The 57473-nt window shown below is 55.7% G+C and carries 54 protein-coding genes and 1 tRNA gene (2 of these 55 only partly in view); 17 read left to right on the forward strand and 38 right to left on the reverse strand.

The features are described 5' to 3' along the window. Positions 1-1051, forward strand: partial view of a sensor histidine kinase gene (locus J1779_RS20595; RefSeq protein ID WP_238485231.1) — the 3' portion only. 575 nt of this gene lie to the left of the window's left edge; only the last 1051 of its 1626 coding nucleotides appear in the window; the start codon falls outside the window, past its left edge; the stop codon is at positions 1049-1051. Beyond that, positions 1048-1767 (forward strand): two-component system response regulator DcuR, encoded by a 720-nt coding sequence (gene dcuR / locus J1779_RS20600; protein WP_056781434.1) that lies wholly within the window; start codon positions 1048-1050, stop codon positions 1765-1767. Before J1779_RS20595 ends, dcuR begins: the two co-directional genes overlap by 4 nt. Here the strand turns inward: dcuR and J1779_RS20605 are convergent. Next, the gene (locus J1779_RS20605; RefSeq protein ID WP_217204641.1) at positions 1761-2720 is read right to left on the reverse strand and encodes an FAD:protein FMN transferase; all 960 of its coding nucleotides are present in this window, start codon (positions 2718-2720) and stop codon (positions 1761-1763) included. The two genes, dcuR and J1779_RS20605, sit on opposite strands and share 7 nt — an antisense overlap. Positions 2721-2781: 61 nt before the next feature. Further along, a complete protein-coding gene (locus J1779_RS20610) occupies positions 2782-5559 on the reverse strand; it encodes a flavocytochrome c (protein ID WP_217204642.1) in 2778 nt (925 codons plus the stop codon). A 700-nt stretch (positions 5560-6259) separates the two neighbouring features. Here J1779_RS20610 and J1779_RS20615 point away from each other — a divergent pair. Beyond that, positions 6260-7771 (forward strand): anion permease, encoded by a 1512-nt coding sequence (locus J1779_RS20615; RefSeq protein ID WP_056781442.1) that lies wholly within the window; start codon positions 6260-6262, stop codon positions 7769-7771. Positions 7772-7962: 191 nt separating this feature from the next. After that, on the forward strand, positions 7963-9609 hold the full coding sequence (gene fumA, locus J1779_RS20620) for a class I fumarate hydratase FumA (RefSeq protein ID WP_217204643.1): 1647 nt from the start codon (positions 7963-7965) through the stop codon (positions 9607-9609). A gap of 108 nt (positions 9610-9717) precedes the next feature. On the opposite strand, the gene J1779_RS20625 is transcribed toward fumA, so the two are convergent. After that, the gene (locus tag J1779_RS20625; protein WP_056781450.1) at positions 9718-9954 is read right to left on the reverse strand and encodes a putative hemolysin; all 237 of its coding nucleotides are present in this window, start codon (positions 9952-9954) and stop codon (positions 9718-9720) included. Positions 9955-10123: 169 nt separating this feature from the next. On the opposite strand from J1779_RS20625, the gene J1779_RS20630 reads away from it, so the two are divergent. Next, positions 10124-10351, forward strand: a complete 228-nt coding sequence (locus tag J1779_RS20630; RefSeq protein ID WP_056781452.1) for a hypothetical protein — start codon at positions 10124-10126, stop codon at positions 10349-10351. A gap of 73 nt (positions 10352-10424) precedes the next feature. On the opposite strand, the gene J1779_RS20635 is transcribed toward J1779_RS20630, so the two are convergent. The 6 genes from J1779_RS20635 to gpt all read right to left on the reverse strand — a co-directional run bounded on the left by J1779_RS20635 (position 10425) and on the right by gpt (position 15554). After that, positions 10425-10500, reverse strand: a tRNA-Thr gene (locus J1779_RS20635). A gap of 159 nt (positions 10501-10659) precedes the next feature. Beyond that, on the reverse strand, positions 10660-11913 hold the full coding sequence (gene proA / locus J1779_RS20640; RefSeq protein ID WP_122097382.1) for a glutamate-5-semialdehyde dehydrogenase: 1254 nt from the start codon (positions 11911-11913) through the stop codon (positions 10660-10662). A gap of 10 nt (positions 11914-11923) precedes the next feature. Further along, a complete protein-coding gene (gene proB, locus J1779_RS20645; protein WP_056781467.1) occupies positions 11924-13027 on the reverse strand; it encodes a glutamate 5-kinase in 1104 nt (367 codons plus the stop codon). Between the two features lie 151 nt (positions 13028-13178). Then, on the reverse strand, positions 13179-13580 hold the full coding sequence (gene crl, locus J1779_RS20650) for a sigma factor-binding protein Crl (protein ID WP_183848027.1): 402 nt from the start codon (positions 13578-13580) through the stop codon (positions 13179-13181). A gap of 63 nt (positions 13581-13643) precedes the next feature. Continuing rightward, the gene (frsA, locus tag J1779_RS20655; RefSeq protein ID WP_217204644.1) at positions 13644-14894 is read right to left on the reverse strand and encodes an esterase FrsA; all 1251 of its coding nucleotides are present in this window, start codon (positions 14892-14894) and stop codon (positions 13644-13646) included. Positions 14895-15095: 201 nt separating this feature from the next. Continuing rightward, positions 15096-15554: a xanthine phosphoribosyltransferase gene (gene gpt / locus J1779_RS20660; RefSeq protein ID WP_056781475.1), complete on the reverse strand. Its 459-nt coding sequence runs from the start codon at positions 15552-15554 to the stop codon at positions 15096-15098. Positions 15555-15846: 292 nt separating this feature from the next. On the opposite strand from gpt, the gene pepD reads away from it, so the two are divergent. Next, positions 15847-17307, forward strand: coding sequence for a beta-Ala-His dipeptidase (gene pepD, locus J1779_RS20665; protein ID WP_056781478.1), 1461 nt, complete (start codon positions 15847-15849; stop codon positions 17305-17307). 130 nt (positions 17308-17437) lie between these two features. Here the strand turns inward: pepD and dinB are convergent, their stop codons facing one another. Next, positions 17438-18496: a DNA polymerase IV gene (gene dinB / locus J1779_RS20670; RefSeq protein WP_122097379.1), complete on the reverse strand. Its 1059-nt coding sequence runs from the start codon at positions 18494-18496 to the stop codon at positions 17438-17440. A 281-nt stretch (positions 18497-18777) separates the two neighbouring features. On the opposite strand from dinB, the gene dpaA reads away from it, so the two are divergent. Beyond that, positions 18778-19503, forward strand: a complete 726-nt coding sequence (gene dpaA / locus J1779_RS20675; RefSeq protein WP_217204645.1) for a peptidoglycan meso-diaminopimelic acid protein amidase — start codon at positions 18778-18780, stop codon at positions 19501-19503. Here the strand turns inward: dpaA and J1779_RS20680 are convergent. Next, complete coding sequence (locus J1779_RS20680; RefSeq protein WP_056781487.1) at positions 19474-20241, reverse strand: class II glutamine amidotransferase; 768 nt, start codon at positions 20239-20241, stop codon at positions 19474-19476. The two genes, dpaA and J1779_RS20680, sit on opposite strands and share 30 nt — an antisense overlap. Positions 20242-20267: 26 nt before the next feature. Next, positions 20268-20849, reverse strand: coding sequence for a D-sedoheptulose 7-phosphate isomerase (gene lpcA / locus J1779_RS20685; RefSeq protein WP_122097592.1), 582 nt, complete (start codon positions 20847-20849; stop codon positions 20268-20270). A gap of 268 nt (positions 20850-21117) precedes the next feature. Between lpcA and fadE the strand changes: the two genes are divergently transcribed. Next, the gene (fadE, locus tag J1779_RS20690; protein ID WP_217204646.1) at positions 21118-23586 is read left to right on the forward strand and encodes an acyl-CoA dehydrogenase FadE; all 2469 of its coding nucleotides are present in this window, start codon (positions 21118-21120) and stop codon (positions 23584-23586) included. 81 nt (positions 23587-23667) lie between these two features. Here the strand turns inward: fadE and J1779_RS20695 are convergent, their stop codons facing one another. The 3 genes from J1779_RS20695 to mtnK form a co-directional block, all read right to left on the reverse strand. Next, positions 23668-25065, reverse strand: a complete 1398-nt coding sequence (locus J1779_RS20695) for a carbohydrate porin (protein WP_122097376.1) — start codon at positions 25063-25065, stop codon at positions 23668-23670. Between the two features lie 295 nt (positions 25066-25360). Further along, on the reverse strand, positions 25361-25831 hold the full coding sequence (locus tag J1779_RS20700; protein ID WP_056781497.1) for a YehS family protein: 471 nt from the start codon (positions 25829-25831) through the stop codon (positions 25361-25363). Between the two features lie 95 nt (positions 25832-25926). After that, the gene (gene mtnK / locus J1779_RS20705) at positions 25927-27126 is read right to left on the reverse strand and encodes an S-methyl-5-thioribose kinase (RefSeq protein ID WP_217204647.1); all 1200 of its coding nucleotides are present in this window, start codon (positions 27124-27126) and stop codon (positions 25927-25929) included. 117 nt (positions 27127-27243) lie between these two features. Between mtnK and mtnA the strand changes: the two genes are divergently transcribed. Beyond that, positions 27244-28272 (forward strand): S-methyl-5-thioribose-1-phosphate isomerase, encoded by a 1029-nt coding sequence (gene mtnA, locus J1779_RS20710; protein WP_217204648.1) that lies wholly within the window; start codon positions 27244-27246, stop codon positions 28270-28272. A 76-nt stretch (positions 28273-28348) separates the two neighbouring features. Here mtnA and rbsK read toward each other — a convergent pair whose 3' ends face one another. The 12 genes from rbsK to J1779_RS20770 all read right to left on the reverse strand — a co-directional run bounded on the left by rbsK (position 28349) and on the right by J1779_RS20770 (position 39566). Continuing rightward, on the reverse strand, positions 28349-29281 hold the full coding sequence (rbsK, locus tag J1779_RS20715; RefSeq protein ID WP_217204649.1) for a ribokinase: 933 nt from the start codon (positions 29279-29281) through the stop codon (positions 28349-28351). Next, complete coding sequence (gene alsK / locus J1779_RS20720; protein WP_217204650.1) at positions 29278-30222, reverse strand: allose kinase; 945 nt, start codon at positions 30220-30222, stop codon at positions 29278-29280. The genes rbsK and alsK overlap by 4 nt, the downstream gene beginning before the upstream one ends. A gap of 15 nt (positions 30223-30237) precedes the next feature. Next, positions 30238-30918 carry a D-allulose 6-phosphate 3-epimerase gene (alsE, locus tag J1779_RS20725; RefSeq protein ID WP_183848033.1) on the reverse strand — a complete coding sequence of 227 codons (681 nt, stop codon included), beginning with the start codon at positions 30916-30918 and terminating at the stop codon, positions 30238-30240. Positions 30919-30956: 38 nt separating this feature from the next. Next, positions 30957-32042: an ABC transporter permease gene (locus J1779_RS20730; RefSeq protein ID WP_217204651.1), complete on the reverse strand. Its 1086-nt coding sequence runs from the start codon at positions 32040-32042 to the stop codon at positions 30957-30959. A gap of 11 nt (positions 32043-32053) precedes the next feature. Then, on the reverse strand, positions 32054-33043 hold the full coding sequence (locus J1779_RS20735) for an ABC transporter permease (RefSeq protein WP_122097370.1): 990 nt from the start codon (positions 33041-33043) through the stop codon (positions 32054-32056). Continuing rightward, complete coding sequence (locus J1779_RS20740; RefSeq protein ID WP_217204652.1) at positions 33036-34568, reverse strand: sugar ABC transporter ATP-binding protein; 1533 nt, start codon at positions 34566-34568, stop codon at positions 33036-33038. Before J1779_RS20740 ends, J1779_RS20735 begins: the two co-directional genes overlap by 8 nt. Before the next feature lie 2 nt (positions 34569-34570). Next, positions 34571-35557: a substrate-binding domain-containing protein gene (locus tag J1779_RS20745; protein ID WP_221298082.1), complete on the reverse strand. Its 987-nt coding sequence runs from the start codon at positions 35555-35557 to the stop codon at positions 34571-34573. A gap of 2 nt (positions 35558-35559) precedes the next feature. Next, positions 35560-36432 (reverse strand): DeoR/GlpR family DNA-binding transcription regulator, encoded by an 873-nt coding sequence (locus J1779_RS20750; protein WP_056781519.1) that lies wholly within the window; start codon positions 36430-36432, stop codon positions 35560-35562. A gap of 440 nt (positions 36433-36872) precedes the next feature. Further along, the gene (locus tag J1779_RS20755; RefSeq protein ID WP_217204653.1) at positions 36873-37616 is read right to left on the reverse strand and encodes an SDR family oxidoreductase; all 744 of its coding nucleotides are present in this window, start codon (positions 37614-37616) and stop codon (positions 36873-36875) included. A 95-nt stretch (positions 37617-37711) separates the two neighbouring features. After that, entirely contained in the window at positions 37712-38257 is a 546-nt protein-coding gene (locus J1779_RS20760) for a 1,2-dihydroxy-3-keto-5-methylthiopentene dioxygenase (protein ID WP_056781525.1), read from the reverse strand. Positions 38258-38268: 11 nt separating this feature from the next. Then, positions 38269-38955, reverse strand: a complete 687-nt coding sequence (gene mtnC / locus J1779_RS20765; RefSeq protein WP_122097367.1) for an acireductone synthase — start codon at positions 38953-38955, stop codon at positions 38269-38271. Then, on the reverse strand, positions 38952-39566 hold the full coding sequence (locus J1779_RS20770) for a methylthioribulose 1-phosphate dehydratase (RefSeq protein ID WP_217204654.1): 615 nt from the start codon (positions 39564-39566) through the stop codon (positions 38952-38954). Before J1779_RS20770 ends, mtnC begins: the two co-directional genes overlap by 4 nt. Positions 39567-39771: 205 nt before the next feature. Here J1779_RS20770 and J1779_RS20775 point away from each other — a divergent pair, with 205 nt between their 5' ends. Further along, on the forward strand, positions 39772-40932 hold the full coding sequence (locus J1779_RS20775; protein WP_217204655.1) for a pyridoxal phosphate-dependent aminotransferase: 1161 nt from the start codon (positions 39772-39774) through the stop codon (positions 40930-40932). Further along, positions 40920-41693 (forward strand): amidohydrolase, encoded by a 774-nt coding sequence (locus J1779_RS20780; protein WP_056781534.1) that lies wholly within the window; start codon positions 40920-40922, stop codon positions 41691-41693. Before J1779_RS20775 ends, J1779_RS20780 begins: the two co-directional genes overlap by 13 nt. Positions 41694-41904: 211 nt before the next feature. Here J1779_RS20780 and J1779_RS20785 read toward each other — a convergent pair whose 3' ends face one another. Beyond that, positions 41905-42411 (reverse strand): DUF1993 domain-containing protein, encoded by a 507-nt coding sequence (locus J1779_RS20785; protein WP_217204656.1) that lies wholly within the window; start codon positions 42409-42411, stop codon positions 41905-41907. 212 nt (positions 42412-42623) lie between these two features. Between J1779_RS20785 and J1779_RS20790 the strand changes: the two genes are divergently transcribed. Then, positions 42624-43892, forward strand: coding sequence for a glutamine amidotransferase-related protein (locus J1779_RS20790; RefSeq protein WP_217204657.1), 1269 nt, complete (start codon positions 42624-42626; stop codon positions 43890-43892). Between the two features lie 21 nt (positions 43893-43913). Here J1779_RS20790 and uraH read toward each other — a convergent pair whose 3' ends face one another. From uraH to J1779_RS20835, 9 genes are all read right to left on the reverse strand, one after another. After that, complete coding sequence (gene uraH / locus J1779_RS20795) at positions 43914-44264, reverse strand: hydroxyisourate hydrolase (RefSeq protein ID WP_217204658.1); 351 nt, start codon at positions 44262-44264, stop codon at positions 43914-43916. Further along, on the reverse strand, positions 44264-44758 hold the full coding sequence (gene uraD, locus J1779_RS20800) for a 2-oxo-4-hydroxy-4-carboxy-5-ureidoimidazoline decarboxylase (protein WP_217204659.1): 495 nt from the start codon (positions 44756-44758) through the stop codon (positions 44264-44266). The genes uraH and uraD overlap by 1 nt, the downstream gene beginning before the upstream one ends. Continuing rightward, positions 44755-46029 carry an allantoate amidohydrolase gene (gene hpxK / locus J1779_RS20805; protein WP_217204660.1) on the reverse strand — a complete coding sequence of 425 codons (1275 nt, stop codon included), beginning with the start codon at positions 46027-46029 and terminating at the stop codon, positions 44755-44757. Before hpxK ends, uraD begins: the two co-directional genes overlap by 4 nt. Then, positions 46029-47267: a pyridoxal-phosphate-dependent aminotransferase family protein gene (locus J1779_RS20810; protein ID WP_217204661.1), complete on the reverse strand. Its 1239-nt coding sequence runs from the start codon at positions 47265-47267 to the stop codon at positions 46029-46031. The genes hpxK and J1779_RS20810 overlap by 1 nt, the downstream gene beginning before the upstream one ends. Positions 47268-47398: 131 nt before the next feature. Next, positions 47399-48160, reverse strand: coding sequence for an amino acid ABC transporter ATP-binding protein (locus J1779_RS20815; protein WP_056781559.1), 762 nt, complete (start codon positions 48158-48160; stop codon positions 47399-47401). Further along, complete coding sequence (locus tag J1779_RS20820) at positions 48160-48810, reverse strand: amino acid ABC transporter permease (RefSeq protein WP_122097357.1); 651 nt, start codon at positions 48808-48810, stop codon at positions 48160-48162. The genes J1779_RS20815 and J1779_RS20820 overlap by 1 nt, the downstream gene beginning before the upstream one ends. Positions 48811-48812: 2 nt before the next feature. Next, complete coding sequence (locus tag J1779_RS20825; RefSeq protein WP_056781565.1) at positions 48813-49478, reverse strand: amino acid ABC transporter permease; 666 nt, start codon at positions 49476-49478, stop codon at positions 48813-48815. Positions 49479-49502: 24 nt separating this feature from the next. Continuing rightward, positions 49503-50288, reverse strand: coding sequence for a transporter substrate-binding domain-containing protein (locus tag J1779_RS20830; protein WP_056781677.1), 786 nt, complete (start codon positions 50286-50288; stop codon positions 49503-49505). Positions 50289-50552: 264 nt separating this feature from the next. After that, positions 50553-51392: a MurR/RpiR family transcriptional regulator gene (locus tag J1779_RS20835; protein ID WP_056781567.1), complete on the reverse strand. Its 840-nt coding sequence runs from the start codon at positions 51390-51392 to the stop codon at positions 50553-50555. A 191-nt stretch (positions 51393-51583) separates the two neighbouring features. Here J1779_RS20835 and J1779_RS20840 point away from each other — a divergent pair, with 191 nt between their 5' ends. The 5 genes from J1779_RS20840 (at position 51584) to J1779_RS20860 (ending at position 56211) form a co-directional block, all read left to right on the forward strand. Continuing rightward, positions 51584-53170: a gamma-glutamyltransferase family protein gene (locus J1779_RS20840; protein ID WP_122097356.1), complete on the forward strand. Its 1587-nt coding sequence runs from the start codon at positions 51584-51586 to the stop codon at positions 53168-53170. A 36-nt stretch (positions 53171-53206) separates the two neighbouring features. Continuing rightward, on the forward strand, positions 53207-53401 hold the full coding sequence (hpxX, locus tag J1779_RS20845; RefSeq protein ID WP_056781572.1) for an oxalurate catabolism protein HpxX: 195 nt from the start codon (positions 53207-53209) through the stop codon (positions 53399-53401). Further along, complete coding sequence (locus J1779_RS20850; protein WP_217204662.1) at positions 53398-54801, forward strand: AtzE family amidohydrolase; 1404 nt, start codon at positions 53398-53400, stop codon at positions 54799-54801. The genes hpxX and J1779_RS20850 overlap by 4 nt, the downstream gene beginning before the upstream one ends. 39 nt (positions 54802-54840) lie before the next feature. Then, positions 54841-55224, forward strand: coding sequence for an oxalurate catabolism protein HpxZ (gene hpxZ, locus J1779_RS20855; RefSeq protein WP_056781578.1), 384 nt, complete (start codon positions 54841-54843; stop codon positions 55222-55224). A gap of 492 nt (positions 55225-55716) precedes the next feature. Further along, positions 55717-56211 carry a hypothetical protein gene (locus tag J1779_RS20860; RefSeq protein ID WP_217204663.1) on the forward strand — a complete coding sequence of 165 codons (495 nt, stop codon included), beginning with the start codon at positions 55717-55719 and terminating at the stop codon, positions 56209-56211. A gap of 463 nt (positions 56212-56674) precedes the next feature. Here the strand turns inward: J1779_RS20860 and puuE are convergent, their stop codons facing one another. Further along, positions 56675-57473, reverse strand: the 3' portion of a protein-coding gene (gene puuE, locus J1779_RS20865) for an allantoinase PuuE (RefSeq protein ID WP_056781581.1). It continues 140 nt past the right edge of the window; only the last 799 of its 939 coding nucleotides appear in the window; the start codon falls outside the window, past its right edge; its stop codon occupies positions 56675-56677.

Consider the following 57473-nt stretch of genomic DNA (forward strand, 5'->3'; position numbering starts at 1 on the left):
CGCACTGGGCACCTGGATTTTAGTGAAAATGCTCAAGCGTATTTTGTTCGGGCTTGAGCCTTACGAGATTTCGACGCTCTTTGAGCAGCGTCAGGCGATGCTGCAGTCGATCAAAGAAGGCGTGATCGCCATCGATGATCGTGCACAGGTGACCCTGATCAATCAGGAAGCCCGGCAGATGTTTCTGGAAACCGGCACGGAGATCAACCCCCGCCCTGAGCACAATCAGCCGCCGCAACCGCTTATCGCCACCCTTTGCGATGTGATGCGAAGCGGGATTGCCCGCCGCGATGAAGAGATCAATTTTAAAGGCCGTTTTCTGCTGAGCAACACGGTTCCCGTGCGCAGCAATGACGTTATTATTGGCGCCATCTGTACCTTCAGGGATAAGACCGAGGTCAGCCAGTTGATGCAGCGCCTGAGCGGCATGGTAAACTACGCCGATTCGCTGCGTGAACGCTCACACGAATTCATGAATAAGCTGCATGTTATTCTCGGGCTGCTGCACATGAAAAGCTACACGCAACTTGAAGATTACATTCTCAAAACGGCCAATAACTATCAGGCGGAAATTGGCTCCTTACTGTTGAAAATCAAATCACCGGTGATTGCGGGTTTCCTGTTAAGTAAGATTAACCGCGCTTCAGATACGCGCCATCTGCTGACGCTGAGTGATGACAGTTTTTTACCCGATAACACCAATGAGAATCAGGTCGCGGCGCTTATCACCGTGCTGGGTAATTTGATTGAAAATGCGCTGGATGCCCTTGCCGGGCAGGCCGATGGCGAAGTCAGCGTGTTACTGCATTATCAGAATGGCTGGCTGGCCTGCGTGGTCAGCGACGATGGCCCCGGTATCCCGCCAGATAAACTGGAGGCCATTTTTGAAAAAGGATTCTCGTCGAAAGGCGAAGAGCGCGGCGTCGGGTTATTCCTGGCAAAACAACAATTAGAAAACCTTGGCGGAACGATTGCCGTTGAGTCTGAACCCGACGTTTATACTCAATTTTTTGTTCAACTTCCGTGGGATGGTGAGAGGAAAACTGCATGATCAATGTGCTGGTAGTCGATGATGACGCCATGGTCGCAGAGCTCAATCGCTGCTACGTGGGCCAGATCGCCGGGTTTACGTGCTGCGGAACAGCCTCGACGTTACAGCAGGCCAAAGAGATGGTACTCAACAGCCAGTTGCCGATCGACCTGATCCTGCTGGATGTGTATATGCAGCAGGATAACGGGTTAGATCTGCTGCCGGAGCTGAGAAATGCCCGACGCCCGGTGGATGTGATTGTCATTTCTTCCGCCGCCGACGCGAACACCATCAAGAAATCGCTGAACTACGGCGTGGTGGATTACCTGATTAAGCCGTTCCAGTTCTCCCGCTTTGAAGAGGCGCTGACCGGCTGGCAGCAGAAGAAAGCGCTGATGGATAATCAGCAATATTACGAGCAGTCGGACGTTGACCGGTTAATTCACGGCAACAACCCGGCGACGGCGGACACCAAAAAACTGCCAAAAGGTTTAACGCCGCAAACGCTGCGCACCCTGTGCCTGTGGATTGATGCCCATCCTGATACGGAATTCTCAACGGATGAGCTGGCGCACTCGGTGAATATTTCGCGCGTTTCCTGCCGTAAATATCTCATCTGGCTGGCGGACAGTCATATTTTGTTCACCAGCATTCACTACGGGGTGACAGGCCGGCCGGTGTATCGCTACCGGCTGCAGGCGGAACACTATTCGTTGTTAAAACAATACTGTCAGTAAAGGGTGCGGAAACTGTTATCCAGCAGCGTGAAGGTAAACTGACGCTGTGAAGAGAAAATCACCTGCTGATCTTTGGTGACAAAAATGGCCTCGATCTGCGGAATATTTTTCAGGCAGGCGAGGCTTTTTTCGACGCCCATGCCGTACAGCAGCGTGGTGTAGATGTCGCCGTCGATCGAATCATCCGAAATGACGGTCACACTGAGCAGTTCGTTATCCAGCGGATAGCCGGTTTTAGGATCGAGGATGTGATGGTAGCGCTGCCCCTCAGATTCAAAATAACGTTCGTAAATACCGGACGTCACCACCGATTTTCCCTTCACGTTAATCACACCAACCAGCGCATCAGGCGTTGAAAATGGCTTTTTTAGCCCTATCGCCCAGGCCCCTTCGGCACCCGCGCCCAGCGTCTGCACATTTCCCCCCAGATTGATCAGCGCATCCGTGACCTTTTCCTGATGCAGATAATCTCTCACGACGTCGGCGATATACCCCTTGGCAATCGCCCCGAGGTCAATTTCCATTCCGGCTTTTTGCAAAAAAACTGAGCGTGAGGGCTCATCGAGAATGACGTCATCCGGATCGGTCAGCGCAAGCAGCGCCTGCAGATCGCTGGCGTCAGGCACGCTGTGGCCGCTGAAGCCAATTTTCCAGCGTTTCACCAGCGGGCCGATGGTGAAGTTGAAACTGCTTTCCGGCAGCTGGCTGACCGCTTTGGCGCAACGGATCAAATCAAACACAGGCGCGCTGACCACCACCGCATGGCTGCCCGCCGCGTGGTTGATTGCCATGACGTCTGAATCTTGCCGGTTAACCGTGAAGATATTTTCCTGCTGTTTAATAAGGCGGAAAACGCGCGACGCCAGCCCCTCATTATGATCAAACAGCTTGAGAAGAATGGGTGAGCCCATCAAAACAGCGGAATAAGCATAAATACGGGTGTCTGGCGTCATAGAAAATACCTGAACTTAAGGGGGAAACCTGCGCCGCAGCGAACGACGCAGGAAGATACCGTTACCGCATCGCATGTCTGGCGGCATTACGTCCCGCCAGAATACCGAAGATGATGATATCTGCAACGGCATTCCCGCCGATGCGGTTAGCACCGTGGATGCCGCCAGCCACTTCACCGGCCGCAAACGCGCCGCTGATCACCTGCTCCTGAGTATCCAGCACGCTGGTGTCGGTGTTGATTGTCACGCCGCCCATGGTGTGATGAACGCCCGGTGCAATGCGGATCGCGTAGAACGGCCCCTGATTGATCGGGTGGCGTAACGCGGTTTTACGACCAAATTCTACGTCGTCTTGCTTATCAACGGCCACATTGTAGCTTTCCAGCGTGGCGAGCAGCGCGTGATGATCCATCTCCAGTTTGGCTGCCAGCTCGCGCGGGTTTTCAGCGCTGATAACAAAACCGCGCGCGATGTATTCATCGGCCGCTTTATTGTTCAGGCGGATTTGCTCATCAAACACCACATAAGCGAATTTCTCCGGCAGGCCGATAATGTTGGCGGACACTTTGTCACGGGTTTCCATCTCATTGAAGAAACGCTTGCCCGCCTGGCTCACCAGAATCGCACCGCCGCCGCGGATCGCCTCAGAGATCAGATAAGAGGTGGTTTGCTCAACGGTCGGGTGGATCTGAATTTCGCCCATATCCACGGTACCTGCACCGATTTTCTGCAAAATCGCGATGCCGCTGCCGGTCGCGCCTTTGTGGTTAGTGGTCACGAAACCCTCCAGCTCAGGACGGTATTTCACCACCATTTCGCTGTTGGCGCTGAAACCACCGGTCGCCACAATCACGCTTTTGGCATTAATGACCAGCACTTCATTGTCGTCGTTGAGCAGATCCACACCCTGCACCGCGCCGTCGTGGTAACGGATTTCAGTCACTGAAGTATCCAGCAGCACGTCGATGTTGCGTTGGTTGAGGTTCTTCACCAGACCGCTGATCAGGAAGCCGCCGACGGCGCTGCGATCGGCCGGACGGTGCGTGCGGTCGATGCTCATGCCGCCGGTGATGGTGATATCGCTCAGCTCAATGTTGTGCTCTGCCAGCCAGTCGACCGCCTGCGGTGCGCGTTCGACGAACTCTTTCAGCAGCACGGTGTTGTTTCTGAACTGGCCGCCTTTGAGGGTTTCCTGATAGAACAATTCTTTGCTGTCTTCAATGCCTTTGAGTTTTTGATAGCGCGTGTCAGCGGCGTTCATACCCACCGACGCTTTAATGGTGTTGCCGCCGATAGTGGACATTTTTTCCACGATCAGAACTCTGGCACCTTCGTCACACGCCTGAATCGCCGCCGCCAGACCGGCACCGCCGCTGCCGACGACAACCACATCGTAACTTTGTGGTTCAGACAAGCTGCCGCCCTCTTCCAGCAGCTGTGCTTTGCAGGATTTGGCGATCGCTTTGGAGACCGCTTTTTTCACCGCTTCACTCTGTTCCGTCGCGCCGGTAACCGCATCAACGTGCGGGCTGTTGGCGTCGAGGATCCGGGTGCGGATGATGTCGAAGCTGGTGGTAAATTCTACGTCGATATCGCCGGCGGCCTGCAGTTCGATATCGGCGATGCGGTCCGTTTCCAGACTGACGTTAATCGCCAGTTCGTTAAGCGGATCTTGTACTTTTTCACTGAATACGCCGGCTTTGAATTTTTTAGACGTCATGCTCATGTCGCGGATCATCGCGTCAACCAGTGAGAAACGCCACAGCGGCTCAGGAATGGTCAGTGCTTCGCGTTGCGTGCTGTCGATGAACAGATCGAGCTTCTGGTCAGCCGCAATCCTGTCAGTCCAGTCGGGATAGGCAATGCAGGCTTTGCCGATGGCGATCATATCGTAGCCATGTTCCATCGCCCGTTCAGCATCGGCTTTATTCACGATACCGCCCACACCCATTACCGGAATTTTCGCCAGCCGGTCTGAACGCATCGCGACGTATTTGTCGATGAGCGGCGTCGGATCGGTGGTATCAACGATAGAAGGACGCAGTGAATAGCCCAGCGAGAAGTGCAGATAATCCAGCCCGCGTGCCGCCAGCTGTTCCAGCAAATACATCGTGTCGGCAAAGCGGATGCCCGGCTCTTCAAGCTCTTCCGGCGAGAAACGGTAGCCAATGATGAAGGAAGAATCGGCGTGTTTTTTCGCCATACTGTGCGTGATATCGAGGATCGCCAGCGGGAAACGAGCGCGATTTTCACGGCTTCCGCCCCACTGATCGTCACGCTGGTTGGAGTTAGGTGAGAAGAACTGCTGGATCAGATATGTGTTAGCGCCGTGGATTTCCACACCGTCAAAACCTGCTTCAATCGCCCGGCGAACGCCTTCACCGAATTTGGTGATCATCGCGTCCACTTCAGCGGCGGTCAGCGCGACCGGCGTAGCTGCGCCGTCACGGGGCGCGGCCAGTGCGCTTGGCGCGACCGGCGTCTGGCCGCCAATCAGCTTCGGCTCGCTCATGCGGCCGCCGTGATAAATTTGCAGCACCGCTTTGGAACCCTGAGATTTTACGGCTGCGGCGATTTTTGCCAGACCATCGATTTTGCTGTCGTTGTCGATGCCAATCGCACCGGGGAATGCCAGGCCTTTGTCATCGATAAAGCAGCACTCGACGATCACTGTACCGATGCTGCCGGCGCGAGCACGGTAATACTCCACCAGTTCGCTGGTGACGGTGCCGTCATAAAAGCCGGTACAGGTGGTCATGGGTGCCATCAGCACACGGTTTTTCAGGACGGTGCCATTTGGCAGAGTGAACGGACTTAATAATTGCGAATTATGGCTCATAATATTCAGCTCCAAACTTTAAAATGTTTAATAATCTGTGAATTCGTTATCGGATTTATTTTATTAATTTTATTTACGCCCGATGTCATAGGAGTAATATAACGATATCTTTAGTTTCAAAAGGTGTAACGTTAGTTTATTAACTATTTACCCATGAATAGAATGCAGCCATTATTAAATTAATGTTAACCATGTTATTAAACGATCACATTAATTTAAATTACGAGCTCTTTTGCCTTTAATTAAAGGCGTAAACATTACATTTGCAGGGCGATATCGGGCTTCAACGCACGGCCCGCCGGGACTGGGACTGATGGATTCGTGCTATCGGAAGGGGCAGATAAAAGGCAGGTTGACTACTCCTATTTTCACCCGGTGCAGAAGATCAAAATAACCTTGCTCAGCAGCAGAAATAAACACCATAAAAATAACACCAGCATCCATTCTCATTCTCTTTTCTTAAATTTACACAGCTCCGTATTTTCTTGATCGAGATCAACAGTAATAAATGGAGAAAACGCATTATATAAACATTTCCTCCCTCTTACGGGGAATAAGTAATACCTAACTCAAATAACAATAATGGAGCAGTTCTCATGCCACCATTAAATAACTAAAGAAACTTGAGTAACTAAAAAAAGCATAATCATCTTACCTATGTATCAGCAAACCTATTCTCAACTACTTGTAGACAAATAAAATGACAGATATTTCAAAAACTACGGTTACACCGCAGGCGAACAAAGCGGCGGGTGGCAAAAAAAACCGCCTGCTTCTGATGTTTTTGCCTGTGCTGGTTGCAGTGTTGTTGTTACTCACGCCAGTCCCTGACGGTTTAGAGCCCCATGCCTGGCATTTCTTTGCCATCTTTGTCGGCGTCATCGTGGGTCTGATCTTCGAACCTTTACCCGGTGCCGTTATCGGCCTCACCGGCGTGGTGGTTATCGCGTTGTTCAGCCAGTGGTTGCTGTTCAGCCCGGCGGAACTCGCCGATCCGAAATTCAAAATGGCGTCGCAGTCCTTTAAATGGGCCGTCAGCGGTTTCGGCAACTCAACGGTATGGTTAATCTTCGGCGCATTCATGTTTGCCGCAGGTTACGATAAAACCCAGTTTGGCCGCCGTCTGGCGCTGATTCTGGTGAAATATCTTGGCCGCCGCAGCCTGACGCTGGGCTACGCCATCACCTTTGCCGATCTTTTGCTGGCCCCTTTCACTCCGTCAAACACCGCACGAAGCGGCGGCACGATCTACCCGATCATCGCCAACCTGCCGCCGCTGTACGGTTCCAAACCGAATGATCCGAGCGCGCGTAAAATCGGCTCCTATCTGATGTGGGTGGCAATCACCGCAGCCTGTATCACCAGCTCCATGTTCCTGTCTGCGCTGGCGCCTAACCTGCTGGCGCTGGGTATTGTGAACAGCATCACCGGCATCAACATCTCCTGGGGAACGTGGTTCTTCGCCTTCCTGCCGGTGGGTTTGCTGCTGCTGCTGACCATGCCGCTGCTCGCTTACTGGTTCTATCCGCCGGAAGTGAAAATCAATGATGAAGTCCCGCGTTGGGCCACCGCAGAACTGGCGAAACTGGGCAGAATGTCCCGCCACGAGATCCTGCTGCTGGTCTTCGTTTGCTGCGCATTAGCTATGTGGATTTTTGCTGCCAGCTTCATTGAACCGGCCATGGCGGCGCTGCTGGTCGTGGTGCTGATGTTGTGGACCGGCGTGCTGAACTGGAACGATATCACCAGTAATAAACCTGCCTGGAACACCTTCGCCTGGTTCGCCACGCTGGTGGCACTGGCTGATGGCTTGTCCCGCACCGGCTTCATCGCCTGGCTGGGTAAAGAAGGCGCGGCCACCATGGGCGGTATCTCTCCCGGAACCGCGACTATCGTGCTGCTGCTGGCGTTCTATCTGCTGCACTACCTGTTTGCCAGCACCACGGCACACACCACTGCGCTGTTGCCAGCCATGCTGACCATTGGTGCCGCCATTCCGGGCATCAACATGCAAGTGTTCTGTCTGCTGATGGTGACGTCTCTGGGTATCATGGGGATCATCACACCGTACGGCACCGGCCCGAGCCCGATTTACTACGGCAGCGGCTATCTGCCAACCAAAGATTACTGGCGTCTGGGCACCATCTTTGGCGCCATCTTCCTGGCGGCGCTGCTGCTCATCGGCTATCCGTGGATGATGATGATGTTCTGACAGGGGCGATAACCCCTCTACAAAGCATTAACAGTACATTTACTGGAAGAAAACATATAAACCCCGTTGCCAGCCTGTGTATAAGGCTGGCAACATAGAGAAAGCATAAAAACGTCGCCCGAATTACCCCTGATTCACCCGAAACGAGAAGTCCTGCTAGTGGCGGCAATAACGGAAAAAGTGAGAAAACAATGTCGAACAAACCCTTCCATTATCAAGATCCCTTCCCCGTTACCAAAGACACAACCGAATATTACCTGCTGACCAAAGATCACGTTTCTGTGAGCAACTTTGACGGCGAAGAGATTTTAAAAGTTGAACCCGAAGGACTGACGTTGCTGGCGCAACACGCTTTCCACGACGCGTCATTCATGCTGCGCCCGGCCCACCAGAAACAGGTGGCCTCCATTCTTCATGATGCAGAATCCAGCGAAAACGACAAATACGTGGCGCTGCAATTCCTGAGAAACTCTGAGATCGCGGCGAAAGGCATTTTGCCTACCTGCCAGGATACCGGCACCGCGATCATCATGGGTAAAAAAGGTCAGCGCGTCTGGACCGGCGGCGGCGACGAAGCCAGCCTGTCAAAAGGCGTCTACAACACCTTCATCGAAGACAACCTGCGCTACTCGCAGAATGCCGCGCTGGATATGTATAAAGAAGTGAACACCGGGACCAATCTGCCTGCGCAAATCGACCTCTACAGCGTGGATGGCGATGAGTACAAGTTCCTGTGTATCGCCAAAGGCGGCGGTTCCGCCAACAAAACTTATCTGTATCAGGAAACCAAAGCGCTGATCACACCGGCGAAACTGAAAGGTTATCTGGTAGAAAAAATGCGTACGCTGGGGACAGCGGCCTGCCCGCCATACCATATCGCGTTTGTGATCGGCGGAACCTCCGCTGAAGCGACGCTGAAAACCGTGAAACTGGCCTCAACGCATTATTACGACGGCCTGCCAACCGAAGGTAACGAACACGGTCAGGCATTCCGCGATGTGAATCTGGAACAGGAACTGCTGGTCGAAGCCAACAATCTTGGCCTGGGCGCACAGTTCGGTGGCAAATACTTTGCGCACGACATCCGCGTGGTGCGTCTGCCACGTCACGGCGCGTCCTGCCCGGTCGGCATGGGCGTTTCCTGCTCCGCAGACCGTAACATCAAAGCCAAAATCAACCGTGACGGCATCTGGATCGAAAAACTGGAAGACAACCCAGGCCAGTACATCCCTGAAGCGTTGCGTCAGCAGGGCGAAGCGGGTGTGGTGAAGGTGGATCTGAACCGTCCGATGCCTGAAATCCTCGCGCAGCTTTCTGAGCATCCGGTGTCTACCCGCCTGTCACTGAGCGGCACGATTATCGTCGGCCGCGATATTGCTCACGCCAAACTGAAAGAGCGTCTGGATAACGGCGAAGGTTTGCCGCAGTACATCAAAGATCACCCGATTTATTACGCAGGCCCGGCAAAAACCCCGGAAGGTTATGCCTCCGGCTCCCTCGGCCCGACCACTGCTGGCCGCATGGATTCCTACGTCGATCTTCTGCAATCCAACGGCGGCAGCATGATCATGCTGGCGAAAGGCAACCGCAGCAAACAGGTGACCGACGCGTGTCAAAAACACGGCGGCTTCTATCTGGGCAGCATCGGCGGCCCGGCTGCGGTTCTGGCGCAGCAAAGCATCAAGAGCCTGGAATGCGTGGAATACCCTGAGTTAGGGATGGAAGCCATCTGGAAAATCGAAGTGGAAAACTTCCCGGCATTCATTCTGGTGGATGACAAAGGCAACGATTTCTTCGAACAAATTCACGCAAGTACCTGCGCGAAGTGTGTGAAGTAAAAATTCCGTCTTTGAAATAAACAAAAGGCCTGCCGGAAACAGCGGGCCTTTTTTTATGCGATATATTGCGCTGACGCTACACATTGATGGCGCGAACCCAATGAAAAATTACTTATGATCCCGGCGATATAAATCCCACTCGTCGAGGCGTTCGCCGCCCGGCAATACGCAATCTGCACGCGCGCCCTGCGCCGTTTGTACGCTCACCGACGTCCCGCCTTTTTGCTGACAATACACTGCCGCAGGATTCGCCATACCGATAGTTGGACGCTTCACCGGTGCCGGGTGAGACACTGCGCAACCTGCCAGCAAAGATGCCATCAGCAGGACAAAGAGTTTGTTCATAAAGACCTTCCTGGAAACGTAATTAAAAACGCAGGGGCATTTTAATCGCTTTCCGGCAAGGGTGCATTCAGATCAGTCGCCGCAAAAGTTACCTCATCTCACAAATCCGCAGCCCGTTAATGGCTATGATGAGAGTGTTTTTACGGCATCATTAATGAGGGAGGGTGATATGGAAAGGTACCAAAATAGGGGAGGAAATTCAGGTATCGTCGCGTTCACCATAACGGAAGATTCAGTGACTCTGAAGTTTAAAGATGGCTGGCATTATATCTATAATTCCATCCGCCCCGGACAGGCAGACGTGGACGTGATGAAGGCGATGGCGAAAACGGGCAGCGGACTTCATGGCTTTATCAATCGCAAGATCCGCAATAATTATTTCCACAAGTACCATTGAGAAATGATAAAGACAGAAAGCAGAGAAGCTAAATGAATTAAACGTTTGATAATCTGGGATTTTATAACAGAAATGGTGCCGACTACCGGAATCGAACTGGTGACCTACTGATTACAAGTCAGTTGCTCTACCTACTGAGCTAAGTCGGCATTTTGGAGTGTTACCGGGGAACTACGGGGTGCTAAATTAGTGAAATCTGATGCCGCCGTCAAGCCCCTGACAGTGCGTTTGCTGGTTTTCTCATCACTCTGCGCAATTTTATGAATTTGCACCGGTTTCATGAACAAAAATCCACCGGTGCAGCCGCTTTACGGACGCACTAAATCATCGCCGTAACCAATCCATTTGTAGGTCGTCAGGGCTTCTAACCCCATCGGGCCGCGGGCGTGCAGTTTTTGCGTACTGACCGCCACTTCTGCGCCTAAACCGAACTGCCCGCCGTCGGTGAAACGGGTGCTGGCGTTGACGTAAACCGCCGAGGAATCGACTTCTCGCACGAAACGATCCGCGCTGCTGATGGAACGGGTGAGGATCGCATCGGAATGCTCGGTGCCGTAGGTGCGAATATGCGCCACGGCGGCATCCAGATCGGCCACGATCGTTACGTTCAGATCCAGCGACAGCCATTCGTCCTGATAATCTTCTTCGGTCACCGCCAGCACTTTCGCCGGGCCATTTTGCAGATAGGGCATCGCAGATTCACTGGCGTGCAGCGTAACGCCTGCGCGGTGCATTTTGTCGCTCAGTTCCGGCAGGAAACGGGCCGCAATCGCCTGATGCACCAGCACGGTTTCCAGGCTGTTACAGGCGCTCGGACGCTGCACTTTCGCACTTTCAATGACAGTCAGCGCTTTATCGAAATCAACGCTTTCATCCACAAACGTATGGCAGACACCAATGCCGCCGGTGATCACCGGAATGGTGGACTGTTCGCGGCACAGTTTATGCAACGCCGCGCCACCGCGAGGGATCAACATGTCGACGTATTTATCCAGACGCAGCAGTTCCGCCACCAGCGCGCGATCCGGGCTTTCGATCGCCTGAACCGCGGCTTTCGGCAGCCCGCACTCTTCCAGCGCCTGCTGAATGACTTTTACCGTCGCCTGATTGGTGTGGTGCGTCTCTTTTCCGCCGCGCAGGATCACCGCATTACCGGTTTTCAGGCACAGACTGGCGACGTCGATGGTGACGTTCGGGCGCGCTTCATAAATCACGCCAATCACGCCAAGCGGCACACGGCGTCGCTCAAGGCGCAAACCGCTGTCCTGCTGTGAACCATCCATCACCTGCCCCACCGGATCGCTCAGGCGGCAGACATCACGCACATCGCTGGCGATTGCCGATAAGCGAGCGGGCGTCAGCAACAGGCGATCTAGTAACGCTTCACTCATGCCGCTTTCGCGGGCAGAGGACATATCAAGTTCATTGGCAAGAATAATGCTCTGGCTGTTGGCCTCAAGCATGTCGGCCATCAGCATCAGTGCGCGGTTTTTCTGCACAGTGCTGAGGGTGGAAAGCTGCCAGGACGCGGCTTTGGCGGCCTTGCCCATCTCGTTAAGCATGGAAAACTCCTTAACTGACAATCATGTCGTCACGATGCACGGCAACCGGGCCGTACTCGTAACCGAGAATATCGCTGATCTGCTGCGAGTGGTGACCGGCAATCATGCGCATCGCATCGCTGTTATAGCGGCTCACGCCGTGCGCCAGATCGCGTCCGTTCAGATTACGGATGCGGATCACTTCGCCGCGGGAGAAATCACCCTTCACTTCGCGGATGCCTTTAGGCAGCAACGAACTGCCGCGCTCCATCATGGCAGAAACCGCGCCGTCATCGATGGTGATTTCACCGGCGGGCGGTGCGCCAAAGATCCAGCGTTTACGGTTCTCCAGCGGCGTCTCCATGGCGTGGAAACGCGTACCGACGGAAACGCCGTTGATCACATCGGCGATCACGCCCGGCAGATTACCGGCGGCAATAATGGTATCGACACCCGCACGGCAGGCGACGTCAGCGGCCTGCAATTTAGTGGCCATACCGCCGGTGCCCAGGCCGGAAACGCTGTCACCGGCAATGCCGCGCAGCGCATCGTCAATGGTGGTGATTTCACGGATAAGTTCCGCTTCAGGATTGGTGCGCGGATCGGCGGTAAACAGGCCGCGCTGATCGGTCAGCAGCAGCAGTTTATCGGCACCGGCAAGGATCGCCGCCAGCGCAGATAAATTATCGTTATCGCCGACTTTGATTTCCGCCGTCGCCACCGCATCGTTCTCATTAATAACCGGAACAATATGGTTATCGAGCAGCGCATTCATGGTGTCGCGGGCGTTGAGAAAACGCTCCCGGTCTTCCAGATCCGCACGGGTTAACAGCATCTGACCAATATGGATGCCGTAAATAGAAAACAATTGCTCCCAGAGCTGGATTAAACGGCTTTGCCCGACGGCAGCCAGCAGCTGTTTGGAAGCAATGGTGGCGGGGAGTTCGGGGTAGCCAAGGTGTTCGCGCCCGGCGGCAATGGCGCCCGACGTCACAATCACAATCCGATGCCCTGCCGCATGTTGCTGCGCGCACTGGCGAACAAGCTCAACAATGTGAGCCCGGTTGAGGCGGCGGGATCCGCCAGTGAGCACGCTGGTGCCCAGTTTTACAACCAGTGTTTGGCTGCCACTCATAGTCTTTCTGCCGTTATTGAAGTGAAAATAAGATTGAAGAAATCAGCTTTCTGATGTCTTTGTAACAGGAGAGAAGCGTTATGCCAACCGGCATAACGCTATAATAGCAGCATTCATGATGGGAATGGGTAGTACGCAAGGCTGTGAAAGGTCAGGCGGAAAGCTTCACCGGTTCTTCGCTGAAATCATCAGCAGGTTCCAGTTTGAGAGACATCTCTTCAATCATCTTATTGAGGTTTTTGTGGAACCCCTTAAGCGTTGTCTCAAGCTTCTCGCGAACTTCAGCATCCTTAATGTTTTGTGCTTTCCAGTTGCCGTCTTTGTCGAACAAACCGAACTGATAAACATAGGTAAAACGTTCGGCTTCAGCTTGTAACTCAATCCACCAGCCCCAGAATTCACGCTTCTCTGGCGCGGGTTTCACGTTCACACAGACAGCTAAGCAGTCAAAGAAAAAGCGGTCGTTTTCGCATTTCCCTTCTCTAATGTACGGCCCCAATGTACCGAAACGTTTCATTAGCCTGCTTTTAGGATGACCACTTGGTAACGTCATAGTACAACCTCCATATAAAGACGATCCTTTTTAGCAAAACGTTAAGAATTAGCAACCATTAAGTTATCGCATTCTCTTTTGCAACCACTCACAAATCTCATGTAATGCACGATCAAAATGAGCATAAAGCGGCTCACTTTGGATCGCCAAAATCTTGCCATCGGCGGAAGAGTCCGCAATCAGCCTCGCTTCGCTCTTCGGACTGAACACATCATTCTCCCAATAAGCGGCCAGCATTGGCGTCGGCGTTCTGCGCCCCAGCAAGCCCTGCATTTTCAGAGAATAACGATTAAGTTCTGTTTTAAGCGCGGAGTCGGACGCGCTGGACATGCCAATGCGGCTGGCGAGCACGTCCATGTACATATCCGGCACCTGTTCCTGACATTTAGGATCACTGAGCAGCGAATGGACCAGCGCGCCTAAGGTGGCGACCGCGCGCACGCGGCGCGGCTCGAGATAAGCCAGCCGCACGGCAACGTTGGCACCAAAGCGATAACCCAGCAGGCTGACACGACCGGCATCGACCCAGGGCACGTCCGAAAGCTGCTGCAACACCTGCTGATGCAGGAAGCTGGTGTCCTGCGTCAGTTTCCACTTAGAGGAAAAACCGATCGACGGCATGTCGATAGTCAGCATCGCAATGCCCATCGGCGCAAGATACGTGCGGAACAGACGCTGATGGTCACTTTGCAACGTATCCAGACCGCCGCACACCATGACCGTCGGGAACGGCGCCTGCCCTTCTTTCGGCAGATGCAGAAAACCGGTGATCGGCGCCCCGCCGGGAATAGCAAAATCCAGCTCTTTTAACGTGTAAGGCGAATGTTCAGAAGATTTCTCGAACGCTTTGTTGGCGAGCGCTTCTGCCTGTTCGGCCAGCGTATCGCCTTTCAGATGCGGATAACCGGCAATGCTGTAAAGGTTGGCAGCGTTCAGCCAGTATTCGCTGGCGAGATCAGGATCCTGCTCTTCAGCGGCTTTTTTCTGCCAGATCATCGCCTGATTCGACCATTCATAAATCCAGTTGCCATTGCGATAGCCAATAACGGTATCCAGCAACAACGGATCGCTGTGCTCGGCTGTAGACACCGCAATGCGCGACAGCACTTCCTCCACTTCGAGCGGATCCACGCCGCGCCACATCCACATCAGACGGTTGATTGTCCGGTACCAGCAATTGACCGTATCCCCCTCCAGCGCGGAATGCATTGGCGGGTGGGTATTATGGTGATGAACGCGATGAACCAGCGTCGACGTTTCCGGGTATTTGAAGGAAGGTTTGAACAGCTTTTCCGTGAGATTGACTGGCGCCATGATGCATGATCCTCCGTTAGCAAGCAGTTGGTCGCCCGCAAGCCACCATTTCAGAACGGGATTATAACGTGTTAAAGGTGCGACAAGACAGGAGTGAGGTCAAGCAAGAGGGATTTCAAGGTAACCAAAGCAAAACGCCCGGCAATCAGCCAGGCGTTTAAAGCGCACCCCACGCGCCGGAAGCGCGAAGGATGACGAGTGTTATTTTCCGACCAGAGGAGGAACGAACACCACGCCCATATCCCACGGCTGTTCGATCCAGGTGTTCTGCGGGATGTCTACCACGTAGTCATCAACCAGCGGTGCGCCAGCCGGTTTGGCGAAGATCGTGATGAAATGCGCTTTCGGGTACATTTCACGGATCGCTTTCGCGGTACCGCCGGTATCAACCAGATCGTCGATCACGATGAAGCCTTCACCGTCGCCTTCTGCGCGTTTCAGCACCTGCATTTCGCGCTGATTATCATGGTCGTAGCTGGAGATACACACGGTATCCACATGGCGGATGCACAGCTCGCGAGCCAGCAACGCTGCAGGAACCAGGCCACCACGGCTGACTGCAATAATGCCTTTCCATTGTTCTGCCGGCAGCAGGCGTTTCGCCATTGTGCGGGCGTGGATTTGCAGCATGTCCCAGGTTACAACGTATTTTTCGCTCATAAAGGTGTCCCAGCCAGTGAATTGACGGCTTCTGAAATTTATTGGGGGGGAAAAAGGTTGCGCGAGATTATAGTGAGTCCGGCTCACAAAAACCAGCGATTATCTGGTTGCATCCGTCGCAACGCCCCGGATTTTATCCCGGCGCACGCGCACAGCTTCGGATTAAGTGATATTCTGTCAGGCCACTCGCCACAACGTCTGGCGGGGATTATTTAACCCTAAACCTACAGCATCTCAATCAGTTCCCCTGCAAATGGAGCCTGACTGAGCTGACTGTCACAGGAGACTTATAGTGTCTGAACTGTCTCAGCTTTCGCCACAACCGTTGTGGGATATTTTTGCCAAAGTATGTTCGATTCCACACCCTTCTTATCATGAAGAAGCGCTGGCAAAACACATCGTTGAATGGGCACAGGAAAAAGGTATCCACGCTGAGCGTGATGAAGTGGGTAATATCTTGCTGCGCAAACCGGCCACTAAAGGCATGGAAAATCGCAAAGCGGTTGCCCTGCAGGCGCACCTCGACATGGTGCCGCAGAAGAACAACGATACCGTTCACGATTTCACTAAAGATCCCATTCAGCCGTTCATTGAAGACGGTTGGGTAAAAGCACGCGGCACGACGCTGGGTGCGGACAACGGCATCGGTCTGGCATCTGCGCTGGCGGTTCTGGCGGATGAAAGCGTCGAACACGGCCCGCTGGAAGTGTTGCTGACCATGACCGAAGAAACGGGCATGGCGGGTGCATTTGGCCTGCAACCGGGCTGGTTACAGTCTGAAATCCTGATCAACACCGATTCAGAAACCGAAGGCGAAATCTACATGGGTTGCGCAGGCGGGATTGATTTTACCGCCACACTGCCATTGAGCCGTGAAGCGGTACCTGCTGGTTTCACCACGCTGAAAGTGACGCTGAAAGGCCTGAAAGGCGGCCACTCCGGCGCTGATATCCATCTTGGCCTGGGCAATGCCAGCAAACTGCTGGCGCGTTTCCTGGCAGATAACGCCGACACACTGGGCCTGCGCCTGCTGGATTTCACCGGCGGTACGCTGCGCAACGCCATTCCGCGCGAAGCCATTGCAACGCTTTCTATCGCAACGGATAAAACCGATGCGCTGAAAGCGGCCGCAGAGGAATTCCTGGCGACCATTCAGTTCGAACTGTCCGCGGTTGAGAAGAAAATCGCACTGGTTGTTGAAGCGGCTGAAAGCAACGCGAAAGCACTGACTGCTGAAACTCAGGGCAAGTTCCTCGCACTGCTGAATGCCACACCAAACGGTGTGATCCGCATGAGCGATGACGTGAAAGGCGTGGTTGAAACCTCCCTGAACGTCGGCGTTGTCACCATGAAAGACGATGAAGTGGCGATCAACAGCCTGATCCGTTCTCTTATCGACAGCGGTAAAGAGTACGTGGTCAGCATGCTGAACTCACTGAGCGCGCTGTCTGGCGCGAAAAGTCTGGCGAAAGGCAGCTACCCTGGCTGGAAGCCCGAGCCAAGCTCGCCGGTGATGACGCTGGTGCGTGAAACCTACGAAACGCTGTTCAGCAAGACGCCAAACATCATGGTGATCCACGCCGGTCTGGAATGCGGTCTGTTCAAAAAACCGTACCCGGACATGGACATGGTTTCCATCGGACCTACCATCACCGGGCCACACTCGCCGGATGAGCAGGTTGAAATTGAAAGCGTTGAGCTGTACTGGAAACTGCTGACCGCCCTGCTGAAAGCGATTCCTGAGCGCGGTTAATACCCGATCCCCGAAATCATCCGGGCTGTATCAGGGTGGCAACTGAGTAAATCCCCGGTCACATATACAAATATGTGACCGGGGTTTGCGAAGACAGCCCACGCAGAGACAGCCTGAAAGATGACGGGGATCATTCCCAGGGAAGCAGAAGCTGACGCTCTATCTGCGGATCCTGCAACGTCACATGCAATCCCACCAGCCTGACGCCCCTTCCGCCTCGCCGTTGTTCCCAGGCTTCCCGTGCGACTTTCAGTAAATCGTCTTTATTCAGCACCGGCCAGACGTGTTCCTGCGTGGTCTGCTGGAAATCATGGAATTTAAGTTTCACGCCCTGTCGGGCGATGCGCAGACTCGGGCTGACTTTGCTCAGGCGCGTATGTAATTCCGGGTACAGCCGTTCGATCAGCGCCACGCACTCTTCCCAGCTGTGAATATCTTCGGCCAGCGTGCGCTCGACGCCGACGGATTTACGCAGCCGCTCGGGGGAAATCTCACGTTCGTCAATGCCCTGACTGCGCTCCCACAGCACGCGGCCAAACTTTCCGAAACCTTTAAGCAAGGCTGCCAGATCATACCGCTGCACGTCGCCACAGGTATTCAGGCCGTGCTCCTGCAAACGCTGTGCGGTGACTTTGCCAACGCCGGGGATTTTACTCAGCGGTAAATTCTGCAAAAACGCATCGACTTTATCCGGCGTAATCACAAACTGTCCGTTAGGTTTATTCAGATCAGAGGCTATTTTTGCCAGAAACTTAATGGGCGCGATACCCGCCGAGGCGGTCAGATTGATTTCATCGGAGATCGCCTGGCGGATTTGTGCAGCAATCAGCGTGGCGGATCCGTTGCACTGCGTGGCGTCGGAGACGTCGAGATAAGCTTCGTCCAGTGACAGGGGTTCAATCAGCGGAGTGTATCGCGCAAAGATTTCACGGATATGGTTTGAGGCTTCTTTATAAGCCTCCATTCTGCCGGGAATCACTTTCAGATGCGGACAGAGTTTCAGCGCCATACCGGTGGGCATCGCGCTGTGCACACCGAATTTACGCGCAGGATAATTGGCGGTGCTGATCACACCGCGGCGATCGCGGCTGCCGCCGATGGCGATAGGAATGTCGCGCAGGGAAGGATCATCGCGCATCTCGACGGCCGCGAAAAAGCAGTCCATATCCACGTGAATGATTTTACGCATAGCCCTCCCCTGATAACTGTATAAGTATACAGTGAGCCGGTGCAATTTCAAACACAGAAAATGGCGGTAAATTTGGGTTAATTAATCACCAATAATGGCAAGCGCAAGTAATTAACAAACCGAAACTCATTATTCAATATTTGATGATTGCTAAAATATTAATCAGTATTAATATGGCAACGTTTCAGACAGGTTGTAGATAAGAAATCAATCAGTGGCGGTCTTAAAGATGGTTCCATCTGTAGACAAAACATCAGAATTATTACCAAGCAGGATTTAGAATGATCAGAATCGCGCTGTTCCTTGCGATGCTCCTCAGTTTGCCTTTATTTACAGCAAATTACGCCGTGGCCAGTGAACCTGTCCCGGTCAATGCTGCGCTTAAAAAGCAGTTGTTAGGCGCGCCAGTTTATATCCAGATTTTCAAACAAGAACGTAAACTCGAATTGTATGCCCAGCTCGACGGCGAATTTCGTCTGATCGGCAGCTATGGCATCTGCGATTTTTCCGGCGGTTTGGGGAATAAACGTCGTGAAGGCGATTTCAAAAGCCCGGAAGGTTTTTATAACGTGGATATCCACCACCTGAAACCAGACAGCCGCTTTTATCGTGCTATCAACATCGGCTTCCCGAATGCCTATGACATCTCACAGGGTTACTCAGGTAAGTACCTGATGATCCACGGTAACTGTAAATCCATTGGGTGTTATGCAATGACTGACGGTTACATGGATGAGATCTTCACCTATGTTCAGGCAGCGTTCCAGTTCGGGCAGCGTAATTTGCAAATCAGCATTTACCCGTTCCGTATGACCGATGCCAACATGACCGCGCACAAAAACTCAAGCTACATCAACTTCTGGCGTCAGCTTCAGCCTGGCTATGCGTACTTTGAGAAACACCATCAGGCGCCCAACGTGGTGGTGACTGACGGTAAATATGAAGTGCTCCAGCCGCTGTCTAATACCCCGCTCTCCTCACAGCTGGCGTTCACCCAGGTGAAATAACGCGAACTCGCCTGGGGCAATTTTGTTCCAGGTTTCGTTTGCGGTCAGCGGTTGCGTGGCAATCACGGTGACGACATCATCAGGTGTCGTCTGCTGCTGAAAATCAATTTCCACATCCTGATCCAACAAGGTTGCCTTGCCAAACGGCGCGCGGCGCGTGATCCAGTGCAAATTTGTCGAACAATAGGCCATCACAAAATGCCCGTCCGACAGCAGCATATTAAACACCCCTTTTTCGCGTAACTCATTGGCCAGCGACGCAATATAGCGGAACACCGGCGGCCAGCTTGCCGGGCGACGCGGATAACGTTGAGTGAGTTTGTGCAGCAGCCAGCAAAAAGCGTATTCGCTGTCAGTCTGGCCTATCGGGCGCAGTGTGCCGGTATCGAGCTGGCGGTAACCGCGCAGCTGACCGTTGTGCGCGTAGGTCCAGTTGCGTCCCCACAGTTCCCGGGTAAACGGATGGGTATTTTCCAGCGCCACTTCGCCACGGTTTGCCTGACGAATATGGGAAATCACCGCGCAGGATTTGATCGGGTATTCCTGAACCAGGCGGGCGATGGGCGAATTAAAACTCGGCAGCGGATCTTTAAAAGTACGGCAGCCATTCCCCTCATAGAAGGTAATGCCCCAGCCGTCTTTATGCGGGCCAGTCCCGCCACCGCGCTGCACCAGTCCACTGAAACTAAAACAAATATCAGTTGGAACGTTAGCGCTCATCCCGAGCAATTCGCACATCACCAGCCTCCTTTACTGCAAAGGGCTTATGCCTTCGCCATCTCTTTTTCGATCAGAAGAATCAAAATGTGAATAACTTTAATGTGGATTTCCTGCACACGGTCAGCGAAGCCGAAGTGTGGAACGCGGATTTCCACGTCAGCAGATCCGTCCATCTTGCCGCCGTCTTTACCGGTCAGGGTAATGACTTTCATGCCTTTGGCACGCGCAGCGTCGATAGCTTTGATGACGTTTGCAGAATTCCCGGACGTGGAGATGCCCAGCAGAACGTCGCCCTTCTGGCCAACCGCTTCCAGATAACGAGAGAAAATATACTCATACCCGAAATCGTTACCCACGCAGGAAATGTGGCTGACGTCAGAAATCGCAATCGCCGGGTAGCCCGGACGGTTCTCACGGTAGCGGCCGGTCAGTTCTTCCGCAAAATGCATGGCATCGCAGTGTGAACCGCCGTTGCCGCAGGAAATCACTTTCCCGCCCGCTTTGAATGAATCCGCCAGCAGCACTGCTGCACGTTGAATAGACTCAATATTTGCCGGATCGCTGATGAATTTATTCAGCGTTTCAGCAGCTTCGTTCAGTTCAGTACGGATAATATCCTGGTACATAGCAGCCTCTTTTATGTCCATTTGCAGCCGTTGAAACACAGCCGATAGCAATAAAACTTTCCGCTGTGCAGTGTAACGGATCGGCGGATCGGCGAGAAGCAATGAAGCGGTAATGATTCCGATAGTTTCCATTTTTGACGCTTCGTGCGGCCGGATTGTGAGCTGTGTTGTAATTAGTATGTAAACACATTGATAAAGAAATGAGCATGAACTAAAACCATTGTATCCCTACAACAGGTCAGACCTCCTACTACTCAGGAGCATTACTATGATGGTTCTCAGCATTGTTGCATTTGTCGTTATCCTTGGTGCGCTGTTTTATCACCGCGTCAACCTCACCCTTAGCAGCCTGATTTTACTGGCGTTCACCGCCGTGATGGGCGCGATCAATCTGTGGACGCTGTGGCTGTTAGTGCCACTGGCGATCCTGTTGCTGCCACTGAACATCCCGGCCCTGCGCCGTTCATTATTCTCCGGCCCGGCACTTCGCACCTTCCGCAAAGTCATGCCTGCCATGTCACGCACGGAGAAAGAAGCGATTGAAGCCGGTACCACCTGGTGGGAAGGCGACCTGTTTGGCGGCAAGCCGGACTGGAAAAAGCTGCAGGATTATCCTGAGCAGCGCCTGACCGAAGAAGAACAGCGCTTTATCGACGGCCCGGTGGAGGAAGCCTGCCGCATGGCGAATGATTTTGAGATCACTCACGAACTGGCTGATTTGCCGCCGGAGCTGTGGGCGTATCTGAAAGAGCACCGCTTCTTTGCGATGATCATTAAAAAAGAGTACGGCGGCCTCGAATTCTCGGCTTACGCTCAGGCTCGTGTTTTACAGAAACTGGCCGGTGTGTCAGGGATCCTGGCGATCACCGTCGGCGTACCAAACTCCCTCGGTCCGGGCGAATTGCTGCAACATTACGGAACCGAAGACCAAAAAGATCACTATCTGCCGCGTCTGGCCGAAGGCCTGGAAATTCCGTGTTTCGCACTAACCAGCCCCGAAGCGGGTTCTGATGCCGGCGCAATCCCGGATTTCGGTATTGTGTGTAAAGGCCAGTGGCAGGGCAAAGAAGTGCTCGGTATGCGCCTGACCTGGAACAAGCGTTACATCACGCTGGCACCTATCGCCACCGTGCTCGGTCTGGCATTCAAACTGAAAGACCCCGATCATCTGCTTGGCAACGAAACTGATTTAGGCATCACCTGTGCGCTGATCCCAACGGATACCCAGGGTGTGGAAATCGGCCACCGTCACTTCCCGCTGAACGTGCCTTTCCAGAACGGTCCGACGCGGGGTAACGACATTTTTGTCCCGATCGACTACATCATTGGCGGCCCGAAAATGGCCGGTCAGGGCTGGCGTATGCTGGTGGAATGTCTGTCCGTGGGCCGTGGCATCACGCTGCCGTCAAACTCCACCGGCAGCCTGAAATCTCTGGCGATGGCGACCGGCGCTTATGCCTATATCCGCCGTCAGTTCAAACTGCCGATCGGTAAAATGGAAGGTATCGAAGAGCCGCTGGCACGCATCGCGGGGAACGCTTATGTCATGGACGCGGCAGCGACGCTTATCACCAACGGCATTATGCTGGGTGAAAAACCGGCGGTGCTGTCGGCGATTGTGAAATATCACTGTACGCACCGCGGTCAGCGCGCCGTAATGGATGCGATGGATATCACCGGCGGTAAAGGCATCATGCTCGGTAAAAGCAACTTTGTTGCCCGCACCTATCAGGGCGCGCCGATTGCCATCACCGTGGAAGGGGCCAACATCCTCACCCGCAGTATGATCATCTTTGGTCAGGGCGCGATCCGCTGCCATCCTTACGTGCTGCGTGAAATGGCGGCAGCGGAGAAAAATGATCTGGTCGATTTCGACCGGGCGCTGTTCGGCCATCTCGGCCACGTCGGCGGCAACACCGTGCGCAGTTTCTGGCTCGGCCTGACCGGCGGGCGCACCAGCGATACACCGGTGAACGATGCCACCGCCCGCTACTATCAGCACATCAACCGCCTGAGTGCCAATCTGGCGCTGCTGGCCGATGTGTCGATGGGTGTTCTGGGCGGCAGTCTGAAACGTCGCGAACGCATTTCCGCCCGTCTCGGCGATATCCTCAGCCAGATGTATCTGGCGACAGCCACGCTGAAACGTTTTGATGAAGAAGGCTGTCACGAGGCCGATTTGCCGCTGGTCCACTGGGGCGTGCAGGACTGTCTGCATCAGGCGGAAGTGGCGATTGACGATCTGCTGCGTAACTTCCCGAACCGTTTCATCGCAGGCGTCATGCGTCTGGTGGTGTTCCCGCTGGGTGGCGCTCACGCTGCACCGTCCGACCAGCTGGATCACGAACTGGCGCGGATTCTGCAAGTGCCTTCTGCCACCCGCAGCCGTATCGGTCGCGGTCAGTATCTGACGCCAAGCGAGCACAACCCGGTCGGTCTGCTGGAACAGGCGTTGCAGGATATTCTGGCCGCCGAACCGGTTCACAAACGTCTGTGTGAGGCGATGGGTAAAAAACTGCCGTTCACCCGCCTGGATATTCTGGCGCAAAAAGGTCTGGATGCCGGGCACCTGAGCGCTGACGATGCGCGCATTCTCAGCCGTGCGGAAGAAAGCCGTCTGCGGTCGATTAACGTTGATGAGTTTGAACCGCACGAACTGGCCGCACACCAGCCAAAGGAAGAGGCAAAAACGCTAAAAAAGGATGAAGCGAAACCGCGTCATACTGAAGCTGCCTGATCCTCTTTTCTGACCAATAAAAAAGCCTGAGTGCAAAACACTCAGGCTTTTTCTTTTGTATTGCCGAAGTAAGATCGGAAATCAGAAGAAGTATTTGAAGCGCACGCGCCCGCCGTAACGTTGCTCGCTGTCGTCGTCATTGGAATAGGTTTTATCCCCATCCAGCATCGACATATACGCCCCGAGATAGACGTTAAAGTTCTGCATATTCATCACGTTCGGGATCAGGTAGCTGGCATGAATGGTATGAATATCATAGCTGCCCGGCTCATTAAACCAGTCGTCATCGTAGTCAGACGCACGCACGCCATCCATGCTGAAGTCTTCAATTTTGTTATGCGCGTAGATGTAGCCCAGTTCGAAACGTTTCCACAACGCATTCGCGCCGACCGTGAAATCTTTTTCGTCGCTGGCATCCATGTACGCCGTGCTGAGGTTTGCCACGATGCCATTTTCAGGGTCTGCTTTCTGGCCGTTCCAGGTCATGGTCATGCCGTAACCGTTACGTTTAGACTGATCGATGGTTTCGCCCTGATCATTCTTGTAACCGTACGCATTGTTCACCACGTTGGTTTCCGCCGCCGCCGCCACCGAGAATGCGTCCCCTTTCCAGGCAATCACAGGGCGCAGATACGCCACGTTTTTATCCTGTTCCAGTTTGTTACCGTGGTAGTTTTGCTCGGCGAACAGCGAGGTCCCGTCTTCGAGCAAGGTATTGAGCTCGAAATACCAGTTGCCGATATTTTTATTCAGCAGGATGTTACCGCCGCTGTCGCTGCGTCCGCGCCCTTCTTTCATCATATACACATAGCCGTAACCATCGGCATACAGGTCGTTGGCCGTATTACCGGAGTATTCGATGAAGGTATCCTGATTAAGCGGGAACATATCGTAAGCTTCGAACCGGCCAATTTTGGCCATCCAGTCTTTCTCTTCACCGAAGAAGAACGCGGCATCATCAAGGGTCATTGACCCGTTGAGGTCGGCGGTCGGCTGAACAGAGAATCCGGAGAACTGGCCGTTATCATTTCGGCGATAACCATCAAGGCCGATCAGTAAACGCCCGTTCACATCCCAGCGCTCATTGGTGCCTGGTCGCCAGTTTTTATTATCACTGGTGCGTATTGACGTTAATTGTCCGCTGCGACTGGCGCCATCGACGTTAAATTCCACATCGCCGTATAATTTCAAATTATCGAAACCATTCAGTGTTAATAATTTGTCTTTCGATATTCCTTCGGTTTTCACTTCTACCGGATTGGCTTCTTTCACGCTGGCTATTTCCTGCCCGCGCTGCACATCCTGTTTTTTCAACTGTTGGATCTGTTTCTCTGCCGTATCTGCCCGTGCTTCAGCCTGCTGGAGGCGCTGCTCAAGCAGTGCCATACGCGCTTCCAGACTGGAGGGAGCCCCCGAAGCAAACGCGGAACCCGACACCGCAAGACCCATCAAAAGAGCAATCGGCTTAATTTTTCTCATGTGTTGATGTCCTTTTCTTATACCCAGATTAACATTCAGCGTTGAATTAAATTCAGCTGTATTATTTTTTTAAAATATAAGCCAGTGGAGGTTTGGCGAGGACTGAAGATAATAGGCGGAGGAATGGACTGTCAAAAAACAAACCGGTGAAACGTGAAGTTGAACTGTAATAACGAAATTTCATTCCTGTAAAACCAATAAACGTAAAACGGGGCGCTTTTATTAAAAGCGCCCCGTTTAATATGTCATTTAAATAAATACATTTAATTTATTTATCAGCTGAATTCGTTAATGCTCAGCTTTTTTTAGGACGGACTCTGGCCGTCAGGCCTTTCAGAAAGTAACGCAACACCTGATCACCGCACGGGCGGTAGTTCTTGTGACCTTCTTTGCGGAAGAATGCGCTCAGTTCGCCTTCGGAGACTTTAAAATCTGCCGCCGTCAGCACGGCGATCATGTCTTCGGTTTTCAGCTCAAACGCCACACGCAGTTTTTTCAGCATGATGTTATTGGTCAGGCGTTTTTCAACTTCCGGTGCCGGGAAGCGATCGTCTTTACCGCGTCTGAAGGTGATCAGGCCGTTAAGGAAGTTCGCCATCACTTCATCAGGCACTTCCATGTAACCTTCTTCATCTTCTTTTTTCAGATAACGGGACATCACTTCAGGGCTGACCGGCGTGCCGGTTGTCTTGAGGATCTCGATCAGCTGGCCTTCGCTCATATCCAGCATGTAGCGGACACTGCGTAAGACGTGGTTATGCATCATAATTCTGTATTCCTGTTAAAAGTAAACCGAGGAAATGCCACCGGGTTTACCCCTACGCACCTCGAAGGCGGGCATTATACAAGAAACTCACAGGATTAGCTGAACTGACGTATCCGTGCAATAAGTGACTCCACGTCGCTGATTTGGTGTGCAGTGAGGATCAGTTTTTGGCCGAGGCTCAGCGCATGGCGCTGACAATCGGCGCGCATCTCTGCATCTTTAATGGTATCGAGATCCGCCACGTGCGCCAGCCCGATGGTGCGGCGGATAAGCTCCGCGCCGCAATATCCCACGGCATCGTGCCAGACATCTTGCAGGTAGATTTCCGCATAACCCGGTTCCGCCAGCGTCGGATCCTGAGATTTTTCACGCGCCAGTTGCAGGAAGCGTTCGGAAAAACTCAGCCACAGCTCGCGCACATCTTTCAGGCGCTGTTCACGGCCATCCGCCGCTTCGCGCACGCCCACCAGCCCCGGCAGACCGCAGTAATTGAGCAGCAAATTGCCGATAGCCGAGCCCGGATCAAATCCCAGCGGGCCGTAATAACCAAATTCTGCATCGATAGCTTTAAGTTTACCTTCAGCCACGAAAATCGAACCACTGTGAATATCCCCGTGCAGTAGCGCTTCGGCTTTCGTCAGGAACCGGTGTTTCAGCGCGGCCACCGCCAGCCGCAAGGGTTTATCAGCGCGCAGCGCGGTCACTTCTGGCAGCAGCAGCGGATCCACATTATTGCGTTCGTGATCGACGTACGGATCGGTGAAAAACAGATCTTCGGTGATCTGACAGAGTTCAGGGTTAGTAAAGCGTGAGACTTCGGCTTTCTTGGTTTGCGCATTCTGGTAGAAATCGGAGGTGTGAAACAGCGTTTGTGCCAGATACTCGCCCAGCTGGCTGGCGGCCTGCGGGTAGTCGTTTCCCTGCACCAGTTCGCTGCGCCAGATCTGATGATCCGACAGATCTTCCTGCACCATCACCGCCAGTTCCGCGTCGTGATGCAGCACTTTGACCGTATGTTGCGGGCAATACTGACCGTGAATGATCAGGGTTTCGGCTTCGATGCGCGCACGATCTAACGTCAGTGGCCAGGACTCGCCCACGCAGCGCACATAAGGCAGCGCCTGTTTGACAATCACCCGGCTTTTCCCCGTCGTATCGCGGATCTTGAACACCAGATTCAGGTTTCCGTCACCGATTTCATCGGCGGTGACCAGGGAGTGTGGATCCGCCACGCCGCCGAACTGGCGGGCATATTCAACGGCATCTGCGGCGGTAAACGTGTAGTAGCGCGACATCCTGACCTCTCGAATTCTTTTTTCAGCCTTAAAAGCGTTTAGACGTCTATACATCTATAAAACATGTTGGCAGAATAAGTAATCAGATGCAACTGGGCAACAAGGATTTAACCGACCATGCAAAGTCTCACAACCACCAGTTTACGAATTCGCGAAAATCAGCTGTGGATCCTCGATCAGCAGGCCCTGCCCCAGCGCGCTGACTGGCGTGAATGTCGCAACGTCAGCGAGCTGGTGGATCACATCCGCACCCTGCGCGTGCGCGGTGCGCCACTGATTGGCTTGTCCGCCAGCCTGCTGCTGGCCTTGCTGGCCGAAGAGGGAATGTCTCAGGATGCCCTGCATGATTCACTGGAAACGCTGCGCGCCTCGCGCCCGACGGCGGTTAACCTGATGAACAATCTCGACCGCATGAAAGCCGCATTGCATCAATCTGATTACGTGAAAGCGTTAGCGGAAGAAGCCCTGCGTCTGGTGGAAGAAGACCGGGCACTGTGCGACAGCATTGCGGATCACGGTGCCGCGCTGGTCACGCCCGGCAGCCGCCTGCTGACGCATTGCAACACCGGCGGGCTGGCAACAGCGGGCGTCGGCACGGCGATTGGCGTTATCCGCCGCGCGCACGGGCTGGGCAATGTGCAACAGGTGTGGGTGGATGAAACCCGCCCGCTGTTACAGGGCGGGCGTCTGACGGCCTGGGAGCTCGGCGAACTGGGCATTCCTTACCAGCTGATTTGCGATTCAATGGCCGCCAGCCTGATGGCACAAAAACGCGTGGATGCCATCTGGGTCGGCGCTGACCGTATTGCCGCCAACGGCGATGTCGCCAATAAAATTGGCACTTACAGTCTGGCGGTGCTGGCGAAATACCACGGCATTCCGTTCTATGTCGCCGCGCCGCACACCACCCACGATCCGCACTGTCCGAACGGTGCCGCGATCCCTATCGAGCAGCGCGCAGCGAGTGAAGTGACCGGCGTTTCCGGCAGTTTTGGGGCCGTGCAATGGGCACCGGATGACGCGCAGGTTTACAACCCGGCGTTTGATGTCACTCCGGCTGAACTGATCAGCGGATGGGTGCTGGATGTCGGTGTGGTGACGCCGGTTCAGGTGCGGGATGGGATATTGACTCAGGCGCTGAAGTAGCAAGTGCTTGCTTTGCTCTTCCCCCGTCCAGGGGAAGAGCATGAAAAAACCCGCAACCGCCTGTCGCCGTGAAGTGTTAAACCACCGCCATCCCCATTCTTTCCCGTGCTTCCTCATACGTCGGCATCGATGCCGCCGCGCCTGCCCGTTCCACACAAACAGACGCATAAGCAGAAGCAAATTGTGCCGCTTCGCGAAGGGTGACACCGGCGGCAAGCTGCGAAGCCAGCGCACCGTTAAAGGCGTCGCCTGCGCCGGTGGTATCAACCGGGGTGGCCGGGCAGGCGCGGATAATCTGCGTGTCGCCGTTCACCGAAAGCAGCGCGCCCTGCGTGCCCAAGGTGATGATCAGCGCCTGTATGCCTTTGGCGTGCAGCGCGTGAGCGGCGCGTTCGGCGGAAGGAATATCGCAGACGTCGATGCCGGTGAGCAGCGTGCATTCCGTGGCGTTTGGCGTGAGTAAATCCACCTGCGCCAGCAGATGGTCGGACACCGGCTGGAACGGCGCGGGGTTGAGGATAATGTAGGTGCCGTTGTCTTTCGCGATGCCGATCAGTTTTTCAATCGCAGGCAGATTGTTTTCGAGCTGAGTCAGCAGGATATCGGCGGCAGCCACCGCCGGGCGGCACTGTTCCACTTCTTCGTCGGTGACCGTCAGATTGGCGCCCGGATCGACCGCAATCATGTTTTCAGCATCGGCGCCGGCGACATAAATCAGTGCGTTGCCGGTCGGGCATTCGCTGGTGGAAAACAGCGTGACGGCGTCGAAACCGGCGCTGTCGAGGTGGCGGCGGGCAAACATGCCGAAATCATCGCGACCCACTTTGCCGATGTAATGCACCCGCGCACCGGCGCGCAGCGCGGCGACCGCCTGGTTTGCGCCCTTGCCGCCCGCGCCCATCATGCTGTTGCGGGCAATCAGGGATTCGCCCGGTTTGGGGAAACGCGCCATGCCGGCGACGATATCGAGGTTGAAAGAACCAAATACGCATACCTTGCCTTTGTTCATGCCTCTCTCCTGAAGGAAAATGTTCCGGCGGCCAGAGCTGGCTGCGACGGAAAAACGCGCTGTGCGGCTAAACACGCGCCACGGCAGCCCGTCTCGTCGGTCACGGCGCTGAAATGAATCGTGAGATCGTTGGCCGGATACGGACTGCGTAAATGGCTGCGTAACTGCCGTTCGAGTTCGGCCAGCGGGAAGTTCTCCATCGCCAGCACGCCGCCGCCCAGCACTAAATAACCGGGATCCAGAATGTTCATTTCGCTGGCGACAGTGCGCGCCAGCCGTGCCACAAATTCGGTTAAATCCACATGCCCGGCGTGACGTACAAACAGCTCGGCGAACGGCGTCTGTGGCGCGTGTTGCCGCGCCCAGCCGGTCAGCCAGTTACCGGAAGTGAGCGTCTCGACGCAGCCGGTTTTACCGCAAGGGCAGAGTAGCGGATTCCCCGCCAGCGGAATGTGCCCCAGCTCCCCGGCACCGCCGTGCGCGCCGTGGTAAAAATCCCCGTTGATCCACAAACTGTTGCCAAGACCCGTGCCGAGATACAGCCCGACGGCGACATCCGGCAGCGCGCCGTGCTGCGTTAAATCCCACCACATCAGATGGTTAACGTCTTTGTCCATCGCCACCGGCAGATGCAAACGTTGTGAGAGCAGCGCCGCCACCGGCTGGTTATCCAGCGCGGAAACAAACGGCAGCGACAGTACGGTCTGGCGGTCGCGGGACAATACCCCCGGCAGCCCGAGCATCACCTGCGCCACCTGATGATGCGGATCCTGTTCCTGCAAATACGCCGTGATCAGGTTTTCCAGCCCCTGTAACGGGTCAGTCTGCCCCGCCCAGCGTTGGGTCGGGGTTTTGTGGTAGCCGCGAAAATTTTGCTGGCTGTCCATCAGCATTAAACGGGTATTGGTGCCCCCGACATCCACTCCAAGAAAGTGCGGCATACGGCTCTCCTGCCCTCAGGCTGCGTGACGCGCCTGACGCATCTGATCGAGCATTTTGTCCCAGGCAACATCCAGATCGCTGTCCAGCGTGAACAGGCCGGAACTGCCGACGATCAGCACTTCCGCGCCCGCGCTCATCAGATCCTGATAGGTGCGAAGATTGCAGGAACCGTCGATTTCGATCAGATAGCGGTAACCTTTTTGCTGTTTGAGATCGCGCAACTGGGCGATTTTTCCAAGCATTTCAGGGATGAACGGCTGACCGGCATAGCCCGGATCCACGGTCATCACGGTGATTTTATCCAGCAGATGAATGTAGTGCTGGATGTACTCCACCGGCGTCGCGGGGTTGAGCACCACGCCGACTTTTTTCCCCAGCGAGCGGATCTGATTGATGATGCGGAACGCGTCGCGGTTAATGGTTTCGGCGTGCGGGCAGATAAAATCGGCACCGGCAAGGGCAATCGGCTCGATAAAGTCAGCCGGGTTTTCCACCATCATATGCACGTCCAGAACCAGCGGCGTGTGCGGGCGGATCTGCTCGATAAAAAACGGCGACAGCGTGATATTTTTGACGTAATGGCCGTCCATGATGTCGATGTGCAGCATGTCGGCACGACGGTTCAGCACTTCGAGTTGCTGTTTGATGTCGATCAGGCTCATGCACATCAGCGACGGAGAAATTTTGTATTCCATGATGTTTTCCTAAGTCAGAGGCAATGTTAAAAGAGTGTTTAAGGTTGAGCCGCCCGCGCTTTGGCAGCGCTCATTCGCCCTGCCCTTTTTTGCAGAAAACGGCTGCGGAAGAATTTCAGCGCCAGCACCACAATCAGCACCGCGCCCCACATCGCCAGGCTGAAATGCGGGCTGACGTTCATCAGATTCAGGCCGGTGGAAATCACCTGCAGGACAATCAGCGAGAGCACCACGCCCGCCACTTTGCCGAAACCGCCATTGGGATCCGTGCCGCCAAGAATGATGGCGAGCACCGTCAGCAACAGATAGGAATCGCCGTAGCCCATGCGCGCCGAGTTGAAGCGCGCCATCATGATCAGCCCGGCAATCACGCATAACATGCTGGAAATCACGTAGATGGCGATCAGCACGCGGTGGGTATTTACGCCGCTGAAATGGGTGGCGTTGATGTTGCTGCCGCTCATGTAGATGTACTTACCGAGGCGGGTGCGTTCTAAAAACACCGCGACGAAGGCCGCCGTCAGCAGGAAGATAATCAGCGGCACCGGCACGCCGAGCAGGGTTTCCGCGCCGATAAAGCGCACGATATCCGGCATGCCGCTAATCGCCGCACCGCGTGAAAGGTAGATGCCGACGCCGTTCACCATGGTCATGGTCGCCAGCGTCACCAGAATCGGATGTGCGCCGACATAGGCCACCAGCGCGCCGGTCAGCATGCCAATCACCAGCGCCAGAATCATTGCGCCGACCAGCGCCAGCGTCAGCCACACCGCCTGCATCGCCATGCTGGCATCCGGCGGCAGCCAGGTGAGAAACACCCACGCCATCAGCAGGCTGGTCAGGTTCGCGGTGGCGATAATGCACAGGTTCAGGCCGCCGCTGAGGATCGGGATAAACATCGCCAGCGTCAGTAAACCGAGTTCCGGCAACTGGAAGGCGACGCTCATAAAGGTGGCGTCACTGAAGAAGCGCCCCGGCATCGCCAGGCTGAAACCGATGATCACCACCAGCAATAACAGCGATAACCCGAGCGTAGTGTTGTCGACTTTCAGCTTGCCGATTTTCAGGCGAGGCCGCGCATCGGGCTTCGCTTTAAGACTCACATTTCTGCTTTTTGCGAACATAGCGATTTTCCTCAGGCGAAGCCGACTTCGGTTTCTTTGCGTTTCTTATAATGGGTGACGGTGATGGCTGCGACGATCACCACGCCGATGACGATATTCATGAAGTAACTCGACACACCGATCAGGTTGAGGCCGTTTTTCAGCACGCCAATCAGGAACACGCCCATCAGGGTGCCGACCACGCTGCCTTTGCCGCCGTTGAGGCTGGCACCGCCGAGTACCGCCGCGGCCAGCACATCCAGCTCGCCGCCGACCAGCGCATTCGGTACCACTTCACCGACGCGATACACCTGCACCAGCCCGCCAATCGCCGCCATCGCGCCGAGATAACCGTAAGCAAACAGATGCAATAATCCGACGCGGATACCGATACGGCGCGCAGATTCCTGATCACCGCCGACCGCAAACAGCTGGCGTCCGAGATGGGTTTTGTTGAGCAGGACCCAGCTCAGCCCGGCCACTGCCAGCATCACCAGTACCGGCAAACCAATCTGATAATGCTGCTCGCCGACGCTGAACGGCAGCACGCGGATCGGCGTGGTCAGCCAGTCCGGCAGGTCGTACAGGCTGGTGCCGTTGGTCAGCCACATCAGCATGCCAAACAGCAGCGACTGCATACTGATGGTGACGATGATCGACACAATGCGCAGGCAGTAGATCAGAATGGCGTTGATCATCCCGAGCACCGTGCCGATGGCGACCGCCAGTAAAATGCTGCCGGTCGGGCTGCTCAGGCCGTAGTGGATCGCAAGCGTAGCGATGGTGTACTGCACGACCGACGCCACGGCGGCGAACGAAATATCAATGCCGCCGGTGACCAGCACCACAAACAGGCCGAGGGCGAAAATGCCGCTGACGGCGTAGCTTTCGGTCAGATCCAGCAGGTTCTGCAAGGTCAAAAACTGGCTGGTGAGTAAGGAAAAGGTGACGATAACCACCAGCAAAACCCAGGCTAAATAACCTTCGTTGCTGGACGGGCGTAACCGGCTGAGCTTAAGCATTGACCGCCTCCGCAAGTTGTTGCTGGGTGATCGCGCCCGGCAGATATTCGCCAACCACCGTGCCTTCACTGAAATGCAGCACGCGGTCGCAGTTGAAATAGACTTCCGGCACTTCGTCGGAAATCAGCAGGATGGAAATTCCCTCTTCTGCCAGCTGGTGGATCAGCTGGTAAATGCTGGCTTTTGCGCCGACATCGACGCCGACCGTTGGCGAATCGAGGATCAGGATTTTCGGCTGCGTCAGCACCCATTTCGCGAGCACGATCTTTTGCTGATTGCCGCCGGAAAGCGTGGAGATCGCCTGATCAGGGTTAGCGACTTTGACGCCGAGTTTTTCGATCCACTGCTGGATGATCTTGTTCTTGCGGTATTCGTCGATCAGATGAAAACGGCTGCGCAGCTGATCCATGATCGCCAGCACGGTGTTGTCGCCGACGGATTGTTGCTGGATCAGACCGAGCGTCAGGCGATCTTCCGAGACATAGCCGACGCCAGCTTTGATCGCGTCTTCATGGCTGCGAAAACGTACCGGTTTGCTGTCGAGGTAGATTTTGCCGCTGTCCGGTTTGGTCATGCCAAACAGGCTGAGCGCCAGTTCGGTACGGCCCGAACCGAGCAGGCCACACAGGCCGAGCACTTCTCCGGCGTGCAGTTTGAAACTGACGTCGTGATACTGGCCCGCGCGGCTGAGTTTGTCGGCTTCCAGCATGATGCGTTCGTCATTCATGTTGGCGGCTTTCAGGCGGTAATCGAGTTTCAGGCCGGTCATCAGTTCGGTCAGGCGTTCGCTGCTGACTTCGGACGCGGGGAAGGTGCCGACTTTTTTGCCGTCGCGGATCACCGTCACGCTGTCGGAAATCTCCAGCACTTCATCGAGGCGATGGCTGACGAACACCACGCTGATGCCTTTGCTTTTCAGGTAATGCACGGTGCGCAGCAGCTGATTCACTTCGGTGCGGGTCAGCGAGGCGGTCGGTTCATCCATAATCACCAAACGCGCATCGGCCACCAGCGCGCGGCAAATCGCCACCTGCTGACGCTGGGCAATCGGCAACGCCGAGACTTTACTGTCAAGATCCAGCGTGTAATTCAGCTCAGTCAGAATGCGCTGTGCGGTTTCCCGCAGGCGGGACGGACGGTACCAGCCCATCAGCCCCTGTAAGTTGTGGTCAAAGGCGATGTTCTCGAACACGCTGAGATTGGGGAATAAAGACAGATCCTGATAAATCACCTGCACGCCAAACTGCCGTGCCTGATCCGGTGACAGTTTGCTGAAACGCTGGCTGCCCTGCGAGGCCGAGGTGAGCGTGATCTGGCAACCGTTGTCCGGCTGGTAAACCCCCGAGATCACTTTGATCAACGTACTTTTCCCGCAGCCGTTGGTGCCCGCCAGGCAGTGAACTTCGCCCTGCATCAGCCGCAGGGAAATGTCGTTGAGCGCACGCTGTCCGCCAAAGGTTACCGACAGATTTTGCACATCAATCAGCGGCGCGTGGTCTGTTTGAATGATCTCGGAGATTGCCATGATTACAGCCCCATTTTGACCAGTTTCGGCAGGTTGGCTTTGTCCAGGCTTTCGGTTTCGTTGCCCAGAATGGTGCGCGTTGCCTCGTCGACTTTCACTTTGCCCATGCCTTCAATGGTCATGCCGTCAGTGATTTTTTCGCCTTTTTCCAGTTTCTCGGCGATGCGCACGAAGACTTCACCGGCGACCATCGGGTTCCAGATAAAGCCGCCCTTAATCGCGCCGGCTTTCACCAGACTTGCGCCCTGACCCGGACTGAATGGCCCGAACACGCAGATGTCGTCCGTTTTGCCACGGTTAAGCACCGCGCGGCCTGCGCCAATCGGGCCTTGTGAGCCGATCGCCAGAATGCCTTTCAGGTTGGCGTCTTTGGACATCAGATCGTTGGTGGTGCGGATGCTGTCATCGAGCGATTCACCGACGCCGAATTTGTCACCGACCAGATGCATATCCGGATAGTGTTCTTTCTGGTAATTGATGGCGGCATCGGCCCATTTCTGATGCAGCGGCACGGTCAGACTGCCGACATATACCGCGTAATCGCCCTTCTCTTTCATGCACTGCGCCAGCGCGACCATGTGAGTAATGCCGTGCTGCGTGGCATCGACCATTTCGAAATCCCAGTCGGCGTATTTCTGATCCGGCGATTCATGCACGATGACTTTGATCCCGGCGTCGTGGGCGCGTTTCAGCACCGGCTCCAGCACGCGGGCGTCGTTCGGCACCACGCCGATCACATCCACTTTCTGCGCGATCAGATCTTCAATCGCACGCACCTGCAATGCCGGATCCGCACTGGTCGGCCCGACCTGCCACGCGTCGATCCCGCGTTTGGCCGCTTCGCTTTTGATCCCGGCTTCCATTGCGTTGAACCAGGCGTTACCGCCCACTTTCACCACCACACCCATGCGGATTTTGTCGGCGGCGTGCGCAGACAGGGACAACATGGCTGTGGCGAACAGGCAGGCAAGAACGGATTTCTTGATCATGTTTACTCTCCTGGTAGGTCAGTTATGTGCCGCAGCTGACGCGCCGTTGCGGCTGTTTTAGTTTTTTTCTGTAGGGGTGACGGAGAAACTTCAATCACGTTAACGTTGCTCCAGGCCAGTTCCTGGCGGAATTCTTCATCCTCCAGATGGTCTGTTATCAGTGTGTCGATTTCCCGGTAGTGGCAGATCCGCGCAAAAGAGCGGCGGCCGAATTTGCTGGCGTCAGCCAGCAAAATTTTGTGCTCGGAGGACAACAGCATTTGCTGTTTCAGCCGAGCGTGATGCTCGTTACTTTCACGGATCCCGCCTTCGTGGCTGATGCCGTGACAGGAGAAAAACAGCTTGTTGATGACGAACTCTTTCAGCATTTGCTCGGCCAGCACGCCGACGAAATCTTCATACTTCGCCGAATATTCGCCACCCAGCCCGATCACCCGCACATTGGCTTTCACCGCCAGCGTCTGAATGATGTGTACCGAGTTGGTCAGCACCACCAGCTGAATGTCGGGCAACTGGCGGGCCAGAAACCAGCTGCTGGAACTGCTGTCGAGCAGCAGACAATCGCCGGGATTGATCAGCTGTAACGCCCGTTTGGCGATGCGCGTTTTGCTGTCCGGTGACTGATTACTGCGGTCCCGAAAGGATTCGCCCTGCTCGATCTGCGAAGGCACATAGGTTTTTTCGCCCGCCGAATGCTCCATAAACACCGCGCCGCCGTGGCTGCGTAACAACACGCCGCGCTTTTCCAGCAGCGCCAGATCCCGCCGCGCCGTTTCCAGCGAGATGCGGCATAACTGCGCCACTTCCTGCACCAGAATGCGTCCGCGCTGGCTGAGAATTTCGGTGATATAACGATGTCGCTCTACTGGCAGCATGTGGTGATTCCTCTTTCCCGATGTCAAATAGGATACGCAGCCGGATGCTCACGGAATGCGCAGTGCCTCAAAGGCGACCGTGCGCATTTTTTGCCACAATCGTCTTGTGATAGTTGTCACGAAAAGGTGAGAAAAGATGAAATGTTAAAGTTTGGATCTGTGGCGGGAACGGCATTAAATCGTCATTTGCGTTGCAACAAGACAGCAACAGATTTGCAAACGGTCACAATTCCTCGCCCTTACCGCTGACCGTTAATGACCGTTTGTGTGGAGTTGACCGTTTCAGCGATCAGTGGAAAAAAACGCTGGCGTTGCGCCGGAAATTCGCTGTTTCACAAGATCAACAAACGCGCCTTTAATTGGCGCGCCGGGTGCGGCAAGGGAGGTGGGTTCAGGTGGGGTAAAACAGATGAAAAACGGGGAGCGATCCCCGTTTTCGGTTATCTGCCGCCGGCCAGCTCGAGAAAGCTGCCGGTGACGTAGGAGGCTGAATCTGACAGCAGCCAGGAAATGGCCTGAGCGACTTCTTCCGGCTGGCCGCCACGCTGCATCGGCAGATTGGCTTTCACCCGATCCACCCGCCCCGGCTCCCCGCCGCTGGCGTGCATGTCGGTATAGATAAGCCCAGGCCGCACGCCGTTAACGCGAATACCGTACGCCGCCACTTCCAGCGCCAGACCGGTGGTCAGGGTATCCACCGCGCCTTTCGACGCGGCGTAATCCACATATTCACCCGGCGCGCCCAGACGGGAAGCGGCGGAGGAGACATTGACAATCGCCCCGCCATTTCCGCCATGACGGTGCGACATGATTTTCACCGCCTCACGGCAGCACAGGAAATAACCGGTCACGTTGGTAGACAGCACTTTGTTGATACGTTCGGCGGAGAGATTTTCAAGGGTTGTCTGCTGGAACAAAATCCCGGCGTTATTCACCAGCGCGGTCACCGGCCCGAGTTCAGCGCTCAGCCGTTTGAACATCGCCACAACCTGTTCTTCGTCGGCAATATCGGCTTTCAGGGCGATGGCTTTACCACCAGCCTGAAGGATGTCATCGACGACCGACTGCGCGGCGATGTCGTTATTAACGTAATTCACACCGACGGCGTAACCCTGCTGCGCAAGGAGAAGAGCCGTTGCGCGACCAATACCGCGGCTGGCACCGGTGACGAGGGCGATTTTCATAAGGAGGCTCCATCAGGGAAGTGAGGAAAGTGACGGCGCGGGCCGACGCCCACGCCCTTGCTACGGGCCTTAAACTTTCTGAAAGGCGAAAAAGCTTATTCCCCAAGCCGCGGATAGGCATCCGCAATCTTATCCCCGGTGAAGTGCGCCACCCAGCCTTCCTGATTATCGAATACACGGATCGCGGTGAAAGAAGGCGAACCGCCCATATCAAACCAGTGGCGGGTATTGGCCGGCACGGAAATCAGATCGTTTTTCTCGCACAGGATCTGAAAAATCTTCCCGTTCAGGTGCAGACAAAACAGCCCTGCGCCTTCCACGAAGAAACGCACTTCATCTTCCCCGTGGGTATGCTCGGAGAGAAATTTGGTGCGCAGCACGTCGCGCTGTTCGTGGTCGGGGCGCATGCTGATCACGTCCCAGCTCTGATAGCCCTTCTCGGCCACCAGTTTGTCGATTTCATGCTGATACGCGGCAATCACGTCCTGCGGCTGCGGGTTCTCGCCCAAATCGCGATCGGCCTGCCAGCGTTCAAAACGCACATCAATTTTACTCAGTTCGGCGGCGATGGCCTCGCCGTCACGGCTTTCCCAGACGGGTGCCGAAGGATCCTGGTCACTAAAAATCGTCAATGCACTCATGGTCAACCCTCTTATAAGAATGTTTCTAAGGCTATCTGATCAAAACGATTTACTTGCAGGTGATCGCTGAGCTCGTCAGCGTCATCGCGGATCAGCTGACAGGTGTGCCAGCCCGCTAAGCGCGCGGCGTCCAGTTCCTGACGGATGTCCGATAAAAACAGCAGATCCTGCGGCGGCAATATCAGCTGTTCGGCGATGTTCTGATACGACTCCGTTTCACGCTTGGCACCCACGCGGGTATCAAAATATCCGCTGAACAGCGGCGTTAAATCACCCGCATCACTGTAGCCAAACAGTAATTTTTGCGCGTCCACCGAACCGGACGAATACACGCACAGTTGCAGGCCCTCGGCTTTCCACGCGTCCAGCTGCGGCGCGACGTCGTCATAAAGATGTCCGCGAAAATCACCGTTCTCATAACCGGTCCGCCAGATGATGCCCTGCAACACTTTCAGCGACGTCGATTTCACGTCGTTATCCATGTAAGTGAAAAGCTGCTCGATCAGCGCTTCGACGCTGGCCTGTGGCCGGTCGATTTCAGCGCGCAGGGCGTTCAGCGCGCCCGCGACGTCCGGCTGCTCATGCTCATGACGCAGGAATTCGGCGAGGCGCTGACGGGCATAAGGGAATAACACCTGATGCACAAAGCGGATATCCGTGGTGGTACCTTCAATATCAGTGACGATGGCGCGGATCATTTAGCCTCCAGCAGGCGACGTTGCAGTTCACACTGGAATAAGAATTCCAGCCCTTCCAGATGGCGGCGCGCTTCGGCCACATCTTTGCCCCAGCAGGTCAGCCCGTGGCCGCGCAGCAGAAAACCATACTGCAACGGCGCGTGCTCTGCCGACGCCATGATCTTCTGCGCCAGCGCAGGAATATCCTGGCTGTTGTCGAAGATCGGGATCACCACCTGATCAAGGTGCGAGGTCTGGCCGCTGAGCGATTTCTGCATCTCATAGCCTTCCAGCACCAGCGCGCCGCTGCGCTCAACCCGTGACAACACGGTCGAGTTCACCGAATGGGTATGCAGCACCGCACCTGTTTCAGGATAGCGGGAATACAGCATCGTGTGCAGACCGGTTTCCGCAGACGGACGGCGGCCGCTGGGTGCCAGCCCGCTTTCCAGTTCCACCAGCAGGAAATCCTCTGCGGTGAGCGATCCTTTGTCTTTTCCTGATTCGGTGATCAGGCAATGTGCATCGCCTTCACGGATCGACATATTGCCGCCCGTCGCCGGGCTCCAGCCCTTCTGACCAATCCAGTGACAGGCCGCCAGCAGCGCGCCCAGTTGCAAATTCTCTGTCATCGTATTCCTGAAAAGCTGTGCGTTGAGGGACGGAGTTCGGGATGAAAATGGCGATATCTATGATTTATAGCGATATACACAATGTGTCGCCGCTTAGACCAAATTGGCATTTAGCCATCTAAGCGTCTCGATTGCCAAATATTAACATCGTGTTATATTGTGAGCAACATCGCTATCTGCACCGGTCCAGGAGTATTGACCCGCCATGAGCACAGCCGCACTGATCCCCGAAAGTAAACTTCCTGCCCTGGGCACCACGATTTTCACCCAAATGAGTGCCCTGGCGCAGAAACACAATGCGATTAACCTGTCGCAGGGTTTTCCTGATTTCGATGGCCCGCAATATCTGAGAGATCGTCTGGCGTATCACGTCAGTCAGGGCGCGAACCAGTACGCGCCGATGACCGGCACCGCGCCGTTGCGCGAAGCGATTGCCGCGAAAACCGAACAGATTTACGGCTTTGCCCCGGATGCCAACACCGACATCACCATCACGGCGGGCGCGACCGAATCGCTGTATATCGCCATCACCGCGCTGGTGTCGAAAGGCGATGAAGTGATCGCTTTTGATCCGAGCTATGACTGTTATGCCCCGGCGGTAGAGCTGGCGGGCGGCGTGATGAAACGCATTCAGTTGCAGCCGCCGGAATTCAAAGTGAACTGGGCGGAATTCGCCGATCAGATAACCGACCGCACCAAACTTGTGATCATTAACACGCCGCACAACCCGTCGGCCACCGTCTGGCGCCACAGCGACGTTGAGCAGCTCTGGCAGACCATTGCGGATAAACACATTTTCGTGCTGAGCGATGAAGTGTATGAGCACATCTGCTTCGCAGCGGAAGGCCACGCCAGCGTACTGCGTCACCCCGAGTTACGTCAGCGCGCCATCGCGGTGTCGTCATTCGGCAAAACCTATCACATGACCGGCTGGCGCGTGGGCTATTGCATCGCACCGGCGGTCATCAGCGCGGAACTGCGCAAGGTTCACCAGTATCTGACCTTCTCCATCACCACGCCGGTGCAGCTGGCGCTGGCGGATATGCTGCGGGAAGCGCCGGAACACTGGCAGGAATTACCGGCCTTTTATCAGGCCAAACGCGACCGTCTGGCGCAGGGGCTGGCGAACAGCCGCCTGAAAGTGTTACCGGGCCAGGGCACCTATTTCCTGCTGGTCGATTACAGTGACGTGTCCGATTTAGACGACGTTGCCTTCTGCCACTGGCTGACTGAACATGCGGGCGTGGCGGCGATTCCGATGTCGGTATTCTGCGCCGCCTCTTTCCCACATAAACTGATCCGGCTGTGCTTTGCCAAACAGGAAGCCACGCTGGACGCTGCCGCGGAGCGCCTGTGTCAACTTTAAAACTGTCCGTACTGCAACAGCCGCTGGTGTGGCTGGACGGCGAGGCCAACCTCGCGCATTTCGATGGCCTGCTCGGTGCGCTGACCGGCCGCGACCTGATTGTTCTTCCTGAAATGTTCACCACCGGTTTCGCCATGCAGGCGCCGGGCAGCGCGTTGCCGCAGTCGCGTGTGGTGCAATGGCTGCAACAGTGGGCGCAACAACTGAACGCCATGATTGGCGGCAGCGTCGCGCTGAGTACAACAGAAGGTGCCGTCAACCGTTTCCTGCTGGTTGAACCCCAGGGAAAAGTCCATTTTTATGACAAGCGCCATCTGTTCCGCATGGCCGGTGAACACCATTATTATGTGCCGGGTAAACGCCGTGAAATCGTCGAATGGCGCGGCTGGCGGATCCTGCCGCAGGTTTGTTACGACCTGCGTTTCCCGGTCGCCTCGCGCAATAATCAGGATTATGACCTGGCGCTTTACGTCGCCAACTGGCCGGCACGCCGCAGCCACCACTGGCAGACGCTGCTTACCGCCCGCGCGATTGAAAATCAGGCTTACGTGGCCGGATGTAACCGCGTCGGTGATGACGATAACGGCCATCATTACAGCGGTGACAGCCTGATCATTACTCCGCAGGGTGAAGAACTCGCACGCGCCGAGCCGGGCTCCGCGATGATTATTGACGCCGAACTGTCGCTGGAAGCGTTGCAGGATTACCGGGAAGCCTTTCCCGCCTGGCGCGATGCCGACACGTTTTTGCTGCACGAGTGATCGGCCAGAAACTCAGCGTTTCGTCAGGAAAAGCTCGCGTCAGTCACGCCGGGGCTGTTTGATAAAACGAAAAAACCGCCTGTGAAATGACCAGGCGGCCAACGATTTAGTGCGGCTGACAGACATTAAACGGTCGGTAAACCGGCCTCCAGCGCGTCGATCAACCTTCCGGCGCCTGCCCGCAGGGTAAACGCCGGAGTAAACCTATCTGTTATATCGCGCCGATAAAGTCTGCTTTACCGATATTCACGCCAAGGTGGCGCAGAATGTTGTAGGCGGTGGTGATGTGGAAATAGAAGTTCGGCACGGCAAACGCGGTCACGTAGCTGTGCGCGGTGAATTTCAGTTCGTGATTTTTGCCTTTCACCACGATCTCACGGGATTCATCGCCTTCCAGTTTTGCGACATCCACGCTTTCGATAAAACGCAGCGTTTTAGCAATACGCTCCTGTAACTGGGCAAACGTCACTTCGTTGTCTTCCATCGCAGGGGCGGCTGTGCCTGACAGGCGGGCGATCGCGCCTTTTGACATATCACTGGTGATTTGCACCTGACGCGCCAGCGGATACATGTCATCGGCCAGGCGGGTATTGAGCACCTCTTCTTCCGATTTTCCGTTTTCCTTTGCCCATGCCACGCCCTTTTCCAGCAGGGCTGAAAGATTCTGTAAACCACGAACAAACTGTGCGGCCGTACTGCCATAAAGCGATGCTGACATGATGCTTCCTCTGTGAATGATGGGTTAGAACAACTGGCGCTACCTTAGCGCGTTACGGTCTGAACAACGCGACGTTTTATAGCAGTGTAGTGTGACGCAAATCCGGTTTACGGCATTCGCCGCTCTTTTTGTCAGCGCATGTAAACAGGCCCCTGTGTGGATCAATTCTTGCATTCACTACCCCCGCAAAAACATCTGACAGAGGACCACTGATGACCATCACCTTTATTGCACACACCACGCCCGAGCCTGCGTTGTACGGCGCGATGGCAGCGATACTTGCTGAATTGCGCGCGTTGCCGCTGTGTCACTTCCCCGTCAGTCATGATGCGCAACGTTACCCGAATGCCCGCCAGCACGTGACGGCGCAGGGGCATGCGCTGACCAGCGGGCTGGTATGGCTCGAGCGCCTGACCGGGCGCGGTGCGGGTGCTGAATCCAGCCTGGAATCACTGATTTATCGGGCACTTAAAGAAGATATCGTGGTGCCACTGCGTGAACCGTTATCCGCAGAACTGGCCGCGCAACTCGCTGAACAGGGCATTGAAATCGAATCATTAACCGTGGTGCGCCATCAGGATAAATTCCAGCTGGAAGACGTCACCACCGGCAAAATTCGCAGTAACGGCTGGGGGCGTGATGCCTTTGGCCGCTGGGCTTTAGGCTCCGTTTCACAACCGGTCATGCGGGCAGGAAAAACCTTGCGCGTGGCGCTGGTGGGGGATATTGCCGGGCAGCGCGACAGCTATCCGGCGATGCTCGCTGCACTGGGAGACGCCGCCGATGCACTGGCAATGAACATCGACGTCGTCTGGGTGACGCCAACGCTGCTGGGCAGCCAGCTGGATTCCACGCTGTTTGATGTGGACGGTATTATTCTGCCGGGCATGACGCTGACCCACACAGACTGTCAGGCCGGGCAACTGGCGACCGCCACCTGGGCGCTGGAAAATCAGACGCCGGTGCTGGGCATCAATCAGGGGATGCATCAGATGGTGACCGCGCTCGGGCAGAAAGTGCTCGGACAGGAGCGCGTGGTGATGCACGGCCCCTCGCCGCTCGGCAGCCTGCAAACCGGCCTGCCGCTGGCGGAACATACGCAGCCGCGTCTGGGGAATCATCCGGTGTTCAGCCGCGGCGGCAGCCTGCTGGCGAATAAAATGGGCGAGGAGTTCACGCTGCGCTACAACCAGCGCCGCTACCTGAATCCGCAATTACTGGCGGAACTGGAAAGCGCGGGGCTGTGCGTTTGCGGGTATGACGAAAGCGGGGAACAGGCGCAGGCGGTTGAGCTGAGCAACCATGCCTGTTTTATCGGGATCCAGGGTCAGCCGGAGCTGATGTCACGCCGCGAGCGCCCGCATCCGCTGCTGATGACCTTCCTGCAACAGGTTCGCCAGAGCAACCGCCAGCACGACGTCAGCCACGATGCGCTGACCAAAAGCGTGCGCTTAAAACAACCCCACCTGCTGATGGGCTGATGGGCTGATGGAGCCTCGGGTCTAACTGCCGCGATAGGTCGAGTAAGAATACGGGCTGATCAACAGCGGCAGATGGTAATGATCCTGACTGCCGTCGAGCATCACATCAATAATGGCCGAGTGATACAGCGTCGCGCGGCCGGTCGCGGCGAAATACGCGCCGATATCCGCACACAGCCGGTAATGCCCGGAGGCGACAGATTCCGGCGTTAATTTCGCGGCGCGGCCATCGGCATCGGTTTGGGTTTCGCTGATGAGCGTCACGTTCTGCCCGTCAAGGCTTTCCAGCCAGACGCGCACGTTGGCCGCAGGCTGCCCTGAGGAGGTATCGAGAATGTGGGTGGTGACTTTCGTTTTAGAAACCGTGGTCATTATTGGAAAATCTCCTTTAAACGCAGCAGGGTAATTTCTTTGAGTTGTTGCGCCGTTTCCTGATCTTCAGCGTCCGGCGAATTTTCAAGACGGCGTTGCAGATTATCCAGAATGTCTTCAGAACTGCGCCCTTTGGCGCGGATCAGAAACACCCGTGCGAAACGTTGTTCATAACGCAGGTTCCCCTCGTGCAGCGCATCAATGACCGCCTGCTGGCTGATATTGAGCGTCGCCTGTTCGCCACGGGAAAGCTGCGCTTCCTTACTGGCACCGCTGGCACGCTCGCCAATGCGCGGGTGCGCCGACAGTGCGCGGGCGATGTCATCCGGCTGCCAATGCTGACAGGCTGCTTCGGCGCATTGCATCAGGCGTTGCGTCGAAGAATAAGGCCGCGCGTCAGTGAGTTGCGTCGCCCAGGACGGAATATTCACCAGCGGGCGCAGCAGCGCAACGGCTTCGAATTCAGACAGCGCGTTAAACTCATCCAGCGTCATAAATGCCCTTCTTTAAAACTCAGCACGGTGTTGATATACGCCTGCACCGCATAAGCCACGTCGCCGGAGGTGACGGATTCATCGGGATGATGGCTGATACCGTCTTTACAGCGCACAAACAGCATGCCGACCGGCCAGCATTCGGCGATGGCAATGGCGTCGTGCCCCGCGCCGCTTGGCAGCGACATCGCCTGCCCCTGTAAGTGTAAAACACTTTGATTAAGACGATGCTGCAAACCGGCGTCGCAGGCGGTGGCGCGGATGCCGTAAAACTGTTCGGCAGCGAAGGTCAGCCCGCGGCGCGCCGCGATATCCCGGCCTTTCGCCAGCAACGTTTCCAGTAAAGCGGATAAATCCTCATCACGCGGGCCGCGCACATCCAGCGACAGTTTCACCTGCCCCGCAATGACGTTGACCGCGCCCGGCAGGCATTCCAGCGTACCGACGGTCGCCACCAGATTGCGGCCGGTGGCGGTGGTGATGCTTTCAATCGCCAGCGTCCATTCGGCGGCGGCAGTCAGGGCGTCCTGACGCTGCCCCATCGGCACGGTGCCGGCATGGCCGGCATGACCGGTAAATTCACAATTCAGACGACGCGCGCCGTTAATCGCCGTGACCACACCGAGCGGCACATTGGCCGTTTGCAGGCACGGGCCCTGCTCGATATGCAGTTCCAGATAGGCGCAAAAATCGCTGACCGCACGCTGTGACGCGCCGATTTTCAGCGGATCCAGTCCGGCGTTGTGCATAGCCTGCGCCACCGTGATGCCCTGCGCATCCTCGCGTTCCAGCCACTGCGCGGGCCAGGTGCCGGTCAGCCCGCGGCTGCCCAGCAGCGTGATGCCAAAACGCGTACCTTCCTCATCACAGAAGCCGACAATTTCCACCGCCATCGGCAAACGGATGGCGTTCTGATGCAAATGCGCCACCACTTCCAGCGCGGTGAGCACGCCGAGCGGGCCGTCGTAACGCCCCGCGTTGCGCACGCTGTCAAGATGTGAACCGAGCAGCAGAGCAGGTGCTGACGCATCAAGCCCTTCATAGCGCCCGCAAATATTGCCGACGCTGTCCTGCCAGACGCGCATACCGGCCAGCGCCATCCACTCCCCCACCAGACGGTTGGCCTGCAAATGTTCTGCCGAGAGATACACGCGGGTCAGTTGCCCCGGTGTTTCACTGATGGCGGCCAGTGCGTCGCAGCGCGCCATCACCCGTTCAGCGGCCAGTTTTGCGCTGCCGGAAACCGCAGCCAGCGTAAAGGCTTCTGCCATTACTGACCTCCTGCGTAGTGATCCCACGCAGCCTGCGCCCCTGCGCCGTATTTCGACGCAAAGCCCAGACGGTTAAGCACCGCTTCCAGCGCCACCAGTGTCTGCAATACGCAGTCTTTACGGGCGTTGTAGCCCATGGTGCCGATACGCCAGATTTTCCCGGCCAGCGGGCCAAATGAGGTGCCGATTTCGATACTGAAATCGTTAAGCATCATCTGACGCACCTGTTCGCCATGCACGCCCTGCGGAATGACCACGCCGAGCACGTTGTTCATGCGGTTATTGAGGTCACCGAACACCTCCAGCCCCATTCCCTGAATACCGGCCAGCAGCGCGCCGCCGTGCAGTTTGTGACGGGCGATGCCGGTATCCAGCCCTTCTTCCAGAATGATGCGTGCGCATTCGCGCGAGGCGAACAGCATACTGGTGGCTTCGGTATGGTGGTTCAGACGCTCCGGCCCCCAGTAATCCATGATCATGCCCAGATCGAAATAGTTGGAGTAGATCATCTCTTCGTCGCCGTCGGCGTGGTCGGCGGTACGGATACCTTCCTCCACGCATTTACGGCGGCGGATTTGTTCTTCAAAGCGCGGACTGATGGTCACCGGTGAGCTGCCGGACGGGCCGCCGAGGCATTTTTGCAAGCCGGCTGACACGGCGTCTAAACCCCAGGCGTCGGTTTCCAGCGGGTTGCCGCAAAATGACGCCGTGGCGTCTGAATAGAACAGCACGCCGTGGCGGCGGCAGATTTCGCCCAGCTGTTCCAGCGGCTGCAACATGGTGGTGGAGGTATCACCCTGCACGGTCAGCAGCCAGCGGGGTTTCACCGATTTAATCGCATCTTCGATTTGCTGCGGATCAAACACCTCGCCCCACGGCACTTCGACGGTGTGCACTTCGGCACGGCAGCGGCGGGCAATTTCACACAGCAGATGACCGAAACGGCCAAACACCGGCACCAGCACTTTGTCGCCCGGACGGATACCGGAAAGCAGCACGGCTTCGATACCGGCGCGCGAGGTGCCGTCGATCAGGAACGTCCACTGGTTTTCGGTTTTATACAGCGCACGGTACAGCGCCATGACTTCGTTCATGTAACCGGTCATCACCGGATCATATTGCCCGACCAGCTGGCTCGCCATCGCCCGCAGCACGCGCGGATCGGCATTGATCGGCCCCGGTCCCATCAGCAGACGGGTCGGCGGGTTGATTTGTCCGGGAGAGATGAAATCTGACATAGTGGATCCTTTAATTTCTTTAAGAACTGATACCCAATAGATTTCAATGTGCAGCAAGGCGGCAATTGAACGAATCCCCGTTCACTTTGCTCACTCAGTGACCGGGGTGAGAGAAAGCAGCCAACGCCGCCTCACACTGAAAGAGGCAGCGTCTCTTCATTTAAGCCGCGCACGGAGGCGATAAACTGTTTCAGCTCGGGGGTTTGCGGATTGGCAAACAGCGCCCGGCTTTCGCCCTGTTCCCACACGGTGCCCTGATGCATAAACACCACGCGGTCGCCCACTTCACGGGCAAAATTCATTTCGTGCGTCACCAGCACCAGCGTCATGCCTTCTTTCGCCAGCTGCTCGAGCACTTTCAATACTTCGCCGACTAATTCCGGATCCAGCGCCGAGGTGATTTCATCACACAACAGCACTTTCGGGTTCATCGCCAGCGCACGGGCAATCGCCACACGTTGCTGCTGGCCGCCGGACAGGTTCGACGGGTAATAATCCATGCGATCCGCCAGGCCGACTTTCGCCAGCATCTGCGCCGCCAGTTCGCGGCATTCAGCGGCGGACTTTTTCAGCACGCGGCGCGGGGCCAGCATGACGTTTTCCAGCGCGGTCATGTGCGGGAAAAGATTGAAACTCTGGAACACCATGCCGACGGAACGGCTGATATCACGCGCCTGCGAATCGCGGTCGGTGATGGTCATGCCACCCAGTTTGATGCTGCCTTCCTGATAGCCTTCCAGCCCGTTTATGCAGCGCAACAGCGTGCTTTTCCCGGAGCCGCTGCGGCCAATGATGGAGATCACTTCACCGCTGTCGATATCCAGATCCACACCTTTCAGTACGTGGTTCTGGCCGTAAAATTTTTGAACCTGATTAATTGTGATCAACGGCATTACTGTTTATCTCCACGCAACGATTTCTCTAAATGCTGGCTGTAACGCGACAGCGGGTAGCACATCAGGAAGTAGCCGAGCGCCACGAGTCCGAACACTTTGAAGGGTTCGAAGGTGACGTTGTTGAGCATCGTGCCCGCTTTGGTCAGCTCGACAAAACCAATAATCGACGCCAGCGCCGTGCCTTTCACCACCTGAACGGAAAACCCGACGGTCGGTGCGATGGCAATCCGCAGCGCCTGCGGGGTGATCACCCGCCATAATGTCTGGCCGAAATTCAGGCCGAGGCAGCGCGACGCTTCCCACTGGCCTTTCGGTAACGCGGCAATGCTGCCACTCCAGATATCCACCAGATACGCGCTGGTGTAGAGGGTCAGCGCCAGCGCGGCTGCTGTCCACGGGCTGACGTTGATGCCAAACAGCCCGAGGCCAAAGAATGCCAGAAACAGCTGCATCAGCAGCGGTGTGCCCTGGAAAAGCTCGGAATATAAGCGCACAAAACGCGACGGCCAGCGGCGTTTGGTCAGGCGCATCAGCAGCAGCGGTAACGTGACCAGCGTGCCACCGACAAACGCGGTCAGCGACAGCAACAGCGTCCAGCGCGCCGCCAGCAACAGATTGCGCACAATGTCCCAGTCAGTGAAGGTCATCATCAGTTTTCACTCCCAAAGAAGCGGCGTCCGGCCAGCAGCAACAGCTGACGCATCGCGACCGACAGCATTAAATAGAACAACGTGGTGACCAGATACACTTCGAAACTGAGGAAAGTGCGCGACTGAATTAAGTTGGCCGCAAACGTCAGTTCTTCATAGGACACCTGCGATACCACGGACGATCCGAGCATCACGATAATGCACTGGCTGACCAGCGACGGATAAATACGTTTCAGCGACGGCGGCAGCACGATGCGCAGAAAGGTCTGGCTGCGCGTTAATCCGAGCACACGCCCGGCTTCCCACTGGCCTTTCGGCGTCACCTGAATACCGGCGCGGATGATTTCCGTGCTGTACGCGCCGAGATTAATCAGCATCGCCAGCAGTGCCGCCTCACCGGCGGTCATTTTCAGACCGATGGCGGGCAGACCAAAGACAATGAAAAACAGCTGCACCACAAACGGCGTATTACGGATGGCTTCGACATACACGCCCCACACCGCCCGCAGGGTTTTATGGTTGCCGCAGCGAATGGCCGCGCCGCAGATACCGATCGCGACGCCGCCAATCGTTGCCATCACCGTCAGCTCAATGGTGGTCCATAAGCCGGCCAACAGCTCCGGCATATAAGGCCACAGCGCGCTAAAGTTAAGCTGATAGGTCATGAAAGATCTCCGTGAAAACGTGGATTACGCGCCGATGGACGCCGGAAGCGGAGCCTTCATCCATTTTTCGGACAGCGCGTTGAGCGTCTTGTCTTTCACGCCTTCGGCAATCAGTTCATTCACTTTGTCTTTCAGCGCCGGTTCGTCTTTACGCAGGCCAACGAAGCACGGCGAATCTTTCAGCATCACTTTCGACTCTGGCGCTTTGGCCGGATTCATACGCGCAATTGCCGCCACCACCAGGTTACCGGTAGCAATGTATTCCACCTGACCGGACAGGTACGCCGACAGCGTGGTGTTGTTATCTTCGTAGCGCTGAATTTTGGCGTCTTTCGGTGCCACATCGGTCAGCGCCAGATCTTCCACCGCGCCACGGGTCACGCCGATGGTTTTGCCGGACAGTGCTTTCAGATCCGCCAGTTTGTCGCCTTTGGCACCAAATACGCCGAGGAAGAACGGCGCGTAGGCGTTGCTGAAATCGATCACTTTTTCACGCTCGGCGTTTTTACCGAGGCTGGAAATCACCAGATCCACTTTATCGGTTTGCAGATAAGGCACGCGGTTGGCGCTGGTCACCGGCACCAGTTGCAACTTAAGTTTCATTTTATCGGCCAGGTATTGCGCCATATCGATGTCATAACCTTCAGGTTGCAGATCTTTTCCCACCGAACCAAACGGCGGGAAATCCTGAGGCACGGCCACGCGCAGCACGCCGCGTTTCTGAATATCCTGCAACTGATCGGCCATCGCGCCAGATGCCTGAAGCACCAGCATTGCAGCACCTGCCCACGCCAACAGCCGTTTGTTCATGTTCATAGATTATCTCCGGTGAAAGGTTTTTGGAACGATAGATTCTTATAAACATGACTCTGCAACGAATGTGCCAAAAACGTTTCAGCGGAAAAATTGTGCGCTAAGTCACGGTAAGACAAGGGATCAGACGAATACGGAGACATTCAGAAGCGTTCTTTTTGCCCTGTATCAGGGCAAAAAGAATGAAAAACGGAAAAACCGGATGCACTGAAATTGTGCGAAAGCACCAGAAAAGCGCTCAGTGTGTTCTGTAAACGGGAATCAGCGCTGCTCCAGCTCATCCAGATCGGTATACAGATCGCTAATCTGATGAATGCGCTGACGGCCCGAGGCCAGGGTATCGTGCAGTAACGCGTTGCTGAGAAGATTCGCCAGACTCATGGCGGAGGAATAGCTGTCAAACGCCGAGACGCTGTCGAGCGGTGCGGCCAGATGCCAGGCGGCCAGCGGGATAAGCGTCTGCGCCTGCGGCTCGCAAATCAGCAGCACCGGCACGCCCAGCGACTGCAACTGCGTCAGAATCGCTTTCGCCATACGCGGCCTGCGGCGGAAAGCGACGAAAATCACCACGTCCTGCGCGGTGAGATCCACCAGTTCTTCCGCCAGCGTTTGCCCTGGTTGCGGCATCATCATCACCCCTGCGCGCACCTGAATCAGCTGCTGGCGCAGGTGCAGCGCCACCGGATAGCTGTTGCGAAAGCCCAGCAGACGCACCTGCCGCGCCTGACTGAGGGCGGTGATCAGCGCGCCAAACTGAGCGCCGTCGATCTGGTTAATCCACTGGGTCAGATTAGCCATTTCCTGCTTATAGTGGCGGGATAACAGGGTGTTGCCCTGCACCGCGTCACGGCTGTCGGTCAGCGGCATCCCGCTCTGGCGCAGGGTGCGCATTTCATCGCGCATATCGCGATAACTCGGGTAGCCGAGACGCTTAAACAGGCGGCTGACCGTGGCCTTCGACACGCCGCTAAGCCGCGCCAGCTCTGCGCTGTTGTAGCTCATCAGATCATCGATACTGGCAAATATAAAGTCGGCGACGCGCTGTTCCTGCGGCGTCAGCTCTGCGTAATGATCCCGCAGACGCTCATCAATTTGTTTCATCTCACCGCCTCTGTAACCAATGTTTCAGCACCTATCATGGCATGCACTATGCTTGCCAATGCAAGCGAAATTATGCAGGAAAGCGTGAGAAATCTGCCGATGTGGAACACCTCTTGCTTAACGTTATCCCTACGCGCCCAAAACCCTGCAAACACGGGCAGCATAAAAAAGCGTCTCAAAAAGGACATCGCATGATTAACAGTAACAGCGCACCGCTCGGTATGGCGGTGACGCCTCATCACCTGGCAAGCCAGAGTGCGCTTGCGGTATTACGTGAAGGCGGCAATGCCATTGAAGCCATGGTCGCGGCCGCTGCCACGATTGCCGTGGTGTATCCGCACATGAACGGGCTCGGCGGTGACGGTTTCTGGCTGATTGTGCCACCGCAGGGCAATCCGGTGGCTATCGACGCCAGCGGTGCCGCCGGATCGCTGGCATCGATCGGGTTCTACGCCGGTGAAACGCATATTCCGCATCGCGGCCCGAAATCTGCCCTGACCGTGGCGGGCACCGTCGGCGGCTGGCAGGAAGCGCTGAACATTTCCGCTGAATTTGGCGGCGAGCAAAAACCCCTGTCGCGCCTGCTGCGCGATGCCATTCGCTATGCGGCCGACGGCATACCGGTCACCGCCTCTCAGGAAGCCGCCACCCGCGCCAAACAACACGAACTGAAAGACATCCGCTCATTTACCGACGTCTTTCTGCCAAACGGTGAAGTCCCCCGCGCCGGCAACCGCTTTACCCAGCCGCAGCTGGCGCAGACGCTCTCGATGCTGTGCGAAGACGGACTGGGCAGTTTTTACCGTGGCGAACTGGCCGACAGCATGGCCGCCGACATGGAAAAACTGGGTATGCCGGTCACCCGTGCCGATCTCGCGGCGTATAAGCCACAGCGCCGCGTGCCGCTGCGCCTCAAACACAGCAAAGGCGAAATCTACAACCTGACGCCGCCGACGCAGGGGCTGGTTTCGCTGGCGATCCTCGGCCTGACTGACCGTCTGCCGCTGGAAGGCATGGACGAAAGCGCCACCATTCACAGCATCGTCGAAGCCACCAAACTGGCATTCGGCCTGCGCGATCGTTTCATCACCGACCCGCGCATGATGACGCAGGACGCCCAGAGCCTGCTGGATCCGCAGTATCTTGATGCTCTCGCAACCCGAATCAAACCCCACAGCGCCGCCGACTGGGGCAAAGGTAAAGGCCCCGGCGATACCGTCTGGATGGGCGTGATGGACAGCAGCGGGCTGGCGGTATCGTTTATCCAGAGCATCTATCACGAGTTTGGCAGCGGTGTCGTGCTGCCCGAAAGCGGCGTGCTGTGGCAAAACCGCGGCGCCTCTTTCAGCCTCGACCCCGATCATCTGCTGGCGCTGGCGCCGGGCAAACAACCGTTCCACACCCTGAACCCCGCCGCCGCACGTTTGTACGATGGCCGCACGCTGGTGTATGGCTCGATGGGCGGCGACGGACAACCGCAAACGCAGGCGGCGGTGTTTATCCGCCACGTGGTGCAGGGGCAATCCTTACAACAGGCGATCAGCGGGCCGCGCTGGCTGCTGGGCCGGACCTGGGGCGAAAGTTCGGATTCCCTGAAACTGGAAGGCCGCTTCGACTATCTGACACAGGCCGGGCTGAGGCAGCGCGGTCACGACGTCGAATTATTACCGGATTTCAGCGAGGCCGTCGGCCATGCGGGGGCGATTGTGCGCCACACCAACGGCATGTTTGAAGGTGCCTCCGACCCGCGCAGCAACGGCAGCGCCGCCGGATTTTAATCAGAGTTCGCTCATAAGAATGGATAAGGAAGCAACATGAAAACGCCCCCCGCAGCGACCGACTGGGCCGCTTATGTCCGTCAGATGGAGTCCGTTCTGGCACTGGATCTCGACGACGCGCGTCGTCAGGAATTGCTGATACAGTTCAGCCGCATTGCGCAGATGGCGCAACCGCTGATGGATTTACCGCTCGATTCGCGTCTGGAAATCGCCGGGGTGTATCGCGCATGAAATCGTTCGATCATTTTACTATCAGCCAGCTGCACCAGGCCCTCGCGCGGGGCGAGCTTTCCGCCATGGAAATCGCCACCGCGACGCTCAGCGCCGTTGAACAGGCCAATCCTGTCATCAACGCGTATACGCATATCACCCGCGAACGCATGTTGAGTGAAGCCGCAAAAGTGGATAAAACCCGTGCCAGCGGCGCAACCTTATCGCCACTGGCCGGCATTCCCTACGCGGTGAAAAACCTGCTGGACGTGGCCGGTGAGGTGACGCTGGCAGGTGCGAGCCTCAACAGCAGCAACGCCGCCGCACGTCATGATGCGTGGACCGTTTCACGCCTCGCGGCACAGGGCGCGATGCTTTCCGGCATGCTGAACATGGATGCGTACGCCTACGGTTTCACCACGGAAAACAGCCATTACGGCGCGACGCGCAACCCGCGCGATCTGACCCGTGTCGCGGGCGGATCGTCCGGCGGTTCTGCCGCTGCGGTGGCCGCCGGTCTGGTGCATTTCACGCTGGGCAGCGACACCAACGGCTCGATCCGCGTGCCCGCCTCCCTGAGCGGTATTCTCGGCCTGAAACCCACCTTCGGGCGGATCTCGCGCAGCGGCAGCCAGCCGTTTGTCGCCAGCCTCGATCATCTTGGGCCGATGGCGCGATGCAGCGAAGATTTATCACAGGTGTATGACGCCATTCAGGGCACCGATCCGCAGGATCATTTTCAGGCAGACAAACCCAACACCGAGACGTTCTCTCAGTTAAAACGCGGTCAGCAAGGTTTACGCACCGCGGTCCTCGGCGGCTATTTCTCCACCTGGTGCGACGGGCACGCCAAAGACGCGGTGCGTCAGATAGCCCGGGCGCTGGAGGCGCAGGAAGAAATTGATATGCCGCAGGCTGAACTGGCCCGTTCCGCCGCGTTCATCATCAGCGCCTCGGAAGGGGGCAATCAGTATTTGCCAAAACTGCGCAGCATTGCGCAGCAGTTTGAACCGCTTTCCCGCGAGCGTTTGCTGGCCGGGGCGATGATCCCGGCGGCCTGGTACGTGCAGGCGCAACGTTTCCGTCATCAGTTTCAGCAACAGGTGTTGCCATTGTTTGACCATTGGGACATCTTGATTGCGCCAGCCACGCCGTGTCCGGCGACGTTAATCGGTCAGGAGACGATTCACATCAACGGTCAGGATCTGCCAACGCGCGCCAGCATGGGTATGCTGACACAGCCGGTTTCGTTCCTTGGTCTGCCGGTGGTGACCGTTCCCGTGACAACGGCAACAGGCCTGCCGATAGGATTACAACTGATTGCACCGCCGTGGCGGGAAGACCTGTGCCTGCGTGCTGCGTGGGCGCTGGAGCAACAGGGCATCGTGAACGTCAGCAGTTCTCCGGTGATGTATACCTGAATTAACAGGCCACCGTTTTCCAGGGTAAAGAGAGTAAACATGAAAACTGACAATATTGACCGCCCGGCGATCCTCGCCGAAATGAACGCGGCATTTTATCGTTATGAGCAGGCGCTGATCACCAATGACACTGCGGTTCTCGACGAGCTGTTCTGGCACGATCCGCGCACCGTGCGCTACGGCGCAGGGGAAAATCTTTACGGCATCGACTCCATCCGCGCGTTTCGCGCCGCCCGCCCGGCGCAGGGTCTGGATCGCGAACTGATCAACACCACCATCACCACCTTTGGCGATGACATGGCGGTCGCCAGCACCGAGTTTCGCCGCGAAGGGACCGACCGTGTCGGGCGTCAGCAGCAAACCTGGGTGAAGATGGCGAGTGGATGGAAGATTGTGGCAGCCCATGTGAGTCTGATGGTTTGACCGAACCAATGGGCGGTTCAGCTTTGGAAAGTTGAGGAAACTGTTCTTTTTCCAGGATTGGACGGGGGAAGTTTCGGTTTCTCAATTGCGGTGATCACTTGTCGCGCTGCGCCGAAACCGCCCAAAAGGGGCCAGGACGGGCCCCTCTTGGATCTCCCCCGCTTTTTCAACACGCGCTCTGCTCGCTGGCTATGTTTCAGCTATCACTGAGACAGGCTGCAACCTCTCATTCAGCAATGATGTTGAGCGCGCTTTGAAGGTTTTTAAAACATTTCATCAGCAAAAACATTCCCTTTCCACGACTTACATTCGTTACATTTTTTTCCTGCGTAATGCCTTCCAGTCTTTTAATTAGTCACTTTTTTAAAATTTTCTTCGGTGTACAGTTCTTTTGCTGCGGGGAAACCGTACCGGTATTAATAAAAAATGACATTTGACTGAAGAGCCATTTGTTATATCTCATGAAACTTTAAACTTATCTCTATCTATAAGATGACGGACTATCTTTCAGAAACATTCAGGGAGTTTTTACATGGTGAATACATCGCTCACCTGTACAACTTCTCCGTAGACGACCATTTCTTTATCATGGTGTTTACAGAAATTGATATCAATGATATTAATTATCATGCATTTAGGAATGAAGAGGCGGGGTTTCACATCCCTGCTCATTGCTTTGATGTGAAATTCGATCGGGTAGATAATTTTGAAAATGAAACTTACTTTCAACCCCCGCCAAAAGGGAAATGCTCGCGCAAATATTCCTTCCCCGGAGATCTCTCAGAAAATATAGAAAGAATAATTACACTTCATCTGACAACTTATAAGGCCCGTGCATATTTTGCCGTGGCAGAGACTCAAAAACTTAAACGCTACTATGACCGGGTTTTACAGCAAAGAACCGATCATATAGTATACAAAGCGACCAATGGACACGGCGAAAAAGGAATGGGCTATGTACTCAGAACACGATATTTCAGTTCTTAAAAAAATGACCATAACAGAATACAAAGTTGAAACGATGCGCCAGTTAAAAGCGTCGTATGATCAGGCTAAGCGTAACGGCACGCTGCGAACCCGTCATGTGACCAGCCAAAAAACAGAGCGTTAACTGTTAATTTTCGCTCACCTTAACATCCCACGCACTTTGTTTAATTTATGAATTCATCGTGGGTGAGGTTACGAAGTAAAGGTTTCGGGGCGATTCAGAAATCTTGCCGAACGGAGCGGCCTGAAGACCTAAGGCTTCCAGGACCGAGAGAGGGCACCGCGCAGCGGCAAGATTTCCAGCCTGTCGCTGCGGCTGCTGAAACATAGCCAGCGAGCGACAGCGCGCAGTGAAAGAGCCCGGGATTCTTAAGGGGTGCGGCGATAGGCGCCCCTTAAGGCCAGTTTGGGTGGCAAGCCAAGGTGTTGAAATTGAATTTGAATTTGAATTTGAATCTCGAGATTAAACACCGAAATGTTTAACCCAGTGATCCGCTATTTCCTGCCGCTTACAAACCCAAACGCGTTCATGCGATTCCACGTAATCCAGAAACCGCTGCAAAGCCCTGAACCGCCCCGGTCGGCCAAGTATCCGACAGTGCATCCCGATCGACATCATTTTGGGTGAGGTTTCACCCTCTTCATACAGCACGTCAAACGTGTCTTTCAGGTAGGTATAGAACTGCTCGCCGGTGTTGAAACCCTGCGGGGAGGCAAAGCGCATGTCGTTGGTTTCCAGCGTGTACGGGATCACCAGATGCTGTTTCGTCTCACCATTTTCCAGTTTGACCGGCGTCCAGAACGGCAGGTCATCGCCGTAGTAATCGCTGTCATACTGGAATCCGCCCGATTCGGCCACCAGCTGGCGGGTGTTAGGGCTGTCGCGGCCGGTGTACCAGCCGGACGGCGCTTTGCCGAATAAATCGCGCAGCACGGTGACGGCTTTTTGCATGTGCTGCGCCTCTTCGGCTTTGCTCATGTCCTGATAGTGGATCCAGCGCCAGCCGTGGCTGACGACATCGTAATCCGCCGCTTTGATGGCATTGACGATTTCCGGGTTACGCGCCAGCGCCATCGCCACGCCGAAAACGGTCAGCGGCAGGCCGCGTTTTTGAAACTCATTGTGGATGCGCCAGAAACCGGCGCGGGAGCCGTATTCGTACAGCGAATCCATCGACATATGCCGGGCAGGGAAACTGGCAGCACCGATGATATCAGACAGAAATTGCTCGGAACCGGCGTCGCCATGCAACACGTTGTTC

Source organism: Rahnella rivi, from assembly GCF_019049655.1.
GTDB classification, from domain to species: Bacteria; Pseudomonadota; Gammaproteobacteria; order Enterobacterales; family Enterobacteriaceae; genus Rahnella; species Rahnella rivi.

Bases quoted from the DNA above. Each gene is read 5' to 3' on its own strand.
- dcuR (WP_056781434.1), top strand. From the start codon at position 1,048: ATGATCAATGTGCTGGTAGTCGATGATGACGCCATGGTCGCAGAGCTC.
- J1779_RS20605 (WP_217204641.1), bottom strand. From the start codon at position 2,720: ATGACGCCAGACACCCGTATTTATGCTTATTCCGCTGTTTTGATGGGC.
- J1779_RS20610 (WP_217204642.1), bottom strand. From the start codon at position 5,559: ATGAGCCATAATTCGCAATTATTAAGTCCGTTCACTCTGCCAAATGGC.
- J1779_RS20615 (WP_056781442.1), top strand. From the start codon at position 6,260: ATGACAGATATTTCAAAAACTACGGTTACACCGCAGGCGAACAAAGCG.
- fumA (WP_217204643.1), top strand. From the start codon at position 7,963: ATGTCGAACAAACCCTTCCATTATCAAGATCCCTTCCCCGTTACCAAA.
- J1779_RS20625 (WP_056781450.1), bottom strand. From the start codon at position 9,954: ATGAACAAACTCTTTGTCCTGCTGATGGCATCTTTGCTGGCAGGTTGC.
- J1779_RS20630 (WP_056781452.1), top strand. From the start codon at position 10,124: ATGGAAAGGTACCAAAATAGGGGAGGAAATTCAGGTATCGTCGCGTTC.
- proA (WP_122097382.1), bottom strand. From the start codon at position 11,913: ATGCTTAACGAGATGGGCAAGGCCGCCAAAGCCGCGTCCTGGCAGCTT.
- proB (WP_056781467.1), bottom strand. From the start codon at position 13,027: ATGAGTGGCAGCCAAACACTGGTTGTAAAACTGGGCACCAGCGTGCTC.
- crl (WP_183848027.1), bottom strand. From the start codon at position 13,580: ATGACGTTACCAAGTGGTCATCCTAAAAGCAGGCTAATGAAACGTTTC.
- frsA (WP_217204644.1), bottom strand. From the start codon at position 14,894: ATGGCGCCAGTCAATCTCACGGAAAAGCTGTTCAAACCTTCCTTCAAA.
- gpt (WP_056781475.1), bottom strand. From the start codon at position 15,554: ATGAGCGAAAAATACGTTGTAACCTGGGACATGCTGCAAATCCACGCC.
- dinB (WP_122097379.1), bottom strand. From the start codon at position 18,496: ATGCGTAAAATCATTCACGTGGATATGGACTGCTTTTTCGCGGCCGTC.
- dpaA (WP_217204645.1), top strand. From the start codon at position 18,778: ATGATCAGAATCGCGCTGTTCCTTGCGATGCTCCTCAGTTTGCCTTTA.
- J1779_RS20680 (WP_056781487.1), bottom strand. From the start codon at position 20,241: ATGTGCGAATTGCTCGGGATGAGCGCTAACGTTCCAACTGATATTTGT.
- lpcA (WP_122097592.1), bottom strand. From the start codon at position 20,849: ATGTACCAGGATATTATCCGTACTGAACTGAACGAAGCTGCTGAAACG.
- fadE (WP_217204646.1), top strand. From the start codon at position 21,118: ATGATGGTTCTCAGCATTGTTGCATTTGTCGTTATCCTTGGTGCGCTG.
- J1779_RS20695 (WP_122097376.1), bottom strand. From the start codon at position 25,065: ATGAGAAAAATTAAGCCGATTGCTCTTTTGATGGGTCTTGCGGTGTCG.
- J1779_RS20700 (WP_056781497.1), bottom strand. From the start codon at position 25,831: ATGATGCATAACCACGTCTTACGCAGTGTCCGCTACATGCTGGATATG.
- mtnK (WP_217204647.1), bottom strand. From the start codon at position 27,126: ATGTCGCGCTACTACACGTTTACCGCCGCAGATGCCGTTGAATATGCC.
- mtnA (WP_217204648.1), top strand. From the start codon at position 27,244: ATGCAAAGTCTCACAACCACCAGTTTACGAATTCGCGAAAATCAGCTG.
- rbsK (WP_217204649.1), bottom strand. From the start codon at position 29,281: ATGAACAAAGGCAAGGTATGCGTATTTGGTTCTTTCAACCTCGATATC.
- alsK (WP_217204650.1), bottom strand. From the start codon at position 30,222: ATGCCGCACTTTCTTGGAGTGGATGTCGGGGGCACCAATACCCGTTTA.
- alsE (WP_183848033.1), bottom strand. From the start codon at position 30,918: ATGGAATACAAAATTTCTCCGTCGCTGATGTGCATGAGCCTGATCGAC.
- J1779_RS20730 (WP_217204651.1), bottom strand. From the start codon at position 32,042: ATGTTCGCAAAAAGCAGAAATGTGAGTCTTAAAGCGAAGCCCGATGCG.
- J1779_RS20735 (WP_122097370.1), bottom strand. From the start codon at position 33,043: ATGCTTAAGCTCAGCCGGTTACGCCCGTCCAGCAACGAAGGTTATTTA.
- J1779_RS20740 (WP_217204652.1), bottom strand. From the start codon at position 34,568: ATGGCAATCTCCGAGATCATTCAAACAGACCACGCGCCGCTGATTGAT.
- J1779_RS20745 (WP_221298082.1), bottom strand. From the start codon at position 35,557: ATGATCAAGAAATCCGTTCTTGCCTGCCTGTTCGCCACAGCCATGTTG.
- J1779_RS20750 (WP_056781519.1), bottom strand. From the start codon at position 36,432: ATGCTGCCAGTAGAGCGACATCGTTATATCACCGAAATTCTCAGCCAG.
- J1779_RS20755 (WP_217204653.1), bottom strand. From the start codon at position 37,616: ATGAAAATCGCCCTCGTCACCGGTGCCAGCCGCGGTATTGGTCGCGCA.
- J1779_RS20760 (WP_056781525.1), bottom strand. From the start codon at position 38,257: ATGAGTGCATTGACGATTTTTAGTGACCAGGATCCTTCGGCACCCGTC.
- mtnC (WP_122097367.1), bottom strand. From the start codon at position 38,955: ATGATCCGCGCCATCGTCACTGATATTGAAGGTACCACCACGGATATC.
- J1779_RS20770 (WP_217204654.1), bottom strand. From the start codon at position 39,566: ATGACAGAGAATTTGCAACTGGGCGCGCTGCTGGCGGCCTGTCACTGG.
- J1779_RS20775 (WP_217204655.1), top strand. From the start codon at position 39,772: ATGAGCACAGCCGCACTGATCCCCGAAAGTAAACTTCCTGCCCTGGGC.
- J1779_RS20785 (WP_217204656.1), bottom strand. From the start codon at position 42,411: ATGTCAGCATCGCTTTATGGCAGTACGGCCGCACAGTTTGTTCGTGGT.
- J1779_RS20790 (WP_217204657.1), top strand. From the start codon at position 42,624: ATGACCATCACCTTTATTGCACACACCACGCCCGAGCCTGCGTTGTAC.
- uraH (WP_217204658.1), bottom strand. From the start codon at position 44,264: ATGACCACGGTTTCTAAAACGAAAGTCACCACCCACATTCTCGATACC.
- uraD (WP_217204659.1), bottom strand. From the start codon at position 44,758: ATGACGCTGGATGAGTTTAACGCGCTGTCTGAATTCGAAGCCGTTGCG.
- hpxK (WP_217204660.1), bottom strand. From the start codon at position 46,029: ATGGCAGAAGCCTTTACGCTGGCTGCGGTTTCCGGCAGCGCAAAACTG.
- J1779_RS20810 (WP_217204661.1), bottom strand. From the start codon at position 47,267: ATGTCAGATTTCATCTCTCCCGGACAAATCAACCCGCCGACCCGTCTG.
- J1779_RS20815 (WP_056781559.1), bottom strand. From the start codon at position 48,160: ATGCCGTTGATCACAATTAATCAGGTTCAAAAATTTTACGGCCAGAAC.
- J1779_RS20820 (WP_122097357.1), bottom strand. From the start codon at position 48,810: ATGACCTTCACTGACTGGGACATTGTGCGCAATCTGTTGCTGGCGGCG.
- J1779_RS20825 (WP_056781565.1), bottom strand. From the start codon at position 49,478: ATGACCTATCAGCTTAACTTTAGCGCGCTGTGGCCTTATATGCCGGAG.
- J1779_RS20830 (WP_056781677.1), bottom strand. From the start codon at position 50,288: ATGAACAAACGGCTGTTGGCGTGGGCAGGTGCTGCAATGCTGGTGCTT.
- J1779_RS20835 (WP_056781567.1), bottom strand. From the start codon at position 51,392: ATGAAACAAATTGATGAGCGTCTGCGGGATCATTACGCAGAGCTGACG.
- J1779_RS20840 (WP_122097356.1), top strand. From the start codon at position 51,584: ATGATTAACAGTAACAGCGCACCGCTCGGTATGGCGGTGACGCCTCAT.
- hpxX (WP_056781572.1), top strand. From the start codon at position 53,207: ATGAAAACGCCCCCCGCAGCGACCGACTGGGCCGCTTATGTCCGTCAG.
- J1779_RS20850 (WP_217204662.1), top strand. From the start codon at position 53,398: ATGAAATCGTTCGATCATTTTACTATCAGCCAGCTGCACCAGGCCCTC.
- hpxZ (WP_056781578.1), top strand. From the start codon at position 54,841: ATGAAAACTGACAATATTGACCGCCCGGCGATCCTCGCCGAAATGAAC.
- J1779_RS20860 (WP_217204663.1), top strand. From the start codon at position 55,717: ATGACGGACTATCTTTCAGAAACATTCAGGGAGTTTTTACATGGTGAA.